At 69.4% G+C, this 57,671-nt stretch carries 38 protein-coding genes and 1 tRNA gene (1 of these 39 running past the window's edge); 29 read left to right on the top strand and 10 right to left on the bottom strand.

The window, feature by feature from the left end; translation table 11 throughout:
* The 3 genes from ACFQSB_RS10955 to ACFQSB_RS10945 form a co-directional block, all read right to left on the bottom strand.
* A protein-coding gene (locus ACFQSB_RS10955) for a penicillin acylase family protein (protein ID WP_380826028.1) crosses the window boundary here: on the bottom strand, positions 1-929 show its beginning. It extends 1,636 nt beyond the left edge of the window; the window shows 929 of its 2,565 coding nt (coding positions 1-929); the start codon lies at positions 927-929; its stop codon lies off the left edge, out of view.
* A 202-nt stretch (positions 930-1,131) separates the two neighbouring features.
* Positions 1,132-1,950: an SAM-dependent methyltransferase gene (locus ACFQSB_RS10950; protein WP_380826026.1), complete on the bottom strand. Its 819-nt coding sequence runs from the start codon at positions 1,948-1,950 to the stop codon at positions 1,132-1,134.
* Positions 1,951-2,187: 237 nt separating this feature from the next.
* Entirely contained in the window at positions 2,188-2,748 is a 561-nt protein-coding gene (locus ACFQSB_RS10945; RefSeq protein WP_380826025.1) for a DUF1349 domain-containing protein, read from the bottom strand.
* A 105-nt stretch (positions 2,749-2,853) separates the two neighbouring features.
* Here ACFQSB_RS10945 and ACFQSB_RS10940 point away from each other — a divergent pair, with 105 nt between their 5' ends.
* Complete coding sequence (locus ACFQSB_RS10940; RefSeq protein ID WP_380826023.1) at positions 2,854-3,174, top strand: GroES family chaperonin; 321 nt, start codon at positions 2,854-2,856, stop codon at positions 3,172-3,174.
* A 59-nt stretch (positions 3,175-3,233) separates the two neighbouring features.
* Here the strand turns inward: ACFQSB_RS10940 and ACFQSB_RS10935 are convergent, their stop codons facing one another.
* Together ACFQSB_RS10935 and ACFQSB_RS10930 are read right to left on the bottom strand one after the other, a co-directional pair.
* Entirely contained in the window at positions 3,234-4,067 is an 834-nt protein-coding gene (locus tag ACFQSB_RS10935) for an esterase/lipase family protein (protein ID WP_380826021.1), read from the bottom strand.
* Between the two features lie 205 nt (positions 4,068-4,272).
* Positions 4,273-5,556, bottom strand: a complete 1,284-nt coding sequence (locus ACFQSB_RS10930) for a PucR family transcriptional regulator (RefSeq protein WP_380826019.1) — start codon at positions 5,554-5,556, stop codon at positions 4,273-4,275.
* A 287-nt stretch (positions 5,557-5,843) separates the two neighbouring features.
* Between ACFQSB_RS10930 and ACFQSB_RS10925 the strand changes: the two genes are divergently transcribed.
* Positions 5,844-6,485, top strand: coding sequence for an ABC transporter ATP-binding protein (locus tag ACFQSB_RS10925; RefSeq protein WP_380826018.1), 642 nt, complete (start codon positions 5,844-5,846; stop codon positions 6,483-6,485).
* Positions 6,482-7,903, top strand: a complete 1,422-nt coding sequence (locus ACFQSB_RS10920; RefSeq protein ID WP_380826017.1) for a DUF6297 family protein — start codon at positions 6,482-6,484, stop codon at positions 7,901-7,903. Before ACFQSB_RS10925 ends, ACFQSB_RS10920 begins: the two co-directional genes overlap by 4 nt.
* Before the next feature lie 39 nt (positions 7,904-7,942).
* On the opposite strand, the gene ACFQSB_RS10915 is transcribed toward ACFQSB_RS10920, so the two are convergent.
* A complete protein-coding gene (locus tag ACFQSB_RS10915; protein ID WP_380826015.1) occupies positions 7,943-8,365 on the bottom strand; it encodes a TIGR02611 family protein in 423 nt (140 codons plus the stop codon).
* Positions 8,366-8,726: 361 nt separating this feature from the next.
* Here ACFQSB_RS10915 and ACFQSB_RS10910 point away from each other — a divergent pair, with 361 nt between their 5' ends.
* The gene (locus ACFQSB_RS10910) at positions 8,727-9,845 is read left to right on the top strand and encodes a hypothetical protein (protein ID WP_380826013.1); all 1,119 of its coding nucleotides are present in this window, start codon (positions 8,727-8,729) and stop codon (positions 9,843-9,845) included.
* 192 nt (positions 9,846-10,037) lie between these two features.
* Here ACFQSB_RS10910 and ACFQSB_RS10905 read toward each other — a convergent pair whose 3' ends face one another.
* Entirely contained in the window at positions 10,038-13,229 is a 3,192-nt protein-coding gene (locus tag ACFQSB_RS10905) for a cellulose binding domain-containing protein (protein WP_380826011.1), read from the bottom strand.
* A gap of 415 nt (positions 13,230-13,644) precedes the next feature.
* Between ACFQSB_RS10905 and ACFQSB_RS10900 the strand changes: the two genes are divergently transcribed.
* From ACFQSB_RS10900 to ACFQSB_RS10855, 10 genes are all read left to right on the top strand, one after another.
* Positions 13,645-15,321 carry a sodium:solute symporter family protein gene (locus ACFQSB_RS10900; protein WP_380826009.1) on the top strand — a complete coding sequence of 559 codons (1,677 nt, stop codon included), beginning with the start codon at positions 13,645-13,647 and terminating at the stop codon, positions 15,319-15,321.
* A gap of 107 nt (positions 15,322-15,428) precedes the next feature.
* Entirely contained in the window at positions 15,429-15,740 is a 312-nt protein-coding gene (locus ACFQSB_RS10895) for a hypothetical protein (RefSeq protein ID WP_380826008.1), read from the top strand.
* An 87-nt stretch (positions 15,741-15,827) separates the two neighbouring features.
* Positions 15,828-16,811 carry a LuxR C-terminal-related transcriptional regulator gene (locus ACFQSB_RS10890; RefSeq protein WP_380826007.1) on the top strand — a complete coding sequence of 328 codons (984 nt, stop codon included), beginning with the start codon at positions 15,828-15,830 and terminating at the stop codon, positions 16,809-16,811.
* A gap of 171 nt (positions 16,812-16,982) precedes the next feature.
* Positions 16,983-18,101, top strand: coding sequence for a cellulose binding domain-containing protein (locus tag ACFQSB_RS10885; RefSeq protein WP_380826005.1), 1,119 nt, complete (start codon positions 16,983-16,985; stop codon positions 18,099-18,101).
* Between the two features lie 243 nt (positions 18,102-18,344).
* Positions 18,345-21,671 (top strand): AfsR/SARP family transcriptional regulator, encoded by a 3,327-nt coding sequence (locus ACFQSB_RS10880; protein ID WP_380826003.1) that lies wholly within the window; start codon positions 18,345-18,347, stop codon positions 21,669-21,671.
* Positions 21,672-21,761: 90 nt separating this feature from the next.
* The gene (locus tag ACFQSB_RS10875; protein WP_380826001.1) at positions 21,762-23,129 is read left to right on the top strand and encodes a hypothetical protein; all 1,368 of its coding nucleotides are present in this window, start codon (positions 21,762-21,764) and stop codon (positions 23,127-23,129) included.
* Between the two features lie 305 nt (positions 23,130-23,434).
* Positions 23,435-24,835: a CHAP domain-containing protein gene (locus ACFQSB_RS10870; protein ID WP_380825999.1), complete on the top strand. Its 1,401-nt coding sequence runs from the start codon at positions 23,435-23,437 to the stop codon at positions 24,833-24,835.
* Positions 24,836-24,934: 99 nt separating this feature from the next.
* A complete protein-coding gene (locus tag ACFQSB_RS10865) occupies positions 24,935-25,612 on the top strand; it encodes a M15 family metallopeptidase (protein ID WP_380825998.1) in 678 nt (225 codons plus the stop codon).
* A gap of 179 nt (positions 25,613-25,791) precedes the next feature.
* Positions 25,792-25,868 (top strand) — tRNA-Ile (locus ACFQSB_RS10860).
* A gap of 560 nt (positions 25,869-26,428) precedes the next feature.
* Positions 26,429-27,685: a S1 family peptidase gene (locus ACFQSB_RS10855; RefSeq protein ID WP_380825997.1), complete on the top strand. Its 1,257-nt coding sequence runs from the start codon at positions 26,429-26,431 to the stop codon at positions 27,683-27,685.
* 166 nt (positions 27,686-27,851) lie between these two features.
* Here ACFQSB_RS10855 and ACFQSB_RS10850 read toward each other — a convergent pair whose 3' ends face one another.
* Positions 27,852-29,312 carry an MFS transporter gene (locus ACFQSB_RS10850; RefSeq protein WP_380825995.1) on the bottom strand — a complete coding sequence of 487 codons (1,461 nt, stop codon included), beginning with the start codon at positions 29,310-29,312 and terminating at the stop codon, positions 27,852-27,854.
* Positions 29,313-29,433: 121 nt separating this feature from the next.
* On the opposite strand from ACFQSB_RS10850, the gene ACFQSB_RS10845 reads away from it, so the two are divergent.
* The 12 genes from ACFQSB_RS10845 (at position 29,434) to argS (ending at position 46,779) form a co-directional block, all read left to right on the top strand.
* On the top strand, positions 29,434-30,066 hold the full coding sequence (locus ACFQSB_RS10845) for a TetR/AcrR family transcriptional regulator (protein ID WP_380825994.1): 633 nt from the start codon (positions 29,434-29,436) through the stop codon (positions 30,064-30,066).
* 231 nt (positions 30,067-30,297) lie between these two features.
* Positions 30,298-31,302 carry an ArsR/SmtB family transcription factor gene (locus tag ACFQSB_RS10840; RefSeq protein WP_380825992.1) on the top strand — a complete coding sequence of 335 codons (1,005 nt, stop codon included), beginning with the start codon at positions 30,298-30,300 and terminating at the stop codon, positions 31,300-31,302.
* A gap of 261 nt (positions 31,303-31,563) precedes the next feature.
* The gene (locus ACFQSB_RS10835) at positions 31,564-31,707 is read left to right on the top strand and encodes a hypothetical protein (RefSeq protein ID WP_354853622.1); all 144 of its coding nucleotides are present in this window, start codon (positions 31,564-31,566) and stop codon (positions 31,705-31,707) included.
* 84 nt (positions 31,708-31,791) lie between these two features.
* Positions 31,792-32,934 carry a SagB/ThcOx family dehydrogenase gene (locus tag ACFQSB_RS10830; RefSeq protein WP_380825990.1) on the top strand — a complete coding sequence of 381 codons (1,143 nt, stop codon included), beginning with the start codon at positions 31,792-31,794 and terminating at the stop codon, positions 32,932-32,934.
* Positions 32,894-33,952, top strand: coding sequence for a SagB/ThcOx family dehydrogenase (locus ACFQSB_RS10825; protein WP_380825989.1), 1,059 nt, complete (start codon positions 32,894-32,896; stop codon positions 33,950-33,952). The genes ACFQSB_RS10830 and ACFQSB_RS10825 overlap by 41 nt, the downstream gene beginning before the upstream one ends.
* A 100-nt stretch (positions 33,953-34,052) precedes the next feature.
* Positions 34,053-35,006, top strand: a complete 954-nt coding sequence (locus ACFQSB_RS10820; protein WP_380825988.1) for a HesA/MoeB/ThiF family protein — start codon at positions 34,053-34,055, stop codon at positions 35,004-35,006.
* Positions 34,996-35,970 carry a protein kinase domain-containing protein gene (locus ACFQSB_RS10815; RefSeq protein ID WP_380825987.1) on the top strand — a complete coding sequence of 325 codons (975 nt, stop codon included), beginning with the start codon at positions 34,996-34,998 and terminating at the stop codon, positions 35,968-35,970. Before ACFQSB_RS10820 ends, ACFQSB_RS10815 begins: the two co-directional genes overlap by 11 nt.
* Positions 35,967-37,790 (top strand): ABC transporter ATP-binding protein, encoded by a 1,824-nt coding sequence (locus ACFQSB_RS10810; RefSeq protein WP_380825985.1) that lies wholly within the window; start codon positions 35,967-35,969, stop codon positions 37,788-37,790. Before ACFQSB_RS10815 ends, ACFQSB_RS10810 begins: the two co-directional genes overlap by 4 nt.
* A complete protein-coding gene (locus ACFQSB_RS10805) occupies positions 37,783-39,612 on the top strand; it encodes an ATP-binding cassette domain-containing protein (protein ID WP_380825983.1) in 1,830 nt (609 codons plus the stop codon). The genes ACFQSB_RS10810 and ACFQSB_RS10805 overlap by 8 nt, the downstream gene beginning before the upstream one ends.
* Positions 39,575-41,473: a S9 family peptidase gene (locus tag ACFQSB_RS10800; RefSeq protein WP_380825981.1), complete on the top strand. Its 1,899-nt coding sequence runs from the start codon at positions 39,575-39,577 to the stop codon at positions 41,471-41,473. Before ACFQSB_RS10805 ends, ACFQSB_RS10800 begins: the two co-directional genes overlap by 38 nt.
* A 354-nt stretch (positions 41,474-41,827) precedes the next feature.
* Positions 41,828-44,902, top strand: coding sequence for an AfsR/SARP family transcriptional regulator (locus ACFQSB_RS10795; protein WP_380825979.1), 3,075 nt, complete (start codon positions 41,828-41,830; stop codon positions 44,900-44,902).
* A gap of 116 nt (positions 44,903-45,018) precedes the next feature.
* Positions 45,019-46,779, top strand: coding sequence for an arginine--tRNA ligase (gene argS / locus ACFQSB_RS10790; RefSeq protein WP_380825978.1), 1,761 nt, complete (start codon positions 45,019-45,021; stop codon positions 46,777-46,779).
* 216 nt (positions 46,780-46,995) lie between these two features.
* On the opposite strand, the gene ACFQSB_RS10785 is transcribed toward argS, so the two are convergent.
* The gene (locus tag ACFQSB_RS10785; RefSeq protein WP_380825976.1) at positions 46,996-48,096 is read right to left on the bottom strand and encodes a hypothetical protein; all 1,101 of its coding nucleotides are present in this window, start codon (positions 48,094-48,096) and stop codon (positions 46,996-46,998) included.
* Between the two features lie 109 nt (positions 48,097-48,205).
* The gene (locus tag ACFQSB_RS10780; RefSeq protein WP_380825974.1) at positions 48,206-49,186 is read right to left on the bottom strand and encodes a helix-turn-helix domain-containing protein; all 981 of its coding nucleotides are present in this window, start codon (positions 49,184-49,186) and stop codon (positions 48,206-48,208) included.
* A 370-nt stretch (positions 49,187-49,556) separates the two neighbouring features.
* Between ACFQSB_RS10780 and ACFQSB_RS10775 the strand changes: the two genes are divergently transcribed.
* From ACFQSB_RS10775 to ACFQSB_RS10765, 3 genes are all read left to right on the top strand, one after another.
* A complete protein-coding gene (locus ACFQSB_RS10775) occupies positions 49,557-49,805 on the top strand; it encodes a hypothetical protein (protein WP_380825973.1) in 249 nt (82 codons plus the stop codon).
* A 132-nt stretch (positions 49,806-49,937) separates the two neighbouring features.
* Positions 49,938-52,835 carry an AMP-binding protein gene (locus tag ACFQSB_RS10770; RefSeq protein WP_380825972.1) on the top strand — a complete coding sequence of 966 codons (2,898 nt, stop codon included), beginning with the start codon at positions 49,938-49,940 and terminating at the stop codon, positions 52,833-52,835.
* The coding region (locus ACFQSB_RS10765; protein WP_380825970.1) for a type I polyketide synthase at positions 52,835-57,671 on the top strand (4,837 nt) is incomplete at its 3' end. The genes ACFQSB_RS10770 and ACFQSB_RS10765, both read left to right, overlap by 1 nt.

Raw genomic sequence — 57,671 nt, 5'->3', positions numbered from 1 at the left:
ATGGAGGGGATGCGCGGCCCGAGGTGCGGGTCGTTCGCCAGCAGCGGCTTGCCGGTGCCGGTGTGCGCGCCGCCCACGACCCAGGAGTTGGAGCCGATGCCGGCGCGGTCGGCGCCGCCGGTCCCGAGCGGGGAGGGCACGGCCCGCAGCGTGCGCGCCACGTCGGCCAGCACCCGCGCCGGGGCCGACACGGGCTTCGCCGACCGCCCCGCCGCCCTGGAGCCGGCCTTCCCGCCGGGCGCGCCCGCCGGGGTGGTGGTGAAGCGGCCGTCGTGGACGGCGCCCGTGGTGACGATGGGCTGGTGCCGGTCGAAGGGATAGCCGGGGAAGAGCTGGTCCACCCGCTCGACGGGGAGGACGGAGGCGTCCAGGGCCCGCTCCAGCTCGTCGTCCATGTTGGAGCGCAGATCCCAGGCCATCGCCTTCAGCCAGGCGAGCGAGTCCGCGGGGCTCCACGGCTCGGGGGTGTAGGAGCCGTTGGTGAGCTTGAGCACGGCGTATTCCAGGCTCCTGGCGGCGAAGCCGTCGTTCGCCCGCATCCAGGCGTTCACCCCGTCCGCGTAGTCGGCGAGCGCCTGGCGGGTGCGCGGGTCGAGCAGCGGCAGCTCCCGCTCGGCCGTGCGCCGCCAGCCGAGGGTGCGCACCACCTTGTCCACCTCCAGCGTGGAGGTGCCGAACAGCTCCGACAGCCGGCCGGCGGTGGTCTTGCGCCGGAAGTCCATCTCCCAGAACCGGTCCTGCGCGTGGACGTACCCCTGGGCCATGAACAGGTCGCGCGGGGTGCTCGCGTAGATCTGCGGGATGCCGTGGGCGTCGCGGACGACCGTGACGCGCGCGCTCAGGCCGGGAAGCGGCAGCTCGCCGTCGACCTGGGGGAAGGATCGCCGCACCGTCCACAGGCCCGCGCCGGCCAGGACGAGGGCGAGCACGAGGACGGCGGTGAGGAAGCGTGCCCCCCATCGGAGCGGACGGGACAGACGAGCAAAGGGGGCGAACCTCAAATCACGGACCTTTCACCATGGAAACGCACCTCACAGTAAGGGACCGCGTCCGTGCGGTCGATCACCGGCCGGCCGCTGATCGATCACTGTTCGGGACGTCCATCCCCTACCGGTGCGTCCGGGGCCAGGGTCAGGGGGCCGGTTTCCTGCCGACGCCGCCGACCAGCCACGCCTTGTCCGGGTTGTGGACGTTCAGCGGGTTGTCCGGGCGCCAGGCGCGGATGTACACCAGACCCGGCTCGACCATCTCGAACCCGTCGAAGAAGCCCATGACCTCGGCGCGCCTGCGTGAGGCGTCCTCGATGCGGCCGAAGACCCGCCGGTAGACGTTCACGATCGGCGGCGCCACCTCGGGCCGGGAGTCGAACACCGCGTGCACGATCATCAGATGGCTGCCCGCCGCGAGCAGGTCCCGCAGCTCGGCCACCCGCTTGTACGGGTCGTCCTCGTCGGGGATGAACTGCAGCGAACTGAGCACCACGATGCCCACCGGCCGCGAGACGTCGATCACCCGTCGCAGCCCGGCGTCGGCCATGAGCTCGGCGGGGTGCATGATGTCGCCCTCCACCACCCCGGTCTTCGCGTCGGTGGCCAGCAGCGCGCGGGAGTGCGAGAGCACCACGGGGTCGTTGGAGACGTACACGACCCGGGCCTCGGGGGCCAGCGAGCGGGCGATCTGGTGGGTGTTGTTCTCGGACGGGATGCCGGCGCCGATGTTGAGGAACTGGGTGACGCCCTGCTCCACCATGTACCGCACCGTGCGGGCGTGGAAGGCCTGACTCTCGCGCGCCATGACGCGGATCTCCGGCGCGACCGCCAGGATCTGCTCCGCGGCCTCCCGGTCGGCGGCGAAGTTGTCCTTGCCGCCGAGGAAGTAGTTGGCGATGCGGGCCTGGTTGGGCACCGTGGTGTCCAGGATCGCCCGCAAGCGCGGGGCCTCGTCCGTCACGGTGCCACCTCCCCTCGCCGACGGCCCGGCACGGGCGCCCCGACGGGCCGCACACGGTGACTCATCCGGCAAACCCGGCGGTCACTCCCAAGCCATCACAGAAGACCACGATATACATGGTACGGGCTGACACTTGGGCAGGTTGGCCAGGAAAGACCGAACAAACCGGGTTAAATCCGGGTTACGGCCGCTGTCCAGGCACGGAGCGGACCTCACCGGCAGATGGGCCCCGAGGTCTCAGGCGACGGACACCGAGGTGAAGCGGGTCTCGAAGCCCTGGCCCTCGGGCGCGGCGCACATGACGCCCGCCAGCGCGGGGACGCCGGGCGGGAAGTACGCCAGGCGCAGCAGGATGGCGGGCTCGCCGCCGTCGACGCCGTACCGCACGATCACGGTGTCGCCCTCGCGGACCAACTCGACCGTCACCGCCTCGACGGGGCCGTCCAGCGGCGTGACCGACCAGTCGGAGAATCCCCTGGTCACCACGGCGCCGACGTGGAGGCGCCCGTCAACATACTCGACGCCCGCCTTGACCCAGTTCTCCTCGTCGACGCGCAGCGCGGCGCCCGCCTGGTCGTACTGCTCGGCGTAGTCGGCGACGAACGTGGTGACGACGCGAACGTCCCCGGCGACGGGCGTGCCGAAGACGTGGCCGGTGTCATAGCTGTACCCGTAGTGCGTGACCCGCCACAGGTCGGTGCGGGCGTCCGCGGTCACCCGCAGTACGCCGTCCGCCGGGTCCGCCGACCACTTCGCGGGCTCGTTGGTCCACTGCCAGCCGCTGAAATCCTGGTTCATGGTGCCTCCTGCGGTCACCTTACCGATCACCGGAGGGAGAGCGCTCTCTGGAGTCGGTCCGCACTGTGGGTCACCGTTCACGCCCGGGCCGAATAAGCTTCAGATGTGGCTGACCCGAAGTTCGAGATCCAGATGCTCCATGATCGCGTCATGGTCAAGGTCGAGCCGGAGTCCGAGGAGCGCCGAAGCTCGGCGGGCATCGTCATCCCGGCCACCGTCAAGATGGCCAACCGCCTCATCTGGGGCGAGGTGTGCGGCGTCGGCGCGAGCGCCCGCCTGGTGAAGGTGGGCGACAAGGTGCTGTTCAACGCCGAGGACCAATACGAGGTCGAGGTCCACGGCCAGGTCTACCTGGTCATGCGCGAGCGCGACCTGCACGCCATCGCCACCCCGCAGTCCGAGCAGGGCACCGGCCTGTATCTGTAGCCCGGTCTGTATCTGTAGCCCGGCCTCGCCGCGCTCGGCGAGGCCGGCCCTGAGGTGCCTCAGCCGAGGGGGTTGAGGCAGTTGACCCGCCCGCGCGGCGCCCCGAGTTCGTCCAGCACCAGCCGCTGCACCACGGGGTCGAGGATGACGCCGAGATGGGCGCTGAAGTCCAGCGGGCAGACCTCCTGCACCAGCACGTTGCGCACGCCCGGGCCGCTGAGGTAGCCCGAGCCGTAGGGCGTGACCACCTCGTCGTAGCGCGTGGCGATCACGGCGTACTCCACACCGGGAACGGTCTCGCCGCCGGAGTTCAGGGCCGCCAGGAACGCCGAGCCGGCCATCTGCTGACCGCACGCGGGGCAGGCGTCGGTGATCGGCCCGGTCAGGCCGAGCAGGTTCCCCAGCGTCACCAGGCCGCTGAGTGTGGTGCCGTGGTTGGACGGCGCGATGCCGACCAGCTTGCGCACCTTGGCCGCTCCCCCGAGGAACTTCAGGTAGTGGCGCGGCATCATGCCGCCCTGGGAGTGCCCCACGATGTCGACCCGCTGCGCCCCGGTGGCCGCGAGCACGCGGTCGACGAAGGCCGAGAGCTGCTGCGCGGAGCGGGCGAGGTCGCCGGTGCCCTGGATGAGCGCGCCCGGCGTGCCGCCGTAGTCCAGCGCGAAGACGCAGTACCCGGCCCGCCTGAGCACCGGCGAGATCGCCGGCCAGTTGACGGCCATGTTCGCGAAGGTGCCGTGGACCAGGACCACCGGGCGCGGATGGGCCGAGGCCGGCCGGCAGGCCCAGTCGTTCGCCCCCTGCGGCGAGGTCTCGGCCCGCGCGGTGCCGGTGAGGGCTGAGGTGATCAGCACCGCGCCGGCCAGCACCGAGAGGACGGCTCGAAAACGCATGACTTTCCCGCCTTCCCACCCATTGAGCGGGCGTTTCGGGTGAATGGCAGAAAAGTAAATCGAAAAGGGTCCGGACGACTTGTCCGTGGCGATGAAACGCACCCGTCAGGCTGTCACGTGGATGACAAAACCGCGTATCGGGCAGACCGAGAAGAACTCACCACATGCCCCGGACGCGTTTTTCCGGCCGCGTTCTCCCCGGGTCTCAGCGCATGGCTTGCGATGTGGACGGCGCGGCCAGGGCCCGGGCGCGCAACGCTATTTCCAGCTCGAAACGGTCGTCGGGAGAGGTGAGCTGGTCGCTGAAGAGTTCGGTGGCCTGCCGCAGGCGGTAGCGCACGGTCTGCGGATGCACGTGCAGGCGGGCCGCCACCTCGTTGGCGTTGTGGCCGCACTGCAGCCACGCCAGCAGCGTCTCGGCGACGCGGTCGCGCTGAGCCGGGCGCAGCACGCGCAGCGGGGCCAGCCGCGTGCGGCGCATGACCCTGACCAGCGCCTCGTCCTTGAGGATGATCAGCGTGGCCAGGTGGTCGGCGCAGCGGACCACCTGGGCGGACGGCAGCACGCCGCGGCGCACCAGGTCCAGCGCCTCGCGGGCCAGCCGCAGCGACTGCGCCGCCTCCCGCACCGGCACCGGCGGGCCGATGACGACCGTCCAGTCCCGCAGGCCGCCGTCCAGCATGGCGGTGCGGCCCGGCCCATCGGGGTCCGGCACGAGGAGGAACGGGTCGGATCGGTCGAGATCGAAAAGCACGTCGGGCGGCAGCGCGGGCCTCACCGGCAGCCCCCCGATCGCCCCCGCCGCGGCCCCGACGCCGTCGCGTCCCGTGGGAGCCGCCGATCGATGTCCGTGGCCCGCCGCCCTGGGGGCCAGGGCGACCCCGGTGACGATCCTGGGCACCGGCCAGCCCACCGCCCTGGCCAGATCGTCGACGGCGCGCGGGTCGGCCGGAGGATCGGAGACCAGCAGGTCGAGCAGGCGTCGCCGGCGCAGCTCCAGTTCTCCGGCGACCCTGATCTGTGCCTGCGCGTACCCCTCGGCGGCCGCCGCCGCGATCTCGTCCAGGTAGACCAGAATCGCCTCGCCGGCCGCGCACAGGCCCTCCCGTGAAAGGCTCGGCGTCTCCGACGACAGCGCCAGACGGCGCCATGCCACGCGGGCGCAGATGCGCAGGGCCGCCTGGAGGGAGTCCAGCGGCCGGCCCTCGTTCGCCTCGCCCTTGCCGATCGCGCGGAAGACCTCGGCCACCCGGCCCGGGCCGGAGCCGTCGCCGGGGCCGGAGCCTCTGGCGAGGAACAGCCGCAGGGCCTCCTCCACCGCGCGCCGCACGGCCGTGACGTAGGTCTGGTCGCCGGGCCGGGAGTACTCGGGCACGCTGGCCTGGATCTCACCCAGCATCTCCTCGGCCAGTTCGGGGAGATGGTCGCGGATGACGTCGGCGAACGCGCCGGGCATCCGCGGCGGCGCCGGGGCGGCGAAGGCGCTCACCCGCGCCTCCGGGCGGCGCTCACCCGCGCGGCTCCTCGATGGAACGAGGGCCGGATCCGCCTCTGGACAGCGCTCACCTTCACCCCTCGGGTCCGGGCAAGATCTCCAAATGCGGACGTTACTCCATTTTCACCGCGTTCCTATGCTTCTGTGCGTATTTCTCATAGGTCGAGTTCGCACCCCGGTGACAATCCACCACGAGCCGGCCCGCTCCGGGCCGATGATGGACCCCAGCAGGGCGGCGCTCGCCGTCTGATCCAAGGACGACCGAGGGGTGTCATCCCGTAATGAGCACATCGGCCGGTCCGGATCTGCTGTACGTGTCGGGTCTGACCAAGTCCTATTCGCAGGTGCCCGTGCTGCGCGACATCGGCTTCTCGCTGCGTTCCGGTGAGGCGGTGGCGGTGGTCGGTCCCAACGGTTCCGGAAAGACCACTCTGCTCAAGTGCGTCGCGGGAGTCGAGGACGCCGACGACGGTGTGATCGAGCTGGATGGCGCGAGACTTCGCGAATCGGAATCGGCCACTCGTGCCGCGATGGCCTGCCTTCTCGACGACGCCGAGTACTTCCCGGACCTGTCGGTCATCGATCACCTCACGCTGTACTCATGGGCGCACGGCATGGAGGACCCGGACCGGGTGGTCGCGTCGGTGCTGCGAGAACTCGATCTGCACGCTGCGGCGAACCAGCTTCCGGTCACCTTGTCCAGCGGCCAGCGCCACCGGCTCGGTCTCGCCTCCTGCCTCGTGCGCCCCCGCCGGCTCCTCCTTCTCGACGAGCCGGAGCAGCGGCTGGACGCGAAGGGGCGGGCCTGGCTGGCCGACCGACTCCAGGCGGAGAAGGCGGCCGGCGTGGCGATACTCTTCACCTCCCACGATCGTGAACTGGTCGGCGCGGCGGCCGACCGCACGATCGAGGTGGTGGCGTGACGGTCGTCGACGACGCCCCGGGACGCGTTCCGAAGGCCAGAGACCTGCGCGGCAGGAGGCGGTCCGGAAGACCGCGGCGTCCCCTCGCGTACACGCTGTCCTCACTGCTTGAGCGCGGTCTCTATCTCGTGGTCCTCGGTGCTCTGATCGTCGAGGTGGTGAGCTCGGGGTTGGAGCGGGTCGAGCGGGGCGGCGCGCCACCGGAGTCGGTCAGAACATCGGTGACGCAGCTCACCGCCGCGCTCCTGGCGATCTTATGCGTGGTGCTGCTCGCCAAGGCGCTCCTGGCGTTCGGCCCGCTGCAGGCGAGCGCCTCGGCGCGCACGTGGCTGCTCAGCACTCCGGTCGACAGAGGCGCCCTGCTCAGCAGCCATCTGTCCGTCGCCCTGGCGATCGGCTCGGCCGTCTCCGCCGCGCTCGGATACGCCTTCCTCGCGGTGACCCGCCTCTCGGTTCCGCTCGTGCCGTGGTTCACGCCGTGGGCGGCGTTCGGCGCCGTCGTGACGTGCCTCTGCGTACTGGTGCAGGCGGGACACCGGTCGGCGCGCGCCGTCCAGCGGGGGCTGAGCGTCATGGCGTACGCGCTCACCGGCGTCGCGGCGGCGATCCTGGTCCTACGGCCCGGCTACCCGCTGGCGGACCTGGAGGAGGCCGGCACGGCGGGGTACGCCGTCTGCGCGGTCGCCTCTCTGGTCGTAGCCGTCATCGCGGTTCGTCTCGCCCGGCGAAGCCTGGGCCTCATGACCCGGGGAATGCTCTCCTCCGGCAGCGAACTCGCCATGGCGACCCAGGTTTCCGTTCTCTCGCTCGACGTCACCTTGTTCTGGGCGATCGTTCTGGAACGGCGTGCGCGGACGATCGCGCTGGTCCGGCCCGCACGCATCAGCGGAAATCGTCTTGTCGCTCTGGTGCGGACCGACCTGGCACGGGTGCGGCGCATGCCGACCGGCCTGTTCATCTGGGCCGCGCTGATCTGCGTACCTTATGGCGGGCATGTGGTCGGGTTGACCGCTTTCCTGCCGGCCCTGCACACGGTGACCGCGTTCCTGGCGGTGGACAGACTCGCCGGCGGGCTCCGGATCATCTCCCGCTCACCCGCGATCCGCCGGGCCCTGGGCGGCTCGGACCGGTCGCTCACACTCGCGCATCTGGTGGTGCCGGCGGCGGGGGCGCTGCTGTGGTCGGGGGTGACGGTGGCGCTGGTTCCCGGTGTGTCCGTTCTCACCGCGACGGTGTCCGCCGTGGGCGCCGTGATCGTGACGTACCGGGTGGCGACCCGGCCGCCGCTGGACTACGCGAGCCCGATGGTGGACGTCGGACTGTTCGGCCCGACGCCGCTCGGCCTGATATTGCAGCTTCTTCGCGGCCCGGCGCTGCTGGCCGGGCTGTCGCTCCTGCAGACGGCACTGAGCGGATGACGAGATGACGCCCGAGGCCGGGGCCTTCGGGCGTCCAGGTCAGGTGACGAACTGGCGGGCCTGTTGGATCAGGTCGATGCCGAGGCTGAGTTTGAGCATGGCCCAGACGATGACGGCGGCGGTCGCGAGCGTCACGGCGCCGACCAGGATGCGGACCGGCCAGTTCTGCCGTTTGAGCCAGGCGGTCCAGCTCTCCAGGGTGCGCTTGGCGAACTGCAGCAGCCGGTGGGCCCACTCGAACTCGGTGGCGAGCACGGCCAGGCCGGCGAAGACGATCAGCCACCCCGGGCCCGGCAGCGGCACCAGCAGCAGGCCGCCGATCACCAGCGCGGCCCCCACCACACCGACGACGATCTTCAACGTGAGGCGGCCGGTGCGGGTGGAGCGCACGTCGTCCAGCCGGCCCTTGAAACCTTCACGGCGGGCGTTCTTCGTGGCGTCGCCGCGCCTGTCGTCGGTCACGGCCACTTCTACCCCCTGTCCGACCCCGTATCCGTGTCCAGAATAGGGGCGATGCTCCGCCACCTGCCTCATCCGCAGGTCGAACTCGTGGTCCGCCTCCAGGCGGAGACGACCCTGAACCCACCCCGGCGGCCTCGCCGGTTTTCGGTCGGCCGGTCGCCTCCGACAAGGACCGGCCGATGTCCCCCTACCCCGAGACGGGCCTCGCCACCACCGATGTTGGGTCTTCTCAACGAGGGGCGGCCGGGTTATCAAGAGCGCTGGACACGGTGTGATTTCCACGCGCCGTTCCGATCACCCGCGCCGGGGCCGCCGGCGCCGCGTTCTTGATCCGCCGGCTCTGGAGTGAACGGAGGACGACATGCGTCGACCACGGAAGGTTCTCGCCCGATTACTGTGCATCACCGCCATGCTCACCGCCACGCTCACGGGCGGGCTCACCGCGGCGGCCACCGGCGCGCAGGCCGCGGTCCCCGACAAGTGGGGTTTCGCCTTCGTGGACACCACCTCGGGAATCCCCGATCCGACCCACCAGGCGGGAAGCTGGTCCGCCGGATCGACCGTCACGGTCAGTCCCGGTGTGATCGGCGAGGTGTTCGTGCGGTTCCCCGGCATCGGCGTCTCCCCCTCCCGCGTCGATCCCGGCGTCGCCCACGTCACCGCGATGGCCCAGACCGCCGTGTGGTGCCAGATCGAGAAGTACGGGGCGGTGGGCACCGACGAGATCGTGGCGGTGCGGTGCTACACCTACGGCGGCAGGCCGGTGTTCACGCCGTTCGCCATCACCTACGCCTCCAGCACCGGGCCCCTGCCGTCGCCGGCGGCGCTGGGCTATCTGTACTGGGACGGCTCGGGCCTCGCCGCCTCCTACAACTCCACGGGCAGCGCCAACACCGTCGTGCCGTCGCTGTCGCCGGGCGTGTGGACGGTCATGTTGAACGGGCTCGGCCCCGCGCGCGCCTCGGGGAACATCCAGGTGACCGCGGTCGACTCCAGCGTGCCGGCCCACTGCAAGGTGAGCACGTGGTCGCCGTCGTCGAGCGGGCAGAAGATCTCGGTGCGCTGCTTCGACGCGGTGGACGCCCCGCTCAACACCGGCTGGACGCTGACCTACCACAACGAACGCGCCGTCACCGGCGGGGCGATCCCGCCCAAGAACTTCGCCTACACCTTCGACAACGACCCGGCCAACCCCGGTCCGTACACGCCGGTGCCGGCCGGTGTCACCTTCAACTCGGTGGGGTCCTTCAACGAGATCCAGACCGCCGGGTTCGGGCTGCGCCTGGTGACCTTCCACAAGGTCGGCGTGCTCCCCGACGACGTCCAGGTCACCGCGTACGGGCGAGGGCCCGCTTTCTGCAACCTCCTCGCGCGCTGGGCGACCTACGGCAACGAGGTGACGGTGCGCGACGTCGCCTGCTACGAGGGCGGCAGGCCGGTGGAGAGCGCCTCGATGGTCACCTACGTCTCGGCGTACTGACCTCGACGTACCGACCTCCGCGTACCGATCTCCACGGACGGCGAAGCGGGCCCGGCGCCTGGAGGGCGCCGGGCCCGCGTCCGTCACCACGCCGACCGGCCGGGTCTCGGCCGGTCGGCGGCGCGGGTGGCCCGTCGAGCCGGTGTCGCCGATGGGCCCGGCGGCGGGTGTCCGCCGGGCCGGTGGCCGAGGTCAGCCGGCGGTGCAGGTGACCGGCGACGGGACGGCGTTGGTGCCCGTGGAGGAGGCGCCGAAGCCGAAGGTGGTGGAGGCGCCCGCCGCGAGGTTGCCGTTGTAGGAGACGTTCTTCACCGTGACGTTGGCGCCGCTCTGGGTGAGGGTGCCGTTCCAGAGCTGGGTGATGGTCTGGCCGTTGGCGAAGGCCCACTTCACCGTCCAGCCGGTGATGGCGGCGGTGCCGGTGTTCTTGACGGTGACCTCGCCCTGGAAGCCGCCCGGCCAGGAGTTGGTGACCGCGTAGGTCGCCGTGCAGCCACTGTTGCCGCCGCCGGAGGTGGTGGTGAAGGTGACCGGGCTGGAAGCGGTGGAACTGTTGCCCGCCGCGTCACGCGCCACCACGTAGAAGGTGTAGGACGTGCTCGCGCTCAGGCCGGACAGCGTGAAGGTATTGCTCGTCGCCGTCCCCACCTTCACATCCGTCGTCCCCGCCTCCCGGTACACGTCATACCCGCTCACCCCGACGTTGTCGGTCGACGCCGTCCACGACAACGTCGCCCCAGACGAGGTCACCGCCGACGCCGTCGGCGTCCCCGGCTTCGACGGAGCCGTCGTGTCGGTGGTGCCGCCGGAGGTGGTGGTGAAGGTGACCGGGCTGGAAGCGGTGGAACTGTTGCCCGCCGCGTCACGCGCCACCACGTAGAAGGTGTAGGACGTGCTCGCGCTCAGGCCGGACAGCGTGAAGGTATTGCTCGTCGCCGTCCCCACCTTCACATCCGTCGTCCCCGCCTCCCGGTACACGTCATACCCGCTCACCCCGACGTTGTCGGTCGACGCCGTCCACGACAACGTCGCCCCAGACGAGGTCACCGCCGACGCCGTCGGCGTCCCCGGCTTCGACGGAGCGGTGGTGTCAGGGGTGCTGCTGCCGTCGCGGTCGCCGTAGATGATGCCGCGGCCGTTGGTGCCGATGTAGACGCGGCCGTAGACGCGGGGGTCGCCGGTCAGGGCCTCGCCGATGTTGCCGTACTGGTGCTGGTCGTCATTGACGCGGATCCAGGTGCCGGCGGTGTCGTCGGACCGGTAGACGCCGTAGACGCCGTCCACGCGTCCGGCGAGGTAGAGCGCCTGGTAGGTCTTCCCGGGCGCCGCCTTGCCGAAGCCGATGTTGGTCGCCTCGGTCACGCCGCTCACCTTGGTGAAGGAGGCGCCGGAGTCGGTGGAGTGCCACAGGCCCCCGGTGCCGCCGGCCAGCCAGATGTCGCCCTCCGTGCCGGGCAGCGCCTTGAACTTGACGCCCGTGGAAGGCAGGCCACTGGCCGCGGTCCTGGTGAAGGCGGCGCCGCCGTTGGTGCTCACGTAGAAGCCGCCGTTGGCGAAGGCGTAGAACTTGTTCTTGTTGACCCGGTCGGACTCGACGACCGCGTTGGCCGGCGCGCCGGAGGACTGGCTCCAGCTGTTGCCGTAGCCGACGGAGTAGACGACCGGCTGACCGGAGTCACCGGGCGCCCAGACGAACCGGCTGCCGTCGGCGGCCGCCGCGACCGTGCCGCCGTTGTTGACGCCGCCGGGTTCGGTGCCCTGGAACCAGTTGGCCCCGCCGTCGGTGGAGAAGGCCACGTGGCTGTCGTTGGGCCGGTCGGAGTCGGTGAAATCGCCGGCCCTCACCATGATGCTCGGGTTGGTCTCGGCGTAGTCGAGGCTCCTGGTGCTGGTGAAGACGGGCTGGGTGAACATCATCGACGGGACCTTGGTCAGGTCGGTGTGCCGGAACCCGCCGATGTCGCCGAGGCCGCTGACCAGGGGCGCGCCGGACGGCGGGCTGATCAGGTCCAGCACCGCGGTCTCCTCCAGCCCGATGACCGTGGGCTTGATGGTGAACTGCCCGCCGGTGTCCCACTTGGTGAGGTCGGTGGTGCCGTAGATGGTCGCGCCCGTGCCGTACATCATGCGGTCGGAGTTGAACGGGTCGATCTCCAGCGACTCGGTCATCCATCCCAGCTTGGGGGTGACCTCGGGCGGGGCCGGGTTGGTGCCGAAGGTCAGCCACGGCGTGGCGGAGATGTCCATCTTGTAGCGGAACGAGCGGTCGGGATAGCTGGTGAAGTCCCACACGCGCGTCCAGGTGGCGCCCGAGTCGGTGCTGCGGAAGAAGATCACGTCCGGCCACCAGGAGACCTGCGTGGCCACCATCAGCGTGCCCGGGTGCTGGCGGTCGACCGACAGGCCGCTGTAGCCGAAGTAGTCGTCGGAGCTGCTGGACGGAATGGGGCTGATCTGGGTCCACGCCCCCGTGGCGGTCGTGTACCGCCACACCTCGCCCTTGGCCCCGTCGTACGGTCCGCCGGTGTCGCTCGTGGCGATGTAGAGATAGCCGTTGGTCGTGTCCAGCACACCCTTGTGCGCGATGTAGCCGGTCGGCTGGCCGGAGACCCGCTCCCAGCTCGTCCCGCCGTTGGTGGTGCGGTAGACGGTGTTGCTCTTGTCGGCGACCCCGACGTAGATGGTCTGGGTCGCGCTGCCCGAGCTGCCGGTGCGCTTGTCGAAGGTCACCCACACGACGCCCTGGTTGTCGCCGTTGTAGGCGTCACCGGGGCTGGCCACATAGTTGCCGGCGTTGGGGAAGTTGGTCACCTTGGCCCAGGTGGCCCCGGAGTCGGTGCTGCGCCACAGGCCGTTCCCGCTCGGCGCCCCGAAGTACAGGACGCTGTTCTTGTTGGGGTCGATGGCCAGCCGCTCTCCCATGCCGCGGCCGGGCATGTTGCCGCCCAGCTTGAACGGCAGCGGCGAAGCCTGCCAGGTGGCGCCCTTGTCGCTGGAGCGCAGGATGGCGCCGTTGTTGGGGTCCCAGGAGTTGGTGTACATGCCGGCGGCGGCGTAGACCTTGTTGGGGTCCACGGCGTCGGTGGCGATGCTGACCACGCCGTTGTAGCCCCAGTTGTCGAACCCGACCCAGTCGAGCAGCGGGGTCCACGTCTGGGACGACGCGTTCCACCGGTAGGCGCCGCCGATGTCGGTGCGCGCGTAGATCAGGTCCTTCTGGCTCTGGTTGAAGACGATGCCGGGGACGAACCCGCCGCCACCGATCTGGACGTTCTTGAAGGTGTAGGGCTCGGAGGCGGCGGCCGCCGACGGCGGCGCCTGCACACCCGCGAGGAAGCTGGCGGCGAGCGCCATCGCGAGCATGCTGAGGAGCTTCTTGCGCATGAACGGTTCCCTTCGGATCGCCTCGAAACGCTTCGAGAACGCGGTCTACCGCCATGCACGATCAGGTGGGACCCTGACCGTCGACCTCCAGCGTGCATGGTACCGATGAGGCTCCTGACAGCCTCCGCCGAAGGTTCACACAACCCGTGCCAGGGCGTCAATAGTTTGGCGCTCAAACATTCTCCGGCAGGCGCGGGCGTGCGCCGGCCCGGCGGGAACCCTCGGCGGCGGGGCGGGAAAGCGGCCGGCGGCGACCCCGCCGGCCGACGGGGACGGAACTCGCACGCCTGGCGGAGGCAGGCCCAGGGGACGACCGGGGATGACCGGGGTGCGGCAAAGGCACGGCCACCGGCGGATCTCACAAGTGGCACGAAGCAGCAGGTGAAACCATGAAATTTCCGGGTAACGGGCGATGGTGCCTCATCACCTGACTCTCGCGGCGCAGGATCTGCGGCTGGACGTCAACCCTCTTGACTACCTCATCCTCGCGCTGTACTTCGTCACCGTCCTCGGCATCGGCTTCGCCGCGCGCCGGGCCATCAAGACCAGCCTGGACTTCTTCCTGTCCGGCAGGTCCCTCCCCGCCTGGATCACCGGCCTGGCATTCCTGTCGGCCAACCTCGGCGCCACCGAGATCCTGGGCATGGCCGCCAACGGCGTGCAGTACGGCGTCGCCACCGTGCACTACTACTGGATCGGCGCCGTCCCGGCGATGGTGTTCCTCGGCATCGTGATGATGCCGTTCTACTACCGGTCGAAGGTGCACAGCGTTCCGGACTTCCTGCGCCGCCGCTTCAACGGCCAGACGCAGCTGCTCAACGCGATCACCTTCGCCGTGGCGCAGATCCTCATCGCGGGGATCAACCTGTACGCGCTCGCGCTGGTGATGGGCGCGCTGCTCGGCTGGCCGCTGATGCTGTCGATCGTGGTCTCGGCGGCCATCGTGCTCGCCTACGTCGTGCTGGGCGGACTGTCGTCGGCCATCTACAACGAGGTCATGCAGTTCTTCGTCATCCTCGCCGGCCTCATCCCGGTCACCGTCCTCGGCCTGATCAAGGTGGGCGGCTTCTCCGGGCTGGCGGACAAGGTGCGGCGGTCGGCGCTGGGCGAACCCGGTCTGCACGCCTGGGCGAACACCGGGTCGGCCGACGCCAACCCGCTCGGGGCGCACTGGATCGGCATCGTCCTCGGCCTCGGTTTCGTGCTGTCGTTCGGCTACTGGACGACGAACTTCGCCGAGGTGCAGCGCGGGCTGTCGGCGCGCAACACGCGGGCGGCGCGGCTCACCCCGATCGTCGCGGCCTACCCCAAGCTGATGATCCCGGCCGTGACCGTCATCCCCGGCCTGGTGGCGCTGGTGCTGTTCAGCGATCTCGGCAAGCCCGGCGGCCCGCAGTACAACTACGCGATCCCGCTCCTGATGGGCGACCTGCTGCCGAACGGCGTGCTCGGCATCGCGGTCACCGGCCTGCTGGCCTCGTTCATGGCCGGCATGGCGGCCAACATCAGCGGCTTCAACACCGTCTTCACCTACGACATCTGGCGCTCGCACGTGAAGAAGGACAAGCCCGATGAGTACTACCTCAAGCTCGGGCGCCTGGCCACCGTGGGCGGCGTCGTGCTCGGCATCGGCACCGCGCTGATCGCGGCCGGGTTCAGCAACATCATGAACTACCTGCAGACGCTGTTCTCCTTCTTCAACGCGCCGCTGTTCGCGACCTTCATCATCGGGCTGTTCTGGAAGCGGATGACCGCGTGGGCCGGTTTCTGGGGCCTGCTGACCGGCACGCTCGCCGCCTTCGCGTCCTACATCCTGTTCAAGGCGGGCGTGCTGGACTTCGGCACCGAGTTGAACGCCACCTTCTGGGGCGCCGGCACCGCGTTCGTGGTGGACGCGGTGGTCTCGATCGTGGTCACGCTGCTCACCACCCCCAAGCCCGAGAGCGAGCTGCGCGGCCTGGTGTACGGGCTCAGCGACGCCTCGATCGCCGACGACGCGCTGGCCGGTGACACGGCCTGGTACCGCTCGCCGGTGGTGCTGGGCATCGGCGCGGTGATCCTGGGCGCCGCCCTCTACATCCCGTTCATCTGACCCATGCCGTTGCCGAACCGATCCGCTGCTCCGCCACCGGACCGCCCGACCACCATCCCGGCGACGGCCGGGCAGACGACCGTTTCGTCCCCGATCGGAGACCTGCTGTGAACGACGAGAGCGACCGCAAGCGCGTCGCCCGGCTCTTCGACATCCGCCGCATCATCGGCGGCCTGTTCCTCATCTACGGCGCCATCCTCACCGTCGTCGGACTGCTGGACGGTGCGGAGGCGGTGCGCAAGGCCGAGGGAATCCGCATCAACCTCTGGACGGGCGTGGGCATGATCATCGTCGGCGCCGTCTTCCTGGTGTGGGAGCGGCTGCGCCCGGTCGACGCGCCCGATCCTTCCGCCGCACAGGACGTCGAGGACACCGGGACGGAGGCTGAGAACGAGCCCGGCGAGCGGAGCGCGCCGTAGTCCGGACGCGGCCCTCACCTGCCGGAACGCGGCAAAGTGAGGTTGCATGTGGCCGAATATCCCTATTTCGGGTGTCATGATGGGGACATGCTGGAGCCGGTTGGGCTGAACTCCGTGGAGGAACTGACGTATCGGCTGCTGGTCTCGGCCGCCGAGGCGGAGGTCGGGGAACTCGGGCGGCACACCCGGCTCGGACCCGAACAGGTGGGAGACGCGCTGCGGTCGATGGCCGCCAAGGGCCTGGTCCGGGAGGTCTCCCCCGGACGGTTCGCCGCCGTCGCGCCCGACATCGCGCTCGGCGCGTCGCTGCTGCGGCGCCAGCAGTCGCTGGACTGGGCGCGCCGCTCCCTGGAGGAACTGTCGGAGGAGTACCGCGCCAACGTCCGCCGCAGGGACGCCGCCCAGCTCATCGAGGTGCTGCCCAACCGGGCCGCGATGCGCGAGCACCTGCTGCACATGCAGGACAACGCCCGGGAGGAGATCCTGGGCTTCTGCCTGGCCGGCCCGGTCGCGATGACCGCCGCCCAGAACGACGCCGAGCCGTCCGCGCTCGCCCGCGGCGTGACCTACCGCGTCATCTACGAACGCGCGCTGCTGGAGGAGCCCGGCATGCAAGCCGACGTCGCCCAGGCGATCAAGCTGGGCGAGCGGTCCCGCGCCATCCCGCGGCTCCCCGTGCGGCTGACCGTCGCCGACCGCCGCATCGGCCTGCTCACGCTCGTCCAGCGGCCGGGCCTGTCCGAGCCCACCGCGGCGCTGATCCGCGGCGGCACCCTGCTCGACGCGCTGCTCGCCCTGTTCGAGAGCCAGTGGGACCGCGCGACGCCGTTGAGCGTCATGGACGGCGGCGCCCTGTCGCTGGAGGCCGAGACGGCGCCCTGCCCTCTCGACCCCGACGACCTCTACCTGCTGTCGCTGCTGGTGGCGGGCGTGCCCGACAAGTCGATCGCCAGCCAGCTCGGCATCAGCCAGCGCACCGTCCAGCGGCGCGTCTCGGGCATCATGGAGGCGGCCGGCGTCCAGACCCGCATGCAACTGGCCTGGCACGCCGCCCGCGAACGCTGGCTGTGACGGCGACCGTCCCCAGTGAGGGAACGCCATCGCGAGCCAGGGCCCGTCCTTTGTAACTTTCACCGCCGGGCGCCATGTCATCGCAGGTCGAACCGGTTAAGCAGGCCACCTCCTTCCTAGCGGGGACGCCGCCTCCGTACCATCGCCACGCGGACGAGGCGGAGGTGGAGCATGGCGACCAGACGCGCACTCCTGGCGATCATGGCGGCGATGATCGGGGTCCTGGCGTACACGGCGCTCGCGCTCGTGCCGCCGGCCCGCGCCGCCACCGTGCGGATAATGCCGCTGGGCGACTCCATCACCGGCTCCCCCGGCTGCTGGCGCGCCCTGCTGTACAACAAGCTGGTGCAGGGCGGCTACAGCGTGGACATGGTGGGCACCCTGCCGCCCCAGGGATGCGGCGTGAGCTACGACGGCGACAACGAGGGCCACGGCGGCGCGCTGGTCACCACCGTCGCCGACCAGAACCAGCTCCCCGGCTGGCTCTCGGCGACCCGGCCCGACGTCGTGCTGATGCACTTCGGCACCAACGACGTGTGGAGCAACCGCGCGACCAGTACGATCCTGGCCGCGTACGGCAAGCTGGTCGACCAGATGCGCGCGAGCAACCCGACCATGAAGATCCTCGTCGCGCAGATCATCCCGATGAACCCGGGCTCCTGCCCCGAGTGCGCCCAGCGCGTCGTCGCGCTCAACTCCGCCATCCCCGGGTGGGCGCAGTCCAAGAGCACCACCCAGTCGCCGATCGTGGTCGTCGACCAGTGGACCGGGTTCAGCACCTCCAGCGACACCGGGGACGGGGTGCACCCCAACGCCACCGGCGACCAGAAGATGGCGAACAAGTGGTACCCGCCCCTGGCCGCCCTGCTCAACGGCGCCACCCCGACGCCGCCCGTCACCCCGACCCCCACCCCGCCGACCACTCCGTCGCCGCCGGTCACGCCGACCCCGACCGCGCCGACCACCCCCTCGCCCCCTCCGCCCGGCGGCTGCGCGGCCACCTACCGCGTCACCAACTCCTGGCAGGGCGGTTTCGGCGCGGAGGTGACCGTCAGGAACAACGGCACCACTTCGCTCAGCGGCTGGACGGTGAGGTGGACCTTCGCCAACGGTCAGACGGTCACCCAACTGTGGAACGGAACCGTGAGCCAGAGCGGCGGCGCCGTGACGGTCAGGAACGCGAGCTACAACGGCGACCTGGGCGCCGGCGCCTCGACCACCTTCGGCTTCAACGGCAGCTGGACGGGCGCCAACAGCGTCCCCTCGGCCCTCACCTGCACCTCCCCCTGACCGCCGAACGCAGGGTGGACGGCCCCTGAGCGCCCGGGCCGCCCACCCCCGCCCCCCTGTGGACACCGTCGCCGAGATCGCCGGCCCTGTCGGTCACGTACGGGATCACCTACGCTGGCTCCCACCGCGAGGCGGGTAACGGTCAGGGGGAACTCCCCAATCGTGTCGAACCGTTGCGTTGGACGAAGGCCGTCCACGGTTCACGTGTTCGGTGCCCCCGGGAGGTCGTCGCTGGAGGAATCCATGGAGTTCCGGCTCCTCGGTCCCATAGAGGTCTGGAACGGTGGCCGTCAGGTGCCGCTCGGGGGGGCGAAGCCGCGAACCCTGCTCACCGCGCTGCTCATCGACGAGGGCCACGTGGTCGGGGCCGAACGGCTCATCGACGCCATCTGGGGCGCGGATCCCCCGGAGACCGCCCGGGCGGTGCTGCAGACCTACATCTCGTCGCTGCGCCGATCGTTCGAGCGCGCGGACATGCCCCCCGTCATCGTGTCCCACCAGGCGGGTTACCTGGCCGACGTCCCCGCCGGCGCCGTCGACCGTTCCGCGTTCGAGACGCTCGTCGCCCAAGGACGCCGCGCGGCCACCGAGGGGCGGCACGAGGAGGCGGCCGAGCGGTTCCGCGCCGCCCTCGCGCTGTGGCGCGGTCCCGCCCTCGGCGGGATGGGCGACTCCTTCCTGCTCGCCGAGGCCCGGCGCCTGGACGAGCTGCGGCTCACCGTGACCGAGGAGCGCATCGCCGCCGACCTCGAGATCGGCCTGCACGAGCAGGTGATCGGAGAGCTGACCGCCCTGGTGGCACGCCATCCCACCCACGAACGCCTTCGCCATGACCTCATGGCGACCCTGAACCACCTCGGGCGGCGGGGGGACGCGCTCGCGGTCTACCGGCAGGGCGTGGAGGTCCTCGCGGAGGAGCTCGGCATCGATCCCGGCCCCGAGCTGCGGCGGTTGCACGAGGGCATCCTGCGGGGGGATCCGCGCCTGTCACCCGGGCACCGCTCCCGGACGCGCCCGCCGGAGACCTCCGCGCCCACGGGCTCGGGGGCGGCGAGCGGAACGCCCGGCAGGCCCGGCAGGCCCGGCCACGACGGTGCCGGACCCGGAAGGTCCGATGCCGCCGGGGCCACTCCCGAGCGGGCCGGTACCGGCAGCACCGGTATCGCAAGGTTCCCGACCGGAAGGAGCGGTACCGAGAGGGCCACTCCCGAAGCGGCCGGCACCGAAGGGGCCGCTCCCGAGAGAGGCACCTTCGAGAGGGGCATTCCTGAGAGGGGCACTCCCGAGAGGGGCGCTTCCGAGAGGGGCAGGCCGTACCAGCTGCCTCCCGTCATCCCCGACTTCACCGGCCGGACCGAGGAGACGGTCCTGTTGCGGGCGGCTCTGACCCGGCCGTCCGCCATGCCGGTCTGCGTGATCCTCGGCGCCGGCGGCACGGGCAAGTCGACCCTCGCGTTACGGGTCGCCCACGACGTCGCCGAGCGCTACCCGGACGGCCAGCTCTACGCCGAGCTGCGCGGCACCACCGAGCTTCCGGCGACGCCCGAAGAGGTCCTGGGCCGCCTCCTGCGCGAACTGGGCACGCCCGCGCCGGAGCTTCCGCCGACCCTGGAGGAGCGGGTCAACCGCTATCGCAGCCTGCTCTCCGGCCGTCGCATGCTGGTGGTGCTCGACGACGCGGCCACCGAACGCCAGGTCCGCCCGCTGCTGCCCGGCTCGGCGGGATGCGCCGTGCTGATCACCTCGCGCAACAAGCTTCCGAGCCTCGCCGGCGCCCTGCCGACGGAGCTCGGCACGCTGACCGTCGACGCGGCGCTCGCCCTGCTTTCCCACGTCGCCGGCGCCGAACGCGTCACCGCGGAGCCCGGACCGTCGCGGATGATCGTACGGCAGTGCGGGTACCTGCCCCTCGCCATCCGCATCGCCGGAGCCAGGCTCGCCTCGCGCCGGCAGTGGTCGGTGAAACTCATGGCCGACCGCCTCGCCGATGAGCGGCGCCGGCTCGACGAACTCGCCGTGGGCGACCAGGAGGTCCGCGCCGGCATCGCCCTGAGCTACGAACTGCTGACCGGCTCGGTCCGCAGGGCGTTACGGTACCTCGGCCTGCTCGGCCTTCCGCACTTTCCCGCCTGGGTCGCGGCGGCCGCCACCGGGTCGAGCCTCGACGAGGCCGAGCGGGAACTGGAACAGCTGGTGGACGCCTCGCTGGTCGAGGTCGAGGGCGTCGACGCGATCGGCCAGGTGCGCTACCGGCTGCACGATCTCATCCGGCTGTTCGCCCGCGAGCGCGCCGAGGCCGAGGACCCGCCACCGGAGCGGGTCGGCGCGGTGACCAGGGTGCTCGGCGGCTGGCTCTGGCTGCTGTCGAAGGTGCGCGCCGTCGAACCGTCGGGCACGATCGCGGTGCGCGAGTCCTACCGGCTCGCCGTGCCCATCGATCCGCAGGCCGCGCGGGCCGTCCTGGCGGCGCCCCACACGTGGTTCCGCATCGAGGAGGAGCCGCTGGTCGTCGGCGTCGAACTGGCGGCGGGGCTGGACCTCGACGAGGCCGCGGTCGAACTGGCCTCCGCGCTGTGCCATTCCGCCTTCGCCGTGGAGAACCAGTTCACGGCCTGGAGCCGCACGCACGACGCCGCCCTGGCCGTCGCGCGGCGCAGGGGGAACACCGCCGGGCAGGCGACGCTGCTCGCGGAGCTGGGCCAGCTGCGATACGAGCAGGACCGCTACGCCGAGGCGAAGGAGTACTTCGGCAAGGCGCTCGCGATGTTCCGCGCCGCCGGGGACCTGCGGGGAGAGTGCGCCATCCTCACGGGCATGGGCGTCGTCTGCCGCGAACAGGGGCACCTGCCCGAGGCGCTTCACTATCTCGACAGCGCTCAGCGGATGTGGCGCGACCAGGGTGACGAGGCCGCTCTCGCCCACGTGCAGCGGCTGGCGGGGTCGGTCAGGCTGGAACAGGGCGACCTGGATCATGCCTGGAACGACCTGGACGACGCGTTCACGCTGTACAGACGATCGGGCAGCCGGCGAGGTGAGGCGCTGACCCTGCGCACCATGGCCCTGCACCACCTGGCCAGGGAACAGTACGCCGAAGCGGAGCGGCTGAGCGAACAGGCGGCGCACATCTTCGGCGACATGGGCGAGCGGCTGCTGGAGTGCTACGCCTTGCGCACGCGCGCCAAGGCGTGGCTCCGGCAGGGCAGGTGCGACGAGGCGCTGCCCGCGCTGGACGGCATCCTCGCCGACATGCGGGCCCTGCGCGACCGGTGGGGCGAGGCGATCACCTTGCGCACGCTGGGAGAGCTCCACCTCGCCGTCGGGCGCCTCCCGGAGGCGGAGAGCTGCCTGAAGGAGTCGGTGCGGCAGTGGGAGGAGCTGGGCCTTCCTCTGTTCCGCGCGCGGACCCTGCGTGACCTGGCCCTGCTGCACGAGGAGCTGGGACAGTACGCGGCGGCCGAGACCGTGCGGACGGAGGCGGTCGAGATCTTCCGGGCGTACGGCTCCCGCGAACACGCGGAGCTCACTCCGCGGCGGAGAAGCGGTTCCGCGCAGGAGGACGTCGTTCTGTAGAGCGGCCTACAACGGATTTACAGCGGTATTGGAGCGCGCGGTCGCACTCTTTCGGAGCCAGATCGAATCTGTCCCGAAATGAGGCATCCGATGAGTGCATCCCCCTCGCGTCCCGCCCGTGGCGCCCTCCGGCTCGCCGGAATCACCGCCATGGCGCTGACCTGCAGCCTGCTGATCGCGCCCGCCGCCATGGCCGGTCCCACCCCGGCGCCCAGCGCGAAGGCCAGTGACGTCGGCGCGCTCCGAGCCGTCGCCGCGTGCGACGCGAACGGCACCACCTCCACCGACTCCGCCCTCGCGACGCAGCTCAACGGCTCACTGAAGGCCAAGATGAAGGGGTACATGTCGGCCTACCGCGTCTCCTGCGCGCGGATGGTGGTCAAGGCCGTGCGCGACCGCGGGCTGAACCTCAGGGCCGCCGTCATCGCCATCACCACGACGATCGTCGAGTCGAGCATCGACAACATCAGCGAGGAGCTCGACCACGACAGCCTCGGGCTGTTCCAGCAGCGGGCCTCCTGGGGGACCAGGGCCGAGCGGCTGAACCCGGACTGGGCCACCAACGCCTTCCTCAAGAAGATGCAGTCGAAGTACCCGGACGAGAAGTGGCTGACCGCGCCGATCGGCGAGGTCTGCCAGGCCGTTCAGGTGTCGGCGTACCCGGACCGCTACCAGCCGCAGGCCGGCGACGCGAAGATCATCGTCGATGCCATCGTGGCCTCCCAGGCGCCTCCGGACCCGGTCGACTACGGGGTGCTGGACTTCACCCTGTCCGACAGTTTCGACTCCAACACCAACACCCGGCCGGTCATCAGATACGGCAACAGCCCGATGATCCCCATCATCGGCGACTGGGACGGCGACGGCGTCGACACCCCCAGCGCCTACGACCCCACCACCGCCACCTTCCACCTGTCCAACAACCCCTCCAACGGCCAATCCCAGTACAACATCAAATACGGCAACCGAAACTCCATCCCCATCGTCGGAGACTGGGACGGCGACGGAAAGGACAACATCGGCGTCCGCATGGGCTACAGCTTCTACCTGCGCACCACCCCCATCACCAGCACCACCGAAACCACCACCAGCTACGGCTACGGCAACACCAACTGGATCCCCGTCGTCGGCGACTGGGACGGCAACGGCACCGACACCCCCAGCGCCTACGACCCCGCCACCGGCATCTTCTACATCTCCAACAACCCCGCCAGCGGCGACGCCGACTACCACTTCAAATACGGCAACGACTACTCCACCCCCTTCGCCGGCGACTGGGACGGCGACGGAAAGACCAACATCGGCGTCCGCATGGGCTACACCTTCTACCTGCGCACCAGCCCCGTCACCAGCGCCACAGAAACCACCCGCCCCGTCCCCTTCGGCAACACCGCCGACCTCCCCGTCATCGGCGACTGGAACGGCGACGGCACCGACACCCAAGGCATCGTCCGGTAGCTCCTTTTCGGCCCCGTCCCGGTGCACAGCCGGGACGCCCCGCCGTCCCCCCACCCCCCACCCCACGCCCCTGTGCCGCCGTGACCGACACGGCGGCACAGGGGCGTTCCGCGTCGCCGGACACACCGCCCTCGCACTCCCCCGCGCCCGGCGCCCGCCGTGCGCCGCGCGCCGACGCTGTAATCCCCTCGCACGCCGGCCGCCGGAAGCTACAGCGCACTTACAGCAAGGTTGGAGCGCCCACCCGGATCCTTCTCTCACACGGAGATCGGCAGACCCGCAGGACTTACCGGAAAGGAACTCCCATGAGTTCGATCACCCCCCGCACCGGGACCACGACGACCCGCTCGCGCTTCCTGCGCCGGCTCGGCGGCGGGCTGGCCACCACGGCTCTGCTCGGAACAGGGCTCATCACGACCACGGCCTCCCCTGCCGCCGCCGCGTCGCGCGCGACGATCGTGTCGGTCGCCCAGGGCCAGCTCAACAACTCCTCGCGCAACCACGAATCGCCGATGGGCAGCGGCTGCAACTTCTACACCGGGTACTTCCGCTCCTGGAAGCCCTCCTCCGGGTGCCCCTCGACCGACGGGGTCCAGTGGCGCGACAGCGACTGGTGCGCCGACTTCTCCAAGTACGTGTGGAAGAACGCCGGCGTGCGCAACGCCGACATCGCCGAGACCGACGGCGGCGTGCTGACAGGCTGGGCCGCCTCCTTCAAGAACTACGGGACCAAGTACGGCACCTGGCACACCCGGTCGAGCGGCTACACGCCCCAGCCCGGTGACGCCGTCGTCTTCGACTGGGACCGGGACGGCGAGATCAACCACGTCGGCATCGTCAAGTCGGCGACCTCGAGCACCGTCTACACCATCGAGGGCAACGCCAGCGACCGCGTCAAGGAGAACAGCTACTCACGCTCGGACGGCGACATCGTCGGATACTCCGCTCCGCTCGGCATCGACAGCACCCCTGACCCCGAGCCCGAGCCGATCGACTACGGGGTGCTGGACTTCACCCTGTCCGACAGTTTCGATTCCAACACCAACACCCGGCCGGTCATCAGGTACGGCAACAGCCCGATGATCCCCATCATCGGCGACTGGGACGGCGACGGCGTCGACACCCCCAGCGCCTACGACCCCACCACCGCCACCTTCCACCTGTCCAACAACCCCTCCAACGGCCAATCCCAGTACAACATCAAATACGGCAACCGAAACTCCATCCCCATCGTCGGAGACTGGGACGGCGACGGAAAGGACAACATCGGCGTCCGCATGGGCTACAGCTTCTACCTGCGCACCACCCCCATCACCAGCACCACCGAAACCACCACCAGCTACGGCTACGGCAACACCAACTGGATCCCCGTCGTCGGCGACTGGGACGGCAACGGCACCGACACCCCCAGCGCCTACGACCCCGCCACCGGCATCTTCTACATCTCCAACAACCCCGCCAGCGGCGACGCCGACTACCACTTCAAATACGGCAACGACTACTCCACCCCCTTCGCCGGCGACTGGGACGGCGACGGAAAGGACAACGTCGGCGTCCGCATGGGCTACACCTTCTACCTGCGCACCAGCCCCGTCACCAGCGCCACAGAAACCACCCGCCCCGTCCCCTTCGGCAACACCGCCGACCTCCCCGTCATCGGCGACTGGAACGGCGACGGCACCGACACCCAAGGCATCGTCCGATAACCCCCGCCTTCTCTGATCCAGGCCCCTGTGCCGCCGGCCACTCGGCGGCACAGGGGCACTTCCCTCTTGCCATCAGACCAAGAACGAGGTGTCGTCCCCATGCCACAGATCACGTTGTTGTCCGACTCCCGGATCCTCGCGCTGCCGGTGGAAGAATGCGGCCAGCCCCTGGTCGACCTGCGCGGGCTGGACGGGGTGCTCATCGACCAGCGGCTCGCGGATCCGGCGGGGGCCTACGCGCACCTGCGGCTCAGCGTCGCCGAACGGCTCGTGGCGGCTCAGGCGCTGCTGCCACCGGGGCTCAGGATCCTGGTGATCGAGGGATACCGGCCGCCGGTACTGCAGGAGCGGTATTTCGCCGAGTCCGTCGAGGAGCTCCGGGGCCTGCACCCCGACTGGAGCGCCGAACGCCTCCGCCGGGAGGCGGGCCGGTACATCTCTCCTCCCGAGGTGGCGCCGCACGTTGCGGGCGCCGCCGTGGACCTGACCCTCTGCAGCGAGGCCGGGACCGAGCTGCCGATGGGCACGGAGGTCAACGCCACGCCCACCGGCCCTGACGGGGCGTGCTACACCGCCTCCCCCGACATCTCGCCGGAGGCGGCCGGCAACCGGCGCCTGCTGGTCTCGGTCCTGACGGCGGCCGGTCTGATCAACTATCCGACCGAGTGGTGGCACTGGTCGTACGGGGATCGTTACTGGGCCTACGTGAGCGGAGCCCCGGCCGCCCGCTACGGCCTGCTCGACACCCCCGCCCTGGCCGGCCCGCCCGCCCGCTGAGGTCGTCCGCGGCCCTCACCTGCGCCTCTCCCCGACCGCCGAGCCGAGGGCAGGCCGCTCCCGTACGCCGGGGCCGCCCACCCTCGTCCTCGGTCCGTCAAACTTGTGCAGGACGCGGCCAAAGTGAACAACTCCCCATGCTCACATGACCGCCAACTTATGAGAGACTCCAGGCTTGCGGGGCGGTAGCTCAGCCGGTCAGAGCAGCGGACTCATAATCCGTAGGTCGTGGGTTCAAGTCCCACCCGCCCTACCACTCCCGATCAACAGAAAGAGCCCCTGGCCTGGACTCATGCCGCCGGGGGCTCTCTCGTCCCGTCCGACCGTCCACGGCTGACGGTGACCATCCACGGCTGGTCTCACCCAATGCTCACCCACGAACCGCGCCTCAGCCATGAGCGGCAAGCGCGTCGGAGATGCGACGCTCCGCGGCCTCGTCCTGACCGACGATGCACTTGGCGTAAATCTGCAGCAGAACAAAACGCGCCGGACATGATGCTCTTGGCGGCTCGCCGCTGTCCAGAAGGGGACACCGGGCGGAGAGCGCCTTTTCCGTAGATTCCGGACGCCGGAAATCCGTGCCCCCAGGTCGCCGCGCACCGGCCCGCGACCGTGTGCCGTAGGTCTGAAGCCGAATCCCGGCAGACAACCGCTCAACATATCGCTCTATCAGCCACTAAATCTCGCGTCAAGCCGTTGCTTCCCTAATAAATGCCTGAAATACCGAATCTGGTCCCATAACCACATCGCGGAGCAGAATTGATGAAAACCTCCTCAAGCACCGCAAGAGCCTCACGAGCCGTCCGCCGTCTGACGGTGGCGCTGGGAGTCGCCGCCGCCGTGACCGGACTGGGCACCGTCCACGCCACGGCGGCACCCGCACCCGCACCCGCACCCGCACCCGCACCCGCACCCGTCAAGGACACCACGGCCCGGCCGATCGAGCCGGTCGGCGAGGTGCCCGGCGCTTTCGCGTCCTGGACCAACCTGCTGGCCACCCAGCAGAAGCTGGTCAAGGCGGCCGACCGCATCACTGCCGCCACCAAGACCAAGGAGGACACCGGATACGCCGGCATCATCGCCGCGCCGGAGAACCACGAACTGCGCGTCTACTGGAAAGGCGACACCCCGAGGCGCATCGACGACCTGATCGGCCGGCTGCGCGAGGACGTCCCGGTCAGCATCCTGCCCGCGGCGTACTCGGCCCGAGAGCTTGAGCGCGAGATGAACCGTCTCGCCCGCGTCTCCGCCGGTGCGATCACCTCGATCGCGCCGAAGGTCGACGGCTCGGGCCTGACGGTCTCGGGCGCCGACCTCGGCCTGACCCGCGCCAAGGTCGCCGACTCCACCGTGCCGATCACCATCCAGGCGGGCGTCACGCCGGCCCTGGCCAGCCGCTGGGACGACTCCCCACCATGGTGGGGCGGGGCGGCCTGGCGCAAGGCCGGCATCGGCGGGATCGGCTGCTCCACCGGCTTCGCCGTCACCTACGGCGGCACGACCAGGATGCTGACCGCGGCCCACTGCGGTGACGTCGGGCAGACGGCCACCGACCCGACCGGCCAGGCGATCGGCCCGATCTCCTCCTACGACGACATGTACCGAGACGTCATGTTGATCAATGCGAGCACCGCAGGCCGCGTTTACAACAACAACCCCGGCACCATCTCGCCGGAGTTCGGCAACCCGGTCATCGGCACCACCGGTTCCTACGTGGGCATGTGGCTCTGCACCTCCGGCGCCTACTCGGGCACCCTGTGTTCCATCCAGGCCAAGCAGGTCAACGTCACGCTCAGCGTGGGCTACCCGATCTATGGCCTGGTCATCGCCGAGCAGGCGGCGCACACCAACGCGGCCGGCGGGGGTGACAGCGGCGGCCCGGTGGAGATCCCCAACCCGTCCAGCATCACCCAGCAGTACGCGGTAGGGGTCATCTCCGCCATCGACCCCAGCACGCCGGTGCCCTGCACCGGCTACGTGACCAGCGGGCGTACCTGTTCCTGGCGGTTCTACTACGCGCCGTGGAGCAACGCGACCACCGCCTTCCCGGGCGTCACCCTCGTGACCGGCTGACCCTTCGACCGGCGGGTCGTACGCGGCGCGTGACGCCGCACAGCCCGCCGGTCTCGCTCCGCTTCCCGGGCGACCGACCTGGCGGGAACTCGGCGGGCGGAGCGACATTCAGTGTCCGTCGCTCCGTTCATACGCGGCGCCTCGGCTATGGAACGATCTCTTGAGGTCAGACCTCGTGGCGAGGAAGGTGTCCTTTTCCGTACGCGATGTGGGCTATCAAAAGGGTCGCCACGATTCCGCCCGCGACGACGAAAATGGCGTGGCTGATTCCTTCGGCCATGGCGACCCGTAGTCCATCCCCCAGGAGTCCTTCGGTGCCGGCGTTGGCCACGAGCACCAGGATCGCGAGCCCCACGACGGCTCCGACCCCTGATCCGGTGGATGCGATCGCCGAGGCGACACCCTGCTCGCGATCACGCACTCCAGTTGCGGCGGCGATGAACATGGCCGTGAAGATGACGCCGTCGCCGATGCTGACGGCGATGAGTCCTGGGATCAGCGTGACGTAGGAGCCGTCGGGAGAAGTCGCCAGCCCCAGGGCGACGGCCCCGGCCGCGCCGATCGACAGGGCGAGGGTGAGTGTGCGCCGCAGGCCGATGAGCGTCACCACCCGGCCGCCCACTGTCGAACCGGCGACCACCACGACGGTCGGGAGCAGGAACGCGATTCCGGTTTCCAGGGCGTCGTAGCCGAGGACGTCCTGGAAGTAGATCGACAGGAAGTAGAGGAGTGAGCCGAACGTGGTCATGAACATGAACGCGATCGCCACGGCCATCCTGAGGCTCCCGTTGACCAGAAGCCGTGGCGGGAGAAGCGGATCACCACTACGCCCCTCGATCAGGACGAATGCCACAGCCAGCAGAAGGCCCACCGCCGCCGCGGCAAAAATCACCGGTGAGCCCCAGCCCAGATCGGCGCCCTGTACAAGCGCGAACACCAGCAGCGTGATGGCGCCTGTGGCGGTCAGCGCACCAGGCAGGTCGAACATACGCGTCCTGTCGCGAGGCGGATCGGCGTCGATCAGGAAGAGCGTCCAGACGAAGACCGCGCCCACGAGCGGGACGTTGACGAAGAACACCGCTTCCCACCCGAAGGCTCGCGTGAGCACGCCGCCCAGCAGGACGCCCACGACCAGACCCGCCGCGCCGGAACCTCCCCAGACGGCCAGGGCGCGGTTGCGGTCGCGGCCCTCGGCGAACGTGGTGTTGATGAGCGCCAGCGTGCTCGGAAAGACCAGCGCTCCGCCGAAACCCTGAACCGCACGCGCGATCAGCTGGATCAGGGGTGTCGTCGCGAGCCCTCCCGCGAGCGAGGCCAGCGCGTAAAGCGTCAGGCCGACCAGGAGCATCCGCCGCCGGCCGAGCAGGTCCGCCGCGCGGCCCCCGAACAGGAGGAATCCACTGGATGCCACCGCGTAGACACTGACCACTGATTGCAATGTCTGCGCCGAGTAGCCCAGGTCATGCCCCATATCGGGCAGGGCTACCACGACGATGTACTGGTCGAGCGAGACGATCATCATGGCGAACGACAGCAGCGCCAGCGTCGCGGCACTGCGACTTCGAACAGCCCTGGGGCCTGGATGAAGACTCCCGGAGACTCCGGGGATCCTGAGTTCGTTCTTCATGCGTGGCCTCTCTTCATGGAGGGGAGGGCCGATCGAGGCCGGCCACGGGGCAACGAACTGAACTGTACAGAACAGTACATCTAAACTCAACAGTACAGTTCAGTTCGGATAGGATGGCGCTGTGACGACAACGAGCAGGCGCGCCCCGTCAGGAGAACGCGCGGCGCGCAAACGGGCCGCCATCGTGCGCGCGGCACAACAACAGTTCCTGGAACGGGGCTTCGGCGCGGGCATGGACCACATCGCCACCGAGGCCGGCGTGTCGAAGGTGACCGTCTACAACCACTTCGCCAGCAAGGAGGAGCTGTTCACCGAGGTGGTGAGCGACGCGCTCGAACAGGCGCTCGGCCAGACCGTGTACGCCCTGCACGAGCGGCTGCGTACCGGCGACGACCTGCGCGACATCCTGACCGCCACCGCCCGCGAGTGGGTGGAGGGGATCGCCCAGCCCGAGGTGCTCGCCCTGCGCGCGTTGATCACCTCTGAGGCCCGGCGCTTTCCCGAACTCGGCCGCGCCTGGCGCAAGCAGGGACCCGATCGTTTCGCCGAACCGCTGGCCGCCGCGCTCAGCGCGCGCGACGACCTGGACATTCCGCACATGGAGCTGGCGATCATCCAGTTCTACGCGCTGGTGCTGTACCCGCACATTGTGCACAGCGCCTACGGCGACAGGCTCGACCCTCAGTTCACCGATGACCTCATCACCACAGGGGTCGACATGTTCCTGAGGTACTACCAGAGGCATCGAGCGTGAATCGCCGGGAAGCCGATACTCCCGATCAGCGCTTCGGGGGCTCGGCATCGACAGCACCCCGACCCAAGTCCATCGACCGCGGAGTGCTGGACTGGACGGCCGAGACATGTAGTCCCAAAGCCGGTGGTGAGCCACACGTTGACAGGAGCCGTAGATCATCTATGTATCGGATGTTTCACGTTTCGTTGAAGCATTCCAGGAGAGATGTGGCCTCCGTTTAAAGTCCCTCCCGTGGGGACCCAAATAGCCGCGAAGAGCAGGGTGTGGAGCGAGTTGCGGTTGAGCTCCCCGCCACGGCTCCAGATCTCGATCTCGCCCAATCTGACCGCGCTCGCCATCATCGCCGACGCCCTCGCGGGCCGCCAGCGCGGCCTACCCGAATCGTGGCGTAAGGCGATCGCCTCACAGGTCGGCCCGCTCGGCCAGGACGCCGTGCGCCCGCTGGCCGTACCCGGCAGCTCGATCGCGCCGGACAGCATCGTGCCGTGCTCCCCCACCGACGGCGATGTCACCGTGCAGTCGCAGGTCAGCGCCCTGCAGGACATCTCGCCCGACGCTCTGATCAGAGATCTGGAGCAGACGTTCGGCCCGGGGACGCCGCCGTTGCACTGGCGCTCGGCTGCCGAGCGGCCCGAGCGCTGGCTGCGCGGGTACGCCGGCGCCCTGGCCGACGTCTGGACCACCACGGAACCGCTGTGGAAGCGCGCCCGCCCGCTGCTCGACAGGGAGGTCGAGCGGGTGGGCGTCGCGGCCGTGCGGGGCGGCCACGAGTTGTTGCTGGGCGCGCTGAGCGAGCGCATCGTCTACGGCGAGCGTGGCCTGCTCATCTCCGACCTGGAATCGAGCACGTTCGAGCTGGGTGACAGGAAGCTCGTTCTGGTGCCCATGTTGGCCGGCAAGGACGCCGTGATCGTCAGCCTGGACAGCCCGGACGCCGTCTGGATCGCCTATCCGGTGCCCGGTGCGGGCTCGTTGTGGCGTAAGCCCGTCGCGCCCGCGGGGGACGAGCTGTCGGCGATCCTGGGTCCGGTCCGCGCACACCTGCTCTGCGCCCTGGAACAGCCCATGACCATGAGCATGCTGTCCACGGACCTGCAGATCGCGCCCAGCGGCCTGACCTACCATTGCGACCGGCTGCGCGCCGGACGGCTGATCATGCGGGAGCGCCGGGGCCGCGAGGTGTGGATCACCCGCACCCGCCGAGCGGAGGAGCTGCTGGAGCTGTTCCGCCGCTGACAGAGTCCGGCGGACAGGCGAGAAGGAACCCTGGCTCTTACTCAGGTTCCAGCGCGGGACCTGACGACGCACACCCGCGCGAGCAGCGGCACACCGTCACGAGGATCCCGATCACACGCTACGCCTCTGGACGTCATGGGCATTCCGGGCACGAGCCCGGACCATGACGAGGAGTGTGCGTCCAGAGAAATTCCAGGTTGATTCCAGTCCGAACATTCAGGCTTTCCGGTGTCAGCTTCATTCCATTTCAGGGAGGAAGATATGTCCACCAGCACGTCAGCGCTCGCGGCCGAGGTCTCCGGAAAGCTCGGGGCCGGGGTCGAGTTGAACCCCGCGGACTTCACCGTGGAGGCGCTGCCCGAGATGCCGATCGCGCTTCGCCAGATGGAGAGCTCGCGGCCGTAGGTCGTCCTCATCGCCCTGGAGCGGTGTGCTTCAGGGCGATGAGCCCGTCAGTCGGCCACGTCGATCACGAAACTCTGGATTCCCATGTCTGACACCGCTGATCCGTTGCTGCGGATCGTTCCGACGGTTCGCCTGGTCCCGCCGCCGAGCATCTGGTCCACAGAACGCTGGTACGTGATGAACATCGCCGCGCGCAGGGAGATCCTGCTGGGCAGCGCCGCGGCACAGGTCTTGCTGAGCTTCTTGCGTGCCGGTTCGGCCGAAGAGCGCCTCGAAGAACTGAAGCGGTCGGCAGGCCTCGAGTCCGACGCCGGCCGGTCCATCGTCGAGCGGTTGGTGACAGAAGGATTCCTGACGCCGGATCGCGATGACTCCCGTCTTGAGGAGACCGAGCGGCGATGGCGCGAGGCCGGATGGCAGGCCGCGTTCGACCACCACCTGCTCACCTACGATTATCCGTATCTGAACTACTCCGAGTCGGATGCACCGGCCATAGACAAATCGATTATGGAGTTGTTCGCCGCCGAGAGCTTCGACGTGAACCGATACAAGGAGTACGCGGGCTCGCTCGCCGTTCCCGTCGCGCGGACCGCCGAAGCCCTCGAATGCCTCGCCCGGCCTTTCGCCGAGGCGTGGGACCGTCGCAACGGATCCGAATCCCTGCCCGTGGCCACATACGACAAGCTCTCGACACTGATCTCGTCGAGCTTCGGGCAGCTTCGCTCGCGCAGAGTCCGGTCGAGTGTTCCGCGCGCCCCGCTGGTTCGCAAGACGAGCCCTTCCGGTGGTTCACGGCATCCGGTCGAATGCTATGTCCTCGCGCGGAAGGTCTCGGGGCTCACGCCCGGGACCTACCACTTCGCCGTCAGGACCTCCGAGCTGGAGCGGATCGGTGATCTTCCCGGCGATGACGAGCTCAAGCCGATGCTGCAAGGCCTGTGGCGTGCGCCTTTCGACCCGGCGGCCTTCGTCGTGGTGACGGGCCTATGGGAACGCAACATGTACCGCTATCGCGAGCCTCGGACGTTCCGCACCGTGTTCATGGACGCCGGTCACGCCGCGGCGACCATGGAACTGTGCGGACAGGCCCTTGATCTGCCGGTCTTCTGGCAGCACGGAGTCGACGACATCGCCGTGCACGGGCTGTTCGGGCTGCAGAAGGAAGGATTGGACGAAGGTGTCCTCTATGCGGCGGCAGTCGGCCGAGCATCGACAGAACTCTCCTGAACCCCCCGTGAACGCCGCGCCACGATGGGCGGCGGGCACGGTCGTCATCCCCGACGAGGACGGCAAGGCCACCGTGCGGAGTCCGTTCGCGAATTCCCCCGTCCTCATGGGGCGGCGCGCGCTGATCTCGCTCGCGGCCGGCGAGAACGACATCTCGGGACTCGCGGTCCTGAAAGACTGTGGCCTCCTGGAGGCCGATGCGATCGACGACGACACCGGTCGTGGCCTTGCGCACTGGCATGCCCGTGGCTGGTCCCACGCCCTGACCACCTATCTGTGGTCACGGCGTGCGTCCTTCCAGGACGACGGAGAGGCTTACCGCGACCGGCAGATGGAGGCGCTCGCCACCTTTCTCCGTGAAGACGGGCCTCCGCCGAGCCCGCGCCGGGCGGCGACGCGGCCAATGGTCCTGCCTGAGCCCGCACCGCTTCCGGAGACGCCCGTCGGCGAGGTCCTGAGGAAACGGGTCACTTCACGTACGCTGCATCGCCGCGCCTTCGGTGACCAGCGACTGTCCGACCTGCTGGGGCACGGCTTGGCCCGGGCGAGCCGCAATCGCGATCCGGACCCGGCGGATCCGCAGCGGTTCCTCTTCAGTTACGGCGCGGCGTTCGACTACTACGTGGCGGTCTACGACGTCCACGGGATCGAGTCCGGAATCCATCTCTACGATCCGTCCACGCACGCGCTGGAAAATCTCGGAACGGTACACGGCGAAGCCGAGACCCGGGCGGCGTGCAAGGAACTGTTCATCGGTCAGCGTCAGGTGGAGACGGCCGCCGCGACGGTGTTCGTCGTGGCCGACTTCCCGCGCTATCAATGGCGCTACCGGCATGAGCGGGGCCTGCGCAACCTCTACTTCGACTCGGCGAGAGTCGGCCAGGCCTTGATCCTCGTGGCGACCGCCTGCGGCCTGCAGACCTGGCTGACCCCGGCCGTCCGCGACTCGCTCGGTGAGCGACTCTTCCAGCTCGCGCCCATCGACCATCAAGTACTCACGACCGTGACCGTCGCATGAAAGGCCAGATGACGTGCTGAGATTCCACCGAGGCTGGGGTCACTTCCAAACACCGGCAGGCGGCGAGGTGTGGTCGCTGACCACGAACGAGCGTTTCGGAGTGAACGGCGACCCGCGGTTCGTCCAGCGGATCTTCGAGACGCTCGACCAAGGCATCGCTCCCGGCTCTGAGATCGAGCCGCCGGGCGCCGCCCCTCTCATCGAAGAGCTGCATCGCATCGGCGCCGTCATCGATGACAAGGATCAACGACCCGGCATCGCCGACCCCGAGGGGCTTTACGTCCACCAGAGCGAGTTCTTCTCGTTGTGGGAGACGCCGGAACTCTCAGGCGGCGCTTTCCAGGACGCCCTTCGCGGTTCGACAGTGCTGATCGTCGGAGTCGGAGCGTTCGGCACCTGGATCGCTCTCAACTGTGCACGGATCGGCATAGGGACCATCGTCCTCGTCGATCCCGACACGGTGGAGGCCACGAACCTGCCTCGGCAGGTTCTCTACCGAACCACTGACGTCGGCCGGCTGAAGGTCGAGGTGGCCGCCGAGATGCTCGCCGTATCCGACCCCTCCGTCAAGGTCGTGACCCATGAACGTCTGATCCGCGAGGTCACCGATCTGGCGGACCTCGCCGAGAGCGCGGATCTGGTGTTCAACTCTTTCGGCTATCGGGTCGCCAACATCAGGGACATCATCGCCGAGACCTGCGTGCGCACGTCCACCCCGTCGCTGCTGTCCGGAGGCAGCACCCTGGGTCCGCTGTACGTGCCGGGCAGGACCGCCTGCTATCAGTGCATGGTCGACGGCGACAGTGCGCTGACCAGCACGATCGAAAAGGCGGTGGCCAACGAGTGGCTACCGCCCAGGTCCCCCTTCGCCCCGCTGATCGCCGCCATGTCGTCGCTCGCGGTCTGGGAGGCCACCCGTTTCCTGACCGGCTGCTCGGCTCCGTTGACCGAGAACGCGGTCTGGTCGGTCGACCTCTTCAAGTACGAGATGACGCGCATCACAGGAGACCGGCGTCCGTCATGCGCGGTCTGCGGAAGCGGAAATGATCGCTGACCTTACGGCCCGCGGACAGGCTCTCCTGGCGACCGAACTCGACCACCTGCGTGCGTGGCGGCCCGGAGGCTCGCTCTCCGAGCTCTTCGTGGGCATCGAACGTCGGACGCGGCGTGAGGTCGTGGTGAAGTTCCCTCGTACGGATCTGGACGGTCCGTACTGGAGGCCGGCGTTCGCTCGCGAACGTGCCCTCACCGAGATGTTGACCGGGAGCGGTGCCGTCGTTCCCGTTTCGGAATCCCATCACCGGATGAAAGCCCGCTGGACCGCTCAGGGCGAGGGTCCCGCACCCTTGATCACCCCGCGGTTCGGCACGGACCTCAAGGCATGGCGGGAGACCGCCGGCGCGGAGCAGATCCAGCGCGTCTGGACCGCCCTCCTCGGCGCGGTCGCTCGGCTGCACGCCAGAGGTGTCGTCCACCGCGACGTGCGGCCGGACAACGCCGTGACCGACGGTGAACGAGTCAGACTGATCGACCTCACATTCGCGCGGGAACTGCACGGCCCCCCACTGATCTCAGAAGAGCACGCGTTCTACCGTTATGCGCGCCCACTGACCTACCGCCCATTCGCTCCGCCGGAAGCCTTCCTCGGTATGTCGAGTTCACCCGAGGCCTGGCGGCGCGCGGATGTGTACGCACTCGGCGTCAGCCTCCACGTGCTCTGGACGGGGCGTACGCCCGATCCGGTGGCGGCGGACGACGAGCTGCTCGACAAGCTGACGGAACTGTTCCTCCGGTGCGAGAACGTCGCTGCTCGGCAACGGAACTCCGCGGCGGTCCTGCGCGCCTTGGCGGAGAACCATCCAGTGCCCTCGCTGGATGATGTGCCCGGACCGGATGGAACGTCTCTTCCGAGCGCAGTATGCGACCTCGTCCGGGCGATGTGCGCGATCGAACCGGGTCACCGCCCAGAAGCATCAGCGGCCGTGAAAGTGCTCGGCAAGGTGGGGGCGGCTTCATGAACGTCCTGTCGTGGCTCCGGACACGCTTGTCAGGGCGCGCCGCGTTCGAGGTGGTCCTGCTGGCGGTACGAGCCTCTCCTCGAACAGTCGCCGCACTGGTCCTGTTCACCGTGCTGGCCACCGCGATGCCCCCGCTGTTCGTCCTGGCAGGGGGGTGGGTGGCATCGGACATCACGGCCGGTGCTCCGGCCTTGGCCAGCCTGACGGTTCTCGTCTGCGCGTATCTCGGTGGGCAGATCTTGACCCCGGTCAGGCAGACGCTCGCGGTCGTCCTGGCCCGCCGGGTGGAGCACGCGGTCCGAAGCGAGATGCTCGCCCTGGTCGACCGGCCGGCCGGTATCGCCCATCTGCATGATGACCGATTCGTCGGCTCCTTGCGGGCCGCGCAGGCCGCCTCGTCGGGCTACTTCACCGTCGGTGCGGCGGTGCGCGGCCTCGCCGAGGTGTGCCCAGGGCGGCTCAGCGCTCTGGTGACCGCCGTGATCCTGGCCCACTACCTCTGGTGGGCGCCGATCGTCCTGGCCGGAAGCTGGCTTCTCTACCGCTCGGCCGTTCGATCGGAGGTCCGGGCCGCGGTGGCCGGCCGGGAGTCGGGACACCATTCGGAGTCGGTGAGCCGGGCGGACTACCTGCGAGGTCTGCTCCTGGACAGTCGACGGTCGGCGGAGCTCATCTTGATGCCCGGTGCGAGGCCGTGGCTGGTCGGCCGGTTCGAGGATCGCTGGTCGGAGGTGAGCGCGGCCAAGGCCGCACGAAATCGTCGTGCGGCGGCACAGGTGTGGGCCGGAGCGGTGGTCGTCGGGGCCCATCTGCTGGTCGCCTGGGCCGCCCTCGACCAGGCTCGGCGGGGAGAGTTCGGCACCGCGGCGGTTCTGGTCGTCCTGCAGGCGATGGCCGGCATGGAGTCGCTGGGCTGGATCGGGCCGGAGTACATGGTGGAGTACGGCGCTCCGGCGGCCGCCGAGGTGAGACGGCTCCCCGCCGCGCTCGGCCGCACGCGAGATGTTCGTTCCGGTCCTCGGCCGATCCCCTCCACTTTCCAGACGATCACTGTGCGCGAGGTCGGTTTCGGCTATCGAGACGCTCCGGTCCTGCAGGATGTCGATCTGGAGCTCAGAACAGGCCGTTCGCTGGCCGTGGTCGGTCTGAACGGTGCGGGAAAGAGCACGCTCGCCAAGCTGCTGACCGGTGCACTGGATCCGACGCGAGGCACGCTGGAGGTCGACGGCGTGCCGTTGACCGAGTTCGACCGCCGAGGCTGGCTGTCCCGATGCGTGGTCGCCGATCAGGACGTGATCCGCTATCCGCTCTCGCTCGCGGCCAACGTCGCGCCCGGCGCACCGTCGCCTGACCTCGCACTGGTCGAGAAGGCGCTCCGGGAGGCCGGCGCCGACCTCTTGCTGGACCGCCTTCCGGACGGGTTGGACACCCTGCTGCTCCCCGAAAGCGCTCAAGGAGTCGACCTGTCCGGCGGGGAGTGGCAGCGGGTGGTCCTCGCCCGGATCCTCTACCACCTCGACTCGCTCGGGAACCGATCCAGCCTGGTCATCCTTGACGAACCCACGGCGAGTCTCGACGTACGAGCCGAAGAGCGTTTCAACCAGAGGTTCAGTGAACTCGCGACCTCGACCACGGCCGTGCTGATCAGCCACCGGCTGTCGACCGTCCGCCACGCCGACGAGATCGTCCTGCTGGACCGGGGCCGCGTCATCGAGCAGGGAACCCATGACGAGCTCATGAGCGGCCCGACCCGGTACGCCCAGATGTTCCGCCGCCAGGCGGAGCGCTTCCGTGCCGCCAAGGAGGATGTCGATGACTAGCAGGTTCGCACCGGTGCTGCTGCTCTTCAGGGCGGCGTGGCGGACATCGCCGCGCAACGTGGTGACCGTACTTGTCTGCGATCCCCTGGGACGGGTGGCCGAGCCTCTCGTCGCGGTCGGCGTCGGCGTGGCCGTGGCGGGAGTCCTGTCCGGAAGCCGGCCGCAGCAGCTGCTCGGTGTGACGCTGTTCGTCACGGCTCTCCTGCTGATCCATGTGCTCGGCTCGCTCGGGATAAGAAGCAGGGTCCGGCTCGAAGCGGAGACCGCCCGGACGATCGACGGCTGGCTGATCCAGGCGATGCTGGGGCTGCGCACGGTCGACCTGCTTCAGGACGGGGCACTCCGGGAACGCATCGACCGCATCAGGTCCAGGGAACGCGTGGACCTCACCGGGTCGGCGTTCGGCGGACTGGTCCTGGTCGTCGGGGCCGTCCTCCAGTTCGGCCTCACGGTGCTGCTCCTCGCCGAGGTCAGCCTCTGGCTCGCACTGATCCCGGTGTTGTCCGTACCCGCCCTGCGCTGGAACGGCCGCGCGTTCAGCGCCGAGGACCATGCGGACGAAACGGCCGGCCCGCTCGTCGACCGGGCCGGCGTCCTGGCCGAGCACCTCGCCTCACCAGCGGGTGGACTGACCGCACGAGCCGGTGGGGCCGGTGCCGGGCTGGTCCGCCGCGCCGAAGAGCTGTGGGACGAAGCCGACCGCTGCCGGGATCGGGGAGACCGATCAGCGTTCGCCTGGACGCTGGCGGGCACGTCGATCATCTCCCTGTCGGTGGCCGCCGCTCTCGGCTGGACGGCCTGGGCGGCGGCCGGAGGGAAGCTCGGGCTCGCGGACCTGGCGATGGTGATCGCGCTCACCGGTCAACTGGGCATCGTGCTGGGCAACCTGATGCAGCAGACGACCAGGGCCCGTCGTCTCATGCGGGTCGCCCGTGACCTGGACGGTGTGCTGGGCGAACTTCAGCGACAGGTCGCGGCGCCGACAGCAGGTACAAGGCAGGAGGAGCCCCGTGGGGGCAGGGAGCCTCTGGTCCTTTCCGGACTGAGCTACACATACCCTGGGCGCGCGGTTTCCAGCGTCAGCGCGGTGAACCTGGAGATACCGTCCGGATCGGTGGTCGCCGTGGTCGGCGAGAACGGCTCGGGAAAGACCACGCTGGTCAAACTCATGGCCGGACTCCTCACCCCTGACTGCGGTGAGATCTCCAAGGGAGCGGCGACCCTCACCGCCGAATCCCGGCGGCAGTGGCAGCAGGGCGTGACCGCACTCATGCAGGACTTCGGACGATATGAGCTGACCGTCCGCGAGGGTGTGGCGCTCGGTGACGTCGAGGCCGCGGCGAAGCGGCCGGAGCTGCTTCCGGCCGCTTGTACCAGGGCCGGCCTCGACCAGGATGTCGAAAAGCTACCGGACGGACTGGAGACCCAGACAGGGTCCCGCTGGTCGCACGGGATCGATCTTTCGGGCGGCCAATGGCAGAAGATCGCGCTGGCGCGCAGCTATGTGCGGCAGGACTGGTGGCTGTTCGTCATGGACGAGCCCAGTTCGGCACTCGACGTCGAGGCGGAGGCTCGTCTGTTCGACCGCTTCCGTGAGCTCACAGCGCAGTGCCGGGCCGTCGGAGGGATAGCACTGTTCGTCAGCCACCGGCTCGCCGCCACGGCGCAGGCCGACCTGATCGTGGTGCTGGACGACGGTGTCATCGCACAGGTGGGCACTCCGGGGGAACTGCGCAATTCCCTTGGGCTGTACCAGGAGTTGTCAGCGATCCAGGAGAGCAACTATGACGTCAGGCACCCACTCGACTCCGCGGCGACGTGATCCGGCCGCCGCCGGTGCGTCGATCCCCCGCAGAGTGTTGTTCGGGCAGGAGACCAGAACAAGCCTGGCACTCTCACCGGATGGACGGTCGCTGGCGTGGCTGGAACGCCGGAACACCCACTGGCAGGTCCGGACGGCGACCCTCGAGAACCTGACGGCGGGCGGCGAGGGCACCTGGCTCACCGCCCTGCCAGGAGGCGTCGAAGATGTGAAGTGGGCGTCGGATGACGCGCACCTGCTGGTGACCCGTGACCCTCACGGGGATGAGAGGACGGTACTGTCGGCCGTCGCCATCCGTGGGACCGCGATACACGATCTGACGCCGCCGGGAGTCTCCGCGCGGCTCCTGGCCGTCTCCGGACGGCGACCGGAGCTTCTGCTCGCCAGCGTGGGTGGTCATCTCGAACGCCGCGAGATCAGCACCGGGGCAAGACTGTCCGTGCGGCCGAACCCGGGTTTCTTCCGATGGATCATCGACCACGCGTCCCTGGAAGCGGAGGGCGGTCTCCTCATGCGCGGAGACGGCGGCATCGACGTGTGCGCCCGCGCAGGGGACACCTGGCCGGTGGTCTTCTCCGTCGGTCACGAGGATGCCGCCACGACGAGCCTCGCCCGTTCGTCGCAGGGCGGTCGCTACTTCTACCTGCTGACGTCCGCGGGCGCGCAGACGACCCGGCTGGTCGAACTGGACACGCGTACCGGAGAGATCGCCGAGATCCTCGCCGAGGCCCCGGACGCGGACGTCTGCTCGGTCTGGTTCGACCCGGTCACGGGACGGCCCAGGGCGGCGGCGCTCTCCCGCGCGCGCAAGCAGACCGTGGTCCTGGACGAAGATGCCGCTCTGGACGCGCACAGGCTCTGCCCGGATCCGGAGGCCGAGCTCACCTTCCTGGGGAGCAGCGATGACGACCGGCTCTGGCTGGGCGCCGTCAGCAGGGCCGACCGGTCCCCCGAGTACCGGATCCTCGACCGGGTGACCGGAAGCATCCTCCATCGCATCCCCCAGCGCCCGGAGCTCTCCGCGTTCGATCTGGCGACGCCGGAGCCGATCGAGTTCTCCTCCCGTGACGGTCTGTCCATCCATGGCTACGTGACCTTCCCGCCGGCCGTCGCACGGAAGGGGCTGCCCACGGTGCTTCTCGTGCATGGCGGTCCGTGGGAGAGGGACACCTGGCGATACGACGGCCTGGTCCAACTGCTGGCCGACCGCGGATACCTCTGCCTGCAGGTCAACTTCCGCGGATCCACCGGTTACGGAAAGGCGTTCCTCAACGCGGGTGACCGGGAGTGGGCCGGGCTCATGCACCAGGACCTGGTCGACGCCGTCGGTCACGTCACCGCACAGGGCTGGGCGGACCCGGAGAACATCGCGATCATGGGCGCCTCGTACGGCGGCTATGCCGCCCTGGTCGGCGCGGCGTTCACACCTGACCTGTTCCGATGCGCCGTCGACCTGTGCGGGCCCGCGAACCTCGCCACGGTGATCTCGTCGATCCCCGCGCACTGGACGGCCGCACGGACGTTGATGACGAAGAGAGTCGGGGATCCGGAGACCGAACCCGAGTTCTGCTGGGAACGCTCGCCGCTCTCCAGGATCGACGACATCGAGATTCCGCTGCTCATCGTCCATGGCGGGAAGGACATCCGGGTCCGGCGCGAGGAGAGCGAGGCGATAGTGAACGCCCTCAGAGAGCGGGGCGTTCCGCATCGGTACTTGCTCTATCCCGAGGAGGGGCACTTCTTCAGATCCCGGGCCAACTGGATGCACCTGCTCACCTCTGTAGAGGAATTCCTCGCCGAACACCTTGGTGGGGCCGCCGAGGAACCAGGGCCCGAGAGCGACGGCGCCCTGGTCTCCTAGCCGGCCACGGCCTTCGCCGCCCCGACGACCTGCCCCCGGCCGTCTCTCGCACGCGGGCGTTCAGGCTCGGACCGCGCGTTGTCCGAGAGACGAACCTTGTGGGACGCCATCTGGATAGCCGCCGGTCGTGTCCGCCTCCTACGCTCCATGTCTGATCGCGCCGACGCGATCGAGCGAAGAGGGCCCGACCGCCTTCCGGGTGGCCTCTGTATGCCGACAAGCGTCTCAGCGCCGACTCTTCAGTTTCCAACCGCAAGGAGCAGCATGCGCCCCACCATCGGCCTGCTAGCGATCGATGCCCTTGGTGCCTTCATCGCCTCGCCAGATCCCGCCGCCTGAGACGGGGTCTGTCGCATGGGGGTGCGGTTTCAGGTGCTCGGTCCATTGCGCGCGTGGAGGGAGGAGTGCGAACTCGCCCTGGGGCCGCCCAAGCAGCGGGTGGTCCTGGGGGCGCTGTTACTGAACCCGTGCGGCCGGGTCAGCACGAGTGAGATCTCCTCTCTTCTCTGGGGGGAATCCCCGCCACCGACGGCGGTCAACACGATTCAGACCTATGTCAAGAGACTCCGTGGCCTCCTGCAGCCGGAGCGTCTCTCGGGAACCACCGCCGACAGCATGCTCAGGAGGGTGCACGGCGGCTATTCCCTGATGCTGGACGAGGACAGCCTCGACCTGCTCCGGTTCCGTTTCCTGTTGTCCACGGCGAAGCACGAGGGATCGGGGGCGGTGCCCGCCGAGGCGCTCACCATGTTCCATGGGCTTCCGTTGGAGGACCTGAGCGACTATCCGAGGACGGATGCGAATCTCGCGGCCGTCGAGCAGGAACTGATCACGGCAATGGTCGTCGCGGCCCGAGTACCCGACCGCTATGATCACGCCGAGTTGGTCACAGGCCTCGAAGGCCTGGCTCGCCACTACCCATTGAGCGAACCGCTCCACGCCGCTCTGATGCGCGTCTACAACCATGCGGGAAGGCAAGCCGAAGCGCTGGTGGTCTTCGAACAGATCCGGCGCAGGCTCGGTGACGAACTCGGCGCCGATCCTGGTGAAGAGCTTCGTTGCGCGAACATGGAAGCTCTCACGCAGCGTCCGATCGTGGCATCCCCTGGATCGCGTTGGCGAGGGCGACGAGCTGCCGCCGGCCCCCTGATCGGGCGTGCGGACGAACTGCGGCAGGTCACCGAACTCGTGAGAGAGCGCCGGCTGGTGACGCTCACCGGCCCGGGTGGGGTGGGAAAGACGAGCTTGGCCCTGGAGGTGGCCGCCAGGGCTCAGGACGCCCATCGCGACGGTGTCGCGGTCATCGAACTCGGCGCTCTGTCGTCGAGGCACGCCCTGGGGGAGGACGGCACCGCGCGACTCGACGCGGTGACGGACGCCATTCGGCGCAGGCTCGGGCCTCTGGGTGATCCTGACGGTTCCGCGGCGGATCTCATCACCGCGCTGCAGGGCAGGCAACTGCTGATCGTGCTCGACAACGCGGAGCATGTGGCGGGCGTCATCGCCTCCTGGACCGACGAGGTGCGCCGATCATGCGACGGAGTTCGTTTCGTCATCACGTCGCGTCGATCTCTCGGGCTCCCCGGCGAAACGGTGTGGGAGGTTTCTCCGCTTTCACTGCCCTCCGCGGGAGCACACGATACAGATATGTGTGGCCACGGGGCGGTCGACCTTTTTCTCACCCGTGCCGGTGAGCAGTTCCCGCTGCTCGACCTCTCGGACGATCTCGGCGATGTGGCCGAGGTGTGCCGGAAGCTCGACGGACTGCCCCTCGCCATCGAATTGGCGGTGGCCAGGTTGCGGTCGATACCGATCGCGGCATTGCGTACACGTCTCGAACACCCCGGAGCGTTGGGCGAACGCTTGGCCCCTGGCCTGCCCCATCAACTGGCCCTGGGTGCGACCATTCGCTGGAGTCTCGATCTCCTCGGCCGGACGGACATGCTGGTCCTCGCGCAGTTGTCCGCGTTCTCAGGAAGCTTCACCCTTGAGGCGGCCGAACAGCTCAGCGCCCACGGCCCTGTCATGAGCGGGCAGGTGGTTCTGGCTCTGGCCAACCTGGTCGACGGCTCACTGGTCCAGCCCGTCCGCGGTCACGACTATCGCTATCGGATCCTGACCCCGATCCGTGACTTCTGCCGCACGGAACTGGGCGCCACCGAATACGGGGTGACAAGAGATCGGCATCTCGCCTACTTCTCGGACCTCGCGAAGTCGGCAGAGGAACACGCTGACGCCTCGGCCCTTCACCCCGAGCTCGCCGAGATCGTCGCCGCACTTGAGTGGGGATTTCGTGAGGGGACATCCGGGGCCGCAGTCGTTCGCGCGGTCGAGCTGCTCACGGCCGCTCGTCCGTTGTGGGATCGCGGATCCGGCCGTACACAGCTGCTGCGGCACTGGACGAAGTGCGCGCTGTCCCACGAGAGCAGCCTGCATCCCCATCTACGCGCGAAGTTGCATCACTGGGCGGGAAGGCTGGCCTATGTCGCAGGCCGGTTCCCTTCGGCCCGAGCCCATCTCGCCAAGGCTCTGAGCCTCACAGATCTCGGCGACAGAGAGGGTGAACGGCGAAGAGCGGACATCATGATCGACCTGGCGGCCATCGCCGACGCGCTTCTCGACAGCGACGCGATGCGGCGAGCGCACGCCGCCGTCGTCGCCGCGGAGGACGCCGGTGACCCGTCCCGAATCGTGGCCGCCCGTGTGGTCGAGGCGTCTACCGCCGCATGGCGTGATCGGGCTGCCGAAGCCGACACGGCACTCAGGAAGGCCTACGAAGTCGCTGGGGCCGACGCCGAGTCGCGTACCGCCTGCCTCAGTCGGCAACCCCTGATCGACCTTCGCGCGGGCCGGCTCGACGAAGCGGTGAAGTCCGCGGATCGGGTCCTCGCGCTCCGTACGGAGCTCGGCCCCGACGCCGCGATCCACACCCTGTTGTCCAAGGCCTGGGCGCTTGTGCTCCGAGGTGCGGCAACGCGGGCGGTCGCGCCCCTGGACGAAGCAAGAACGCTCTGCGACGAAGTGCGGCGGTCCTGCCTGGCGCCTCAGCTCGACGAGCTGGAAGCGCATATCCATCGAGCACTCGGTCGCGTGGATGACGCCCGGCTGGCCGCCGCTCAGGCCATTCGTGCCGCAATGACGCGCAAAGACCTGGCGACGGCGCTTCGAGCCCTTCATATCGTCGCGGCGATCGCCGTTCAGGAGCACGACCCCGGGGCCCGTGACATCGTCGTGAGCGTCGCGTCGTGCCGAGTTCGCGCCGGATATCCGCCCTGGCCCTTCACCTCCCACGAGTGTTCGCTATGGGAGGCGTCGTACGACACGGCTTCGCCGCAAGCCCGGTGCGACACCGATGATCTGGAACAGATGATCAGCGGCGCTGCCGAAAGGGCATTGGCGTACCTGGACGACTGCAGGGGCGTGTCGTGAGTGGTGCGCCGTGCCACGCGGCCGTTCGAACGTCGTGGGACGGTGACGAGGATTCCCCCGGACATACCGCCGGCCAGCACAGTCCGACCGTCCCGAAATTCTGCTGAAAGGAAGACATGGCTCCGGTTGTTCCACTCGCCGTCCAGATCACATCACGGTTGCTCTCCGCGATGGACCGCGCCCTTCCCGCGGAACACGCGGGGGCCGATCCTCAGGTGCGCCGCTCCGACCGGGCGGACCTGCAGGCCAACGGGCTGCTCGCGGTCGCCAAGAAGCTGCGCACCCACCCGCGTGAAGTCGCGGAGAAGGTCGTCGCGTCCCTTGAAGGAGCCGATCTCATCGCCTCCTGCGAGGTGTCAGGACCTGGCTTCCTGAACCTCGGCTTGACCGACTCCGCGCTGCTGGGACAGGTCGAAGCCCGGCTCGCCGACGATCGCCTGGGGCTCCCCCGCTCGCTCGACGGCACCACCGTCATCGACTACTCCCAACCCAACATCGCCAAAGAGATGCACGTCGGCCATCTGCGGTCGACCATCATCGGTGACTCGATCGCGCGGATCCTGGGCTTTCTGGGCGAGGACGTGGTCCGGCAGAACCACCTGGGCGACTGGGGAACCCAGTTCGGGATGCTGATCCAGTACCTCACCGAATCCGGCGGGGAATGGCGGCGGGAGAAGAATTCCGCCGCGAGCTCCCTTTCGGGGCTCAACCAGCTCTACAAGGACTCCCGGGTCAAGTTCGACTCCGACGAGGAGTTCGCCGAACGGGCCCGAACCCGGGTCGTCGCGCTCCAGGCCGGAGACGCCGAGACGCTTCGGTCCTGGCAGGAGATCGTCACCGAGTCCAAGCTGTACTTCAACGAGGTGTACGACAAGCTCGGCGTACTGCTCACCGATGAGGACGCCGTCGGGGAGAGCTTCTACAACCCCTTACTCGCCGAGGTCGCGAACGAGCTGGAGAAGTCGGGCGTCGCCGTGGTCAGTGACGGCGCCCTCTGCGTTTTCTTCGACGACATCGTGGGCCAGAACGGCGAGCCGCTGCCGCTCATCATCCGCAAGAGAGACGGCGGGTTCGGCTACGCCGCCACCGACCTGGCCGCCATCCGCCACCGCGTCGGCACCCTCGCCGCGCATCGGATCCTCTATGTCGTCGATGCCCGCCAGGCGTTGCACTTCCGTATGGTCTTCGAAACCGCCAAGCGCATCGGCTGGCTGAACGACGAGGTCGACGCGGTCCACCTCGCCTTCGGCACCGTTCTCGGCAAAGATGGCAAGCCCTTCAAAACGCGTTCGGGGGAAACCGTCCGGCTCATCTCACTGCTGGACGAGGCCGTCGACCGGGCGCGGCTCGTGGTGCGGGAGAAGAGCCGCGACCTCGCGGCCGGCGGCCATGAGACCATCGCCGCGGTCGTCGGCATCGGCGCGGTCAAGTACGCCGACCTGGCCACCAGCAGGGCGAAGGACTATGTCTTCGACGTGGACCGCATGGTCTCGCTGAACGGGAACACCGGTGTCTACCTCCAGTACGCGCATGCCAGGACCCGTTCGATCCTCCGGAAGGCGGGACCCGGCCTTACGGCACGGGCACGCGTGCATCAGGGAGTCGTTCTCGAACCCGCGGAGCGCGCGCTGATGCTCAAGCTCGACGATCTCGATCTGACTCTGAAAGAGGTCGCTCACGCCTACGAGCCGCACCGGCTCTGCGCCTACCTCTTCGAACTCTCCCAGACCTTCACCTCCTTCTTCGACGCCTGCCCCGTGCTGAAGGCGCCCAGTCCCGAGATCAGGGACAACCGCCTCATGCTCTGCCGGCTCACCGGCGACACGCTGAGAATCGGCCTCGATCTCCTCGGACTCGCCGCACCCGACCGGCTCTAGGAGTGTCCTGAGTCGAGATCACCGGGATTGCCCGCGCTCCAGGCAGCGCCCCTGGTAGGTCTTCGCCATGGCGCGTGGAGACCTCACCGACGAGGAGCGGTCCTTGATCGAGCCTCACTCGCCGTCGGGTGAGCGAGGCCCGATTCTATATCTGCGACGGCGGTTCAAGGCGGTGACGGGACGGTTCCGGACCGGCAGCCCGTGGCCGAGGACCGACTACCTGAAGGCGCGGTGGAGCTGGGTCATGGTGAGTTGGACGCGGCTCTTGTTGCCGACGACCACGTAGGTTTCGTAGCTGACCTTGTCTCCCTTGTCCATGACTCCGCTGGGGGTGGTGACCTGGATGGTGTTCTCGCCGAAGTGGCCGTTGTAGTCCGTGGGCGGGCGGGTCATCGTGTAGTAGTAGGCCTTGTCGCCGAGAACGTCGGGCTTGACGTACATGCCGAGGCAGTAGTCGCCGTCGCCCGTACAACGGACCATGGGGTCCTTGCTCGTGTGAGAGTCCACGGGCTTGGGCGACAGGCGACCGGTGGCGGGGCTGTAGGAGAAGACCTTGGTGAAGTCCGGCTGCAGGTAGGCGACGAGGACGCCGTCGAAGTGGTCGTGTCGTTCGTCGTCCGAGGTGATCGTGGCGGCGGCGCGGAAGACGTTCTCCAGCTCGGGCACGTCGTGATCGGGGGCGAGCTCGATCGAGGTCCGCAGCCAGTACGGCGACAGGCCCATGGTGAACGGGACGCGCTTGGCCTGGTGGTCGGCGCTGCGGCAGTCGCCCCAGCCCGGTTTCGTGTCCGCGAGGGTGACGAACATCGCGGGCCTCACCTCCGTGCGGATGGAGCCGCCGGACCTGGCCATGGTGTAAAGCGCGCTGGTGCTGGGACCGTGGTAGGGCGGCGGCTGGCCCACGTCGTCCAGGCGAGCGCCGGCCTGCGTGGGGTTGTAGCACTCGGTCGACGCCTCACCCTTCTGCCAGGCGTGGAAGGCGTACTGGAAAGCGGCGCCATGGCCGCCGCTGGAGATGAACTCCTTGTCGTTCACCTTGACCGACGCGATGGCGCCGGCCAGCGCCGTCGACGTCGTGACCGCCAGCCTGTTGCGCTTGTCGACCAGAACAGACGCCGTGACGTCCTGGAACGTCCGGTCGTAGTTCTTCTTCGTGGCGCATTCGGACGTGTACGTGAGCACGAAGTCGTCGTAGGCCGCGCTGCTGCGTGGCGGCGCCTCGCACGAGCTTGGCGCGGCGGTCGCTGCCACGGGAGCGACCGCCGCTGTCATGACCGTGACCGCGGCCAGTACGGCCCCCTGTCGGATGAATTTCATGCGCGAATTCAACCGGCATCCGGCGATGCAGCATGATCTTTTCAAGAAAAAGGAAAATGTCAGGGGTGGCCGGTTCGGGAGGCCTACTGTCCTGAGGCGGCTGCCACGCTTACCGGTGTCCTTGCCGGGTGCGGGACGGAGGCCGGCCGTAGGCCTGCCTGTACAGGGCCGCGAAACGGCCGAGATGGGTGAATCCCCACCGGAGGGCCACATCCGTGACGGTCGTCTGGCTGCCCGTCTCGGCGATACGGACCAGATCGGCGTGGGCGTGAGCCAGCCGTACGGAACGGAGATAGGCCATCGGGGTGGTCCGCAGATGCTCGCGGAAACCGAGCTGGAGAGTGCGGACGCCGACCCTGGCCGCGGCGGCGATGTCGCCAAGACAGATCGGTTCGCCGGCGTGATCTTCGCAGTAGCGGGTCGCACGCCGAAGAGCGGCAGGGGTCCACGAGGCGGGGGGCTCGCCGAATTCGTGGGAGTAATTGTGGGACTGGGAGGAGAGCAAGGTGTGCAGCAGGAACTGCTCGAAGTGATGCTCGGCCAGCTTCGAGGCCGCGAAGGGCAGCGTCTCCCCCGTACCGGTCGACGACAGCATTCTCAGCGCGTGACCGAGCGCGCTGGTGGCATCCACCCCCGGTTCGAACCGCAGTCGCTCCTTGGGAGGATCACCCAGGTAAGCCTCGAGCGCCTCCTGCATGAGTGCCGACGGAATCTGCATCAGCATTACTTCGTGATCGAGGCTCCACCGCATGTCGATCTTCTGCTGGGGACCTATGAGGGAGATCGGCGCGGTGACGTCCCCCCCGTTGAGCGTCACCTCGCCGGCCCCTCGCAACGGCATGATCGCATAGAAGTTGAACGACTCCGACGTCCCGGTACGAATCTCTGCCCCATATGACGCGGTGTACAGACCGATCTTTCCCCGGTGGAGAAGCTGGTATCGAGCGCCATGCGGGTGCGACCTGACAACATGAAGGTAGTAATACGGGTAATGCTGCTCCAGCAGTTCTCGCAGCTGATCGACGTCTGCGGTGACCGCCGGGCGGTTCATCGATGGGCCCGAGGCACACCCCGGCCCCTGCGAATTCATATCCATCATCGTGCTGATTTCCCCTACACACTCCGCCAATTGCCACGTCGACGCGAGCGGTCGCGCCTGGTACTCGGCATGGAGGCTGCTTCGATCCGGTCACCGATACAAGTCAGGGGGGTCTGAGCTCCGCGATATGACGACGTGGATTCCGGAATACGCGTGTCCATGTCATCTCCACGGCGGAAGGATCATGGACTCTTCCCCTGCGGTCAGCAGGTTAGCGATGGATGGCGATATTGTAAATGTGACTCCGGACATTTCTAAGTACTTCTAAATGAAGCACGCCCTGGCGGGTTGTAGATAAACTTGCCCCTCGACTCGCGGAACTCCCGGTGCCGGCGGATGCGCCCTGCCGAGAGCCAATGCCGTGCCGGACGACTGCGAACACCTCATCGCGGCCACCGCCGAGCCGGCCGATGTGCTGCCGGCCTCCTGCCAGGGGTCGCGGGTGCCGGTTACCGGCCGGGAAGCGCTCGGCATCACCGGTGAGGCGATTCCGCCCATGGCGCCGCCGCGGCCGCCCCGGATGCGGCGGCGCTGCTGGAGCGGCGTCATCCGCCGCCCGAGGTCCGGCGGGTGCGGCCCCTACGCCGCGAGCGACGCCGCCGCCACCTGATCGGTGAAACGCCCACAATTACTGGCATTGTGAGTAGGCGACCGACCCCGGCGTTAGGGGCGGCTAGGGGTACATCTGGGGGGGGAGCCCCGACTTAGCCTGATCTCTGCCGCCTGAGGGAGATCGTCGATTATGCGGAATAACCGACCGATATACAACGGGACATTCATCCACGACTTTCTCGACCAAAGCGCCGCGGAGTTTCCCGATTCGCCGGCAGTGAGGGACTCCACCGGGATTTGGACCTATCACGAACTGGATACGATCAGCCACGCGGTGGACCGCTGGCTGGCCGGGCACAACGTCGGCCCGGGCACGCGAGTGGTGGTTCAGGCCCCCACCGACCGCCGGTTGGCGGCGCTGTTCTTCGGCGTCTCCCGTCACGGCGCCGTCTTCGTGCCGCTCAATCCGGCGATGAAAAGCTTCCACCTGCGTTCGGTGCTCGAGAACGCCGACCCCGCGCTGGTGATCGTCGAATCCGCCGGCGGGAAACCCGGCGCCGTGCGCGCACTCACCGGCGCACCGGTCCACGACTTCGAAGAGGTCTGGGACGAGGTGACCGAGCTCGCGAGCCGACGGGCGCGCGTGGCCGTGCCGAGCGAGATCGCCCCCTCGGACCTGGCCGCGCTGGTGTACACCTCGGGCAGTACGGCGGAGCCGAAAGCGGTGATCCTCCCCCACGCCCAGGTCTGCTTCGCCACTGTGGCGCTCGTCGAGGCGCTGGACTACCGCCCGGACGACGTGGTCTTCTGCCGTTTCCCGATGTCCTGGGACTACGGGCTGTACAAGCTGCTGATGACCTGCGCCGTGGGCGCCGAGCTGGTCTTCGCCGACGCGGGCGCCGACCTGCGGCTGGTCGACCGGCTCCGCAAGACCCGGGCGACGGTGGTCCCGATCGTGCCCTCGCTGGCCAACATGATCATCGCTTCGGCGCAGCGGCAGGCCGAGCCCACCCACGGGGTGCGGCTGTTCACCAACACCGGCGCGGCGCTGCCCGCCGCCACCATCGACGCGCTGCGGACCCACTTCCCCGGCGCCCGGGTGGTGCGCCAGTTCGGCCAGACCGAGTGCAAGCGCATCTCCGTCATGCCTCCGGAGGAGGAGCGCGAGCGCCCGGACTCCGTCGGACGGCCGCTGCCCGGCACCGTCGTCCGCATCCTCGACGCCGACGGGAACCCGGTGCCCACCGGGACCACCGGGGAGATCGTGGTGACCGGCCCGCACGTGATGCCGGGGTACTGGCGCAACCCCGAGGTGACCGCGAAGACGTTCCGCCTCGACCCGGAAACCGGGGAGAAGCGCCTGCACACCGGTGACTACGGCCACCTCGACGAGGACGGATACCTCTACTTCGACGGACGCCGGGACGACATGTTCAAACGCAAGGGCATCCGCATGAGCACCGTGGAGATCGAGGCGGCGGCGCTCGACATCGCCGGGGTCCGGGCGGCCGCCGCGCTGCCCCCGGACGGTGAGCACGATCTCGCGATCTTCGTCGAGGCCGCCGACGGGGCGGAGCTGGAACCCCACGCCGTCCTCCGCGAACTGGCCGCCCGGCTGGAGCCCGCCAAGGTGCCCGCGATCTGCCGGGTGATCCCGGAGATCCCGCGGTCCGCGCACGGCAAGTACGCCCGCGACCGGCTGCGCGACATGCACGCACGGGAAGCACGTCCCGCCGCGCCCCGTCCCCGGGAGCCGCTCGCGGACTCGGTGCCCACGGACGCGGCCCGGCAGGCGGAGCCCCTCCGCACGCCTCCGAAGATCACCCGTGAGGAACTGGTCCGCCGCTTCGGATCCCCGCTCTACGTGTACGACCTGGACCGGGTCACCGCGGCGCACCGGGACCTGGCCGAGTTCATGCCGGAAGGCACGACGATCTACTACGCGCTCAAGGCCAACCCCCACCCGGACGTCGCCGGCGCGCTGCGTACGGCCGCGGGCGGCGGCTGCCGTGCGGAGATCAGCTCCACCGGGGAGCTGGCCGCCGCGCTGGCCGCCGGGTTCACCGGCGCGGACTGCCTGTACACCGGGCCCGGCAAGACCGCCGGGGAACTGGCCGAAGCGCTCGCCGCCGGCGTGCGGCTGTTCTCCGTGGAGTCGCTCACCGACCTGCAACACGTCGGCGCCGCGGCGACCGCGCAGGGCACCGTCGCCAAATGCCTGCTGCGCGTGAACAGCGCCACCGCGGCCGCCGCCACCAGCATCCGGATGACCGGCACCCCCTCCCAGTTCGGCAACGACATGGAGGAGCTGCCCGCGCAGGTGGCCGCGATGCGCGCGGTCGCGGGCACCCGGATCATCGGCGCCCACTTCTTCCCGCTCAGCAACGCCGCGGAGGAGGACAGCCTGCTCGGCGAGTTCCAGCACACCGTGACTGTCGCCGCGGAGGTGCAGCGCATCCTGGGCGAACCACTCGAGCTGGTGGACCTCGGCGGCGGGTTCTCCGCGCCGTACGGCGTGCCCGGTACGCGGTCCGCCTACCCGAACCTGCGCAAAGGCCTGGAAGAGGCGCTGGACAAGTACCTGCCGCAGTGGCGGGACGGCCGGCCGGGCATCGCTTGTGAGTCCGGCCGGTACCTGGTGTCCGACTGCGGCGAGCTGCACTGCAGCGTGGTCAACGTCAAGGAGAGCCGGGGCCGCACCTTCGTCATCCTGGACGCGGGGATCAACGCGTTCGGCGGCATGTCCGGGCTCGGCCGGCTGCTCCCGGTCCAGGTCAAGCCCGCGTCACCGAACGGCGGCACGACGCACGACGCCGTGCCCGGCCGCCGGGCCGCGCTGGCCGGGCCCTTGTGCACACCCGGCGACCTGCTCGCCCGCGAGGTCGAACTGCCCGACCCGGCCCCCGGCGATCTGGTGACCATCCCGCACGCGGGCGCCTACGGCCTCACCGCCAGCCTGTCGCTGTTCCTCGGCCGCCCCGCGCCCACCGAAGTGGTGATCCGCGGAGACGAGATCGTCTCCGTCTCCCGGCTGCAACGCCAACGCGTCTACGACCCGCCGCGAAACCCCGACCCCCGGAGCGCATGATGGCAACCCCAGGAGACCACGGCGGCCCTTCCGAGGCCGAGCTCGACGGCCTCGACGAGCTGCCCGCCGCGGAGCAGCGCCGGGTGCTCCTGGAACTGGTGCACCGGGAGACCAGGGAGGCGCTGCGCGGAGTGGAGGGCGGCGAGCTGGCCGAGGTGACCTCCAACCGGCCGTTCCGCGAACTCGGCCTCGACTCCCTGGCCGCGGTGGACCTGCACGACCGGCTGGTCACCGCCACCGGCGTGACGCTGCCGATGACCCTGGCCTTCGACTACCCCACGCCCGAGCTGGTCGCCGACTACGTCCGCGCCGCCGTACTCGGTCTGCCCGTGCCGGAGCCCGCCACGGGCCGCGCGGACGTCCTGGACGTCACGCCCGACGCCGACGCCGACCCGGTCGTCCTCGTCGGCATCGGGTGCCGGTTCCCCGGCGGCGTCGACTCCGCCGAGGGACTGTGGCGGATCTTCGCCGAGGAGCGCGAGGTGCTCGGCGACTTTCCCACCGACCGCGGCTGGGATCTGGAGAACCTGTTCGACCCGGACCCCGACGCCCCGGGGAAGAGCTACGTGCATCAGGGCGGCTTTCTGCCCGACGCGACCGGGTTCGACGCGGACTTCTTCGGCATCAACCCGCGCGAGGCGCTGGCCATGGACCCGCAGCAGCGGGTGGTCCTGGAGACCTGCTGGGCCGCGCTGGAGCACGCGGGAATCGACCCGACGTCGCTGCGCGACCGGCCCGTCGGCTCGTTCTTCGGCGCCGAGGTACATGAGTACGGCGTGCGCGTGCACCAGGCGCCGGAGGGCCTGGACGGCTACCTGATGACCGGCAACGCGCCCAGTGTGATCTCCGGCCGGCTCGCCTACCTGCTCGGCCTGTGCGGGCCGGCGATCACGGTGGACACCGCGTGCTCCGGCGCGATCGTCTCGCTGCACCTGGCCTGCGCCTCGCTACGCTCCGGCGAGTCCTCCCTGGCCTTGGTCGGCGGGGTGACGGTCATGGGCAGCCCGGGCATGTTCACCGCCTTCAGCCGGCAGCGGGGGCTGGCCCCGGACGGCCGGGTGAAGGCGTTCGCCGACGCCGCGGACGGCACCGCGTTCTCCGAGGGTGTCGGGGTGCTGGTCCTGGAGCGGCTTTCCGAGGCCCGCCGCCACGGGCACCGGGTGCTGGCCGTGGTGCGCGGCACCGCGATCAACCAGGACGGCAGGTCCAACGGGCTGACCGCGCCGAGCGGTCCCGCGCAGCGCCGGCTCATCCAGGACGCACTGGCGGCCGCCCGGCTGGAGCCCGCGGATGTGGACGCGGTCGACGCGCACGGCACCGGCACCGCGCTGGGGGACCCGATCGAGGCGCACGCGCTGCTGGCCACCTACGGCCAGGACCGGCGGTCGCCGCTGTGGCTGGGCTCGGCCAAGTCGAACCTGGGTCACACCCAGGCGGCCGGCGGCATCGCCAGTGTGATCAAGATGGTCCTGGCGATGCGGCACGAGCTGCTGCCCAAGACGCTGCACGTGGACGCGCCCTCATCGAAGGTGGACTGGTCCGGTGGAGCGGTGGAGCTGCTGACCGAGGCCCGGCCGTGGCCGCGGGTCGAGGGCCGGCCGCGCCGAGCCGGGGTGTCGTCGTTCGGCATCTCCGGCACCAACGCGCACGTGATCGTGGAAGAGCCGCCTGTCGAGGAGCCGTCGGTGGCCGGCGGCGGAACGGTCGTGCCCGCCGGCGAGGAAGCGTGGGCCGGGGCGGAGTCGGCGGAGCGGGACGGCATCACGGCCACCGCACTCGAGGGCGACCACGCCGCCGCGCCGATACCGGTGCCGGTGGTGGTGTCGGCCAAGAGCGAGGCGGCGTTGCGGGCGCAGGCCGGTCGGCTGGCGGAGTTCGTCGCCGGGCATGAGGCGGCTGGTCCGGTGGAGGTGGCCGCCGCGCTGGCGCGCCGGGCCGCCCTGGATTACCGGGCGGTGCTGCCGGCGGCGGACCGGGAGGGTCTGCTGGCCGGACTGCGGACGTTGGCCGCCGGTGGGTTGACGGCCGGTGGGTTGGCTGGCGGGGTTCTGGGTTCGGCTGCGGTGGTGGGTCGGGTGCGGTCGGGCCGGGTTGCGGTGGTGTTCTCCGGTCAGGGTGCTCAGCGGGTCGGGATGGGCCGGGAGTTGTATGCGGCCTTCCCGGTGTTCGCCCGCGCCTTCGATGAGGCGTGTGCGTTGCTGGAGGACGAACTCACCGCCATCGACGCTGCCGGGGTGGTGACCGGCCTGGCCGACGGGCTGGACCTACGCGAGATCATCCTCGGCCGGACCGGTGAGACCGGCGAGTCTGGCGGGTCTGTTGCTGGTGGGGTGCTGGATCAGACGGTGTTCGCCCAGGCTGGGTTGTTCGCGGTGGAGACGGCGTTGTTCCGGTTGTTGGAGTCGTTCGGGGTGCGGCCTGACTTTGTGGCCGGGCATTCGCTGGGGGAGATCACCGCGGCGCATGTGGCCGGGGTGTTGGAGTTGGCGGACGCGTGCCGGTTGGTGGCCGCTCGTGGCCGGTTGATGCAGGCGTTGCCGGCCGGTGGGGCGATGGCGGCGATCGGCTGCGGTGAAACTGTTCTTGCCCCGGTGCTGGCCGATTACGGCCGGGTGGCGGTGGCGGCGGTGAACGCGCCGGGTTCGGTGGTGGTCTCCGGCGCCGCCGATCAGGTGGAGCAGGTCGTGGAATGGGCGCGGCAGCAGGGGTATCGGACCCGGCGGTTGCGGGTGTCGCATGCGTTTCATTCGCCGTTGATGGAGCCGATGCTGGAGGAGTTCGCCGCGGTGGCGGCGTCGTTGGTGTTCCATTCGCCGACTGTGGCGCTGGTGTCGGGGGTGAGTGGGCGGCCGGCCGGGTCGCAGATCACCGAGCCGGGGTACTGGGTGGAGCATGTGCACCGGCCGGTGCGGTTCGCCGATGTGGTCACCACGCTGCGCGGGCAGGGGGTCGGCTGTTTCATCGAGGCGGGCCCGGACGCCCAGCTGGCGCCCATGATCGAGCAGACCCTCGCCCACCACGACAACGCCGGTGATCGGCACCTCGACGGAACCGGTGGTGGAGACGGCGACCACGCCCAGGTCCACGGTGCCGGCGGTGCCGGTAAAGACGCGGAGCCTGCCTCGGTGGTGGCGTTGCTGCGCCGCGACCGGGACGAGACCGCGCAACTGGTCGCCGGATTGGGCCAGGCATGGACCTGCGGCACCGGCGTGGACTGGACCGCCTGGCCATCCTGGACCACCGGAGCCGGAACGACCGGACCGGCCGGGGCCCGTATTGGTGACCTGGATCTGCCCACCTACCCCTTCCAGCATCGCCGTTACTGGCTGCAGGCGGCTCCGGCCGGTGACCCGGCCGCGCTCGGTCTGCGTGCCGCCGACCACTCGATCCTTGGTGCGGTGGTGGAGCAGCCCGACGGCGGCGCCATCCTGACCGGCCGGCTGTCGCTCACCGCTCAGTCCTGGCTGGCGGACCACGCCATCAACGCCACCCCGATCCTGCCCGGCACCGCCTTCGTGGAACTGGCCCTGCGCGCCGGAGACCAGGTCGGCTGCCCCACCATCGACGAACTCACCCTGCACGCCCCGCTGGAGCTACCGAGCCGGGGTCAGGTGACGATCCGGGTGGTCGCCGGCCGATCCGCCGTGGACGGGCGGCGGCCCGTGGAGATCCACTCCATCGGCGAAGACGGTGTCTGGCTACGGCACGCCACCGGCATCCTCTCCCCCGTCCCGGCTCCCGGCTCGGCGGCGGCACACGAGTTCGCCGACTGGCCACCGCTGGGTGCCGAACCGCTCGACATCACGGGCCTCTACCCGGCGATGGCCGACCGCGGCTACGACTACGGCCCCGCTTTCCGCGGCCTCACCCGAGCCTGGCGCCGCGGCGAGGAGGTCTTCGTCGAAGTGGCGTTGGCCGACGGGGTGGAGGCAACGGGCTTCGGCGTGCACCCAGCGCTGCTCGACGCGGCCCTGCACGCCACCGACCTGCTGCCCGGCCACGAGCAGGACACGGCGTTGCCGTTCGCCTGGCGCGGGGTGTCACTGCATGCCGACGGGGCGCGTGCGGCGCGGGTCAGGCTGCGCCCGGACGAGGAATCCGGGGTTCGGCTCGACCTCGCCGACCCTGTGGGCCGGCCGGTGGCCACGGTGACGTCGCTGGCTTACCGCCCGGTGCCCGCGCAGTGGTCGAGTTCGCGCTCTGCGGCGCACCAGTGGCTGCACGAGGTGGTGTGGCGCCCGATGGACGTGACGGTGTCGTCGGGTGGCATTGGCGCGGATCTGGTGATCGATGCCACCGAGTGGGCCAGGGTCGGATCCGCCGACAGTGGGACGCTGGACCGCCTGCGCCGTGGCGTGGGTTCGGTGCTGGCCCGCTTGCGCGAGTGGCTGACCAGTGAAACGAGAGCTGACGCCCGGTTGGTGGTGGTGACCCGGGGTGCGGTGGCCGTGGCCGATGGGGAGGTTCCGGATCCGGCGCAGGCGGCGGTGTGGGGGCTGGTGCGGGCCGCTCAGTCGGAGGAGCCGGGCCGGATCACGTTGGTCGATCTGGAAAGCGACACCGAGACGGCACCCGGTGAGGTGGCGCCTGCCGGTGCCTCGCTGGGCCGACGCGGTGACGAGGTGACCGACGCGGTGGCGGCGGCACTGGCCTGTGGTGAGCCGGAGGTGGCGGTGCGCGGGGGCCGGCTGTGGGTGTCCCGGATGACCCACCTGGCATCGCCTGGCCCGGAGGGTGGAATCTCGTCGTCTGGGGAAGCCGGCCAGGTGGGCGGTGAGGATGCCGAGGTGGTGTGGCCGGTCGATGGGACGACGTTGGTCACTGGTGGTACCGGTG

The organism is Sphaerisporangium rhizosphaerae, assembly GCF_042665155.1.
Classification (GTDB): Bacteria; Actinomycetota; Actinomycetes; order Streptosporangiales; family Streptosporangiaceae; genus Sphaerisporangium; species Sphaerisporangium rhizosphaerae.
Note: the sequence above shows the minus strand (reverse complement) of the source record. Positions and strands in the feature narration are given on the sequence as shown.

Excerpts from the sequence above, each read along its gene's own strand:
- ACFQSB_RS10945 (WP_380826025.1), bottom strand. The coding sequence starts at position 2,748 with ATGAACCAGGATTTCAGCGGCTGGCAGTGGACCAACGAGCCCGCGAAG.
- ACFQSB_RS10935 (WP_380826021.1), bottom strand. The coding sequence starts at position 4,067 with ATGCGTTTTCGAGCCGTCCTCTCGGTGCTGGCCGGCGCGGTGCTGATC.
- ACFQSB_RS10925 (WP_380826018.1), top strand. The coding sequence starts at position 5,844 with ATGAGCACATCGGCCGGTCCGGATCTGCTGTACGTGTCGGGTCTGACC.
- ACFQSB_RS10910 (WP_380826013.1), top strand. The coding sequence starts at position 8,727 with ATGCGTCGACCACGGAAGGTTCTCGCCCGATTACTGTGCATCACCGCC.
- ACFQSB_RS10905 (WP_380826011.1), bottom strand. The coding sequence starts at position 13,229 with ATGCGCAAGAAGCTCCTCAGCATGCTCGCGATGGCGCTCGCCGCCAGC.
- ACFQSB_RS10890 (WP_380826007.1), top strand. The coding sequence starts at position 15,828 with ATGCTGGAGCCGGTTGGGCTGAACTCCGTGGAGGAACTGACGTATCGG.
- ACFQSB_RS10885 (WP_380826005.1), top strand. The coding sequence starts at position 16,983 with ATGGCGACCAGACGCGCACTCCTGGCGATCATGGCGGCGATGATCGGG.
- ACFQSB_RS10880 (WP_380826003.1), top strand. The coding sequence starts at position 18,345 with ATGGAGTTCCGGCTCCTCGGTCCCATAGAGGTCTGGAACGGTGGCCGT.
- ACFQSB_RS10875 (WP_380826001.1), top strand. The coding sequence starts at position 21,762 with ATGAGTGCATCCCCCTCGCGTCCCGCCCGTGGCGCCCTCCGGCTCGCC.
- ACFQSB_RS10870 (WP_380825999.1), top strand. The coding sequence starts at position 23,435 with ATGAGTTCGATCACCCCCCGCACCGGGACCACGACGACCCGCTCGCGC.
- ACFQSB_RS10865 (WP_380825998.1), top strand. The coding sequence starts at position 24,935 with ATGCCACAGATCACGTTGTTGTCCGACTCCCGGATCCTCGCGCTGCCG.
- ACFQSB_RS10850 (WP_380825995.1), bottom strand. The coding sequence starts at position 29,312 with ATGAAGAACGAACTCAGGATCCCCGGAGTCTCCGGGAGTCTTCATCCA.
- ACFQSB_RS10835 (WP_354853622.1), top strand. The coding sequence starts at position 31,564 with ATGTCCACCAGCACGTCAGCGCTCGCGGCCGAGGTCTCCGGAAAGCTC.
- ACFQSB_RS10830 (WP_380825990.1), top strand. The coding sequence starts at position 31,792 with ATGTCTGACACCGCTGATCCGTTGCTGCGGATCGTTCCGACGGTTCGC.
- ACFQSB_RS10825 (WP_380825989.1), top strand. The coding sequence starts at position 32,894 with ATGCGGCGGCAGTCGGCCGAGCATCGACAGAACTCTCCTGAACCCCCC.
- ACFQSB_RS10815 (WP_380825987.1), top strand. The coding sequence starts at position 34,996 with ATGATCGCTGACCTTACGGCCCGCGGACAGGCTCTCCTGGCGACCGAA.
- ACFQSB_RS10810 (WP_380825985.1), top strand. The coding sequence starts at position 35,967 with ATGAACGTCCTGTCGTGGCTCCGGACACGCTTGTCAGGGCGCGCCGCG.
- ACFQSB_RS10805 (WP_380825983.1), top strand. The coding sequence starts at position 37,783 with ATGACTAGCAGGTTCGCACCGGTGCTGCTGCTCTTCAGGGCGGCGTGG.
- ACFQSB_RS10800 (WP_380825981.1), top strand. The coding sequence starts at position 39,575 with ATGACGTCAGGCACCCACTCGACTCCGCGGCGACGTGATCCGGCCGCC.
- ACFQSB_RS10795 (WP_380825979.1), top strand. The coding sequence starts at position 41,828 with ATGGGGGTGCGGTTTCAGGTGCTCGGTCCATTGCGCGCGTGGAGGGAG.
- argS (WP_380825978.1), top strand. The coding sequence starts at position 45,019 with ATGGCTCCGGTTGTTCCACTCGCCGTCCAGATCACATCACGGTTGCTC.
- ACFQSB_RS10785 (WP_380825976.1), bottom strand. The coding sequence starts at position 48,096 with ATGAAATTCATCCGACAGGGGGCCGTACTGGCCGCGGTCACGGTCATG.
- ACFQSB_RS10780 (WP_380825974.1), bottom strand. The coding sequence starts at position 49,186 with ATGAATTCGCAGGGGCCGGGGTGTGCCTCGGGCCCATCGATGAACCGC.
- ACFQSB_RS10770 (WP_380825972.1), top strand. The coding sequence starts at position 49,938 with ATGCGGAATAACCGACCGATATACAACGGGACATTCATCCACGACTTT.